At 60.3% G+C, this 55301-nt stretch carries 63 protein-coding genes and 1 tRNA gene (1 of these 64 running past the window's edge); 7 read left to right on the top strand and 57 right to left on the bottom strand.

What is annotated here, in order from left to right; genetic code table 11:
- The 3 genes in view from IGW04_RS13740 to IGW04_RS13730 are tightly spaced (at most 15 nt apart) and all read right to left on the bottom strand, a layout consistent with a single transcriptional unit that may run on beyond the window.
- A protein-coding gene (locus IGW04_RS13740) for a type IV pilus inner membrane component PilO (RefSeq protein WP_194713649.1) crosses the window boundary here: on the bottom strand, positions 1–163 show its beginning. It extends 494 nt beyond the left edge of the window; only the first 163 of its 657 coding nucleotides appear in the window; the start codon lies at positions 161–163; the stop codon falls past the left edge of the window.
- 15 nt (positions 164–178) lie between these two features.
- On the bottom strand, positions 179–793 hold the full coding sequence (locus IGW04_RS13735; protein WP_194713648.1) for a PilN domain-containing protein: 615 nt from the start codon (positions 791–793) through the stop codon (positions 179–181).
- Positions 793–1866, bottom strand: a complete 1074-nt coding sequence (locus IGW04_RS13730; protein WP_194713696.1) for a pilus assembly protein PilM — start codon at positions 1864–1866, stop codon at positions 793–795. Before IGW04_RS13730 ends, IGW04_RS13735 begins: the two co-directional genes overlap by 1 nt.
- 335 nt (positions 1867–2201) lie before the next feature.
- On the opposite strand from IGW04_RS13730, the gene IGW04_RS13725 reads away from it, so the two are divergent.
- A complete protein-coding gene (locus IGW04_RS13725) occupies positions 2202–4565 on the top strand; it encodes a penicillin-binding protein 1A (RefSeq protein WP_194713647.1) in 2364 nt (787 codons plus the stop codon).
- Positions 4566–4571: 6 nt separating this feature from the next.
- Here IGW04_RS13725 and cyaY read toward each other — a convergent pair whose 3' ends face one another.
- Entirely contained in the window at positions 4572–4910 is a 339-nt protein-coding gene (cyaY, locus tag IGW04_RS13720; RefSeq protein ID WP_194713646.1) for an iron donor protein CyaY, read from the bottom strand.
- A 39-nt stretch (positions 4911–4949) separates the two neighbouring features.
- Between cyaY and lptM the strand changes: the two genes are divergently transcribed.
- Complete coding sequence (gene lptM, locus IGW04_RS13715; protein ID WP_323744856.1) at positions 4950–5132, top strand: LPS translocon maturation chaperone LptM; 183 nt, start codon at positions 4950–4952, stop codon at positions 5130–5132.
- Between the two features lie 12 nt (positions 5133–5144).
- Entirely contained in the window at positions 5145–6428 is a 1284-nt protein-coding gene (gene lysA, locus IGW04_RS13710) for a diaminopimelate decarboxylase (RefSeq protein ID WP_194713645.1), read from the top strand.
- 63 nt (positions 6429–6491) lie between these two features.
- On the opposite strand, the gene IGW04_RS13705 is transcribed toward lysA, so the two are convergent.
- The 5 genes from IGW04_RS13705 to IGW04_RS13685 all read right to left on the bottom strand — a co-directional run bounded on the left by IGW04_RS13705 (position 6492) and on the right by IGW04_RS13685 (position 12315).
- Positions 6492–7136, bottom strand: coding sequence for a protein-methionine-sulfoxide reductase heme-binding subunit MsrQ (locus tag IGW04_RS13705; RefSeq protein WP_194713644.1), 645 nt, complete (start codon positions 7134–7136; stop codon positions 6492–6494).
- Entirely contained in the window at positions 7136–8110 is a 975-nt protein-coding gene (msrP, locus tag IGW04_RS13700) for a protein-methionine-sulfoxide reductase catalytic subunit MsrP (protein ID WP_194713643.1), read from the bottom strand. The genes IGW04_RS13705 and msrP overlap by 1 nt, the downstream gene beginning before the upstream one ends.
- An 88-nt stretch (positions 8111–8198) precedes the next feature.
- Complete coding sequence (gene ccsB / locus IGW04_RS13695; RefSeq protein WP_194713642.1) at positions 8199–9365, bottom strand: c-type cytochrome biogenesis protein CcsB; 1167 nt, start codon at positions 9363–9365, stop codon at positions 8199–8201.
- Positions 9366–9451: 86 nt separating this feature from the next.
- Positions 9452–11554: a cytochrome c biogenesis protein ResB gene (locus IGW04_RS13690; protein ID WP_194713641.1), complete on the bottom strand. Its 2103-nt coding sequence runs from the start codon at positions 11552–11554 to the stop codon at positions 9452–9454.
- Between the two features lie 101 nt (positions 11555–11655).
- Positions 11656–12315, bottom strand: coding sequence for a c-type cytochrome (locus tag IGW04_RS13685; RefSeq protein WP_194713640.1), 660 nt, complete (start codon positions 12313–12315; stop codon positions 11656–11658).
- A gap of 150 nt (positions 12316–12465) precedes the next feature.
- Here IGW04_RS13685 and yihA point away from each other — a divergent pair, with 150 nt between their 5' ends.
- The 3 genes from yihA (at position 12466) to IGW04_RS13670 (ending at position 15518) form a co-directional block, all read left to right on the top strand.
- A complete protein-coding gene (yihA, locus tag IGW04_RS13680; protein WP_194713639.1) occupies positions 12466–13191 on the top strand; it encodes a ribosome biogenesis GTP-binding protein YihA/YsxC in 726 nt (241 codons plus the stop codon).
- Positions 13192–13370: 179 nt separating this feature from the next.
- Positions 13371–14387, top strand: a complete 1017-nt coding sequence (hemB, locus tag IGW04_RS13675; RefSeq protein ID WP_194713638.1) for a porphobilinogen synthase — start codon at positions 13371–13373, stop codon at positions 14385–14387.
- A 24-nt stretch (positions 14388–14411) separates the two neighbouring features.
- Complete coding sequence (locus IGW04_RS13670) at positions 14412–15518, top strand: magnesium transporter CorA family protein (RefSeq protein ID WP_194713637.1); 1107 nt, start codon at positions 14412–14414, stop codon at positions 15516–15518.
- 38 nt (positions 15519–15556) lie between these two features.
- Here IGW04_RS13670 and IGW04_RS13665 read toward each other — a convergent pair whose 3' ends face one another.
- The 38 genes from IGW04_RS13665 to rpsL all read right to left on the bottom strand — a co-directional run bounded on the left by IGW04_RS13665 (position 15557) and on the right by rpsL (position 39490).
- Positions 15557–16195, bottom strand: coding sequence for a peroxiredoxin (locus tag IGW04_RS13665; RefSeq protein WP_194713636.1), 639 nt, complete (start codon positions 16193–16195; stop codon positions 15557–15559).
- Positions 16196–16294: 99 nt separating this feature from the next.
- The gene (dsbD, locus tag IGW04_RS13660; protein WP_194713635.1) at positions 16295–18085 is read right to left on the bottom strand and encodes a protein-disulfide reductase DsbD; all 1791 of its coding nucleotides are present in this window, start codon (positions 18083–18085) and stop codon (positions 16295–16297) included.
- On the bottom strand, positions 18078–18398 hold the full coding sequence (gene cutA, locus IGW04_RS13655; protein WP_228527085.1) for a divalent-cation tolerance protein CutA: 321 nt from the start codon (positions 18396–18398) through the stop codon (positions 18078–18080). The genes dsbD and cutA overlap by 8 nt, the downstream gene beginning before the upstream one ends.
- A 40-nt stretch (positions 18399–18438) precedes the next feature.
- Positions 18439–19227, bottom strand: coding sequence for an ABC transporter permease (locus IGW04_RS13650; RefSeq protein WP_194713633.1), 789 nt, complete (start codon positions 19225–19227; stop codon positions 18439–18441).
- A 1-nt stretch (position 19228) separates the two neighbouring features.
- Positions 19229–20161 (bottom strand): ATP-binding cassette domain-containing protein, encoded by a 933-nt coding sequence (locus tag IGW04_RS13645; RefSeq protein ID WP_194713632.1) that lies wholly within the window; start codon positions 20159–20161, stop codon positions 19229–19231.
- A gap of 147 nt (positions 20162–20308) precedes the next feature.
- Positions 20309–20704, bottom strand: coding sequence for a 50S ribosomal protein L17 (rplQ, locus tag IGW04_RS13640; RefSeq protein ID WP_194713631.1), 396 nt, complete (start codon positions 20702–20704; stop codon positions 20309–20311).
- 146 nt (positions 20705–20850) lie between these two features.
- On the bottom strand, positions 20851–21828 hold the full coding sequence (locus tag IGW04_RS13635) for a DNA-directed RNA polymerase subunit alpha (RefSeq protein ID WP_194713630.1): 978 nt from the start codon (positions 21826–21828) through the stop codon (positions 20851–20853).
- Positions 21829–21947: 119 nt separating this feature from the next.
- Positions 21948–22571 carry a 30S ribosomal protein S4 gene (rpsD, locus tag IGW04_RS13630; RefSeq protein ID WP_194713629.1) on the bottom strand — a complete coding sequence of 208 codons (624 nt, stop codon included), beginning with the start codon at positions 22569–22571 and terminating at the stop codon, positions 21948–21950.
- Between the two features lie 165 nt (positions 22572–22736).
- Positions 22737–23141 carry a 30S ribosomal protein S11 gene (gene rpsK / locus IGW04_RS13625; RefSeq protein ID WP_194713628.1) on the bottom strand — a complete coding sequence of 135 codons (405 nt, stop codon included), beginning with the start codon at positions 23139–23141 and terminating at the stop codon, positions 22737–22739.
- A gap of 33 nt (positions 23142–23174) precedes the next feature.
- The gene (rpsM, locus tag IGW04_RS13620) at positions 23175–23540 is read right to left on the bottom strand and encodes a 30S ribosomal protein S13 (protein ID WP_194713627.1); all 366 of its coding nucleotides are present in this window, start codon (positions 23538–23540) and stop codon (positions 23175–23177) included.
- 27 nt (positions 23541–23567) lie between these two features.
- Complete coding sequence (rpmJ, locus tag IGW04_RS13615) at positions 23568–23681, bottom strand: 50S ribosomal protein L36 (RefSeq protein ID WP_012081231.1); 114 nt, start codon at positions 23679–23681, stop codon at positions 23568–23570.
- 38 nt (positions 23682–23719) lie between these two features.
- Positions 23720–23938 carry a translation initiation factor IF-1 gene (gene infA, locus IGW04_RS13610; protein ID WP_005663428.1) on the bottom strand — a complete coding sequence of 73 codons (219 nt, stop codon included), beginning with the start codon at positions 23936–23938 and terminating at the stop codon, positions 23720–23722.
- Positions 23939–23964: 26 nt separating this feature from the next.
- Positions 23965–25296 carry a preprotein translocase subunit SecY gene (gene secY / locus IGW04_RS13605; RefSeq protein ID WP_194713626.1) on the bottom strand — a complete coding sequence of 444 codons (1332 nt, stop codon included), beginning with the start codon at positions 25294–25296 and terminating at the stop codon, positions 23965–23967.
- 25 nt (positions 25297–25321) lie between these two features.
- Entirely contained in the window at positions 25322–25753 is a 432-nt protein-coding gene (rplO, locus tag IGW04_RS13600) for a 50S ribosomal protein L15 (protein WP_194713625.1), read from the bottom strand.
- Positions 25754–25781: 28 nt separating this feature from the next.
- Positions 25782–25961 (bottom strand): 50S ribosomal protein L30, encoded by a 180-nt coding sequence (gene rpmD, locus IGW04_RS13595; protein ID WP_217346529.1) that lies wholly within the window; start codon positions 25959–25961, stop codon positions 25782–25784.
- Positions 25962–25971: 10 nt separating this feature from the next.
- On the bottom strand, positions 25972–26490 hold the full coding sequence (gene rpsE, locus IGW04_RS13590) for a 30S ribosomal protein S5 (RefSeq protein WP_194713623.1): 519 nt from the start codon (positions 26488–26490) through the stop codon (positions 25972–25974).
- Positions 26491–26502: 12 nt separating this feature from the next.
- Complete coding sequence (gene rplR, locus IGW04_RS13585; RefSeq protein WP_194713622.1) at positions 26503–26865, bottom strand: 50S ribosomal protein L18; 363 nt, start codon at positions 26863–26865, stop codon at positions 26503–26505.
- Between the two features lie 12 nt (positions 26866–26877).
- Positions 26878–27414 carry a 50S ribosomal protein L6 gene (gene rplF, locus IGW04_RS13580; protein ID WP_194713621.1) on the bottom strand — a complete coding sequence of 179 codons (537 nt, stop codon included), beginning with the start codon at positions 27412–27414 and terminating at the stop codon, positions 26878–26880.
- Between the two features lie 11 nt (positions 27415–27425).
- Positions 27426–27821 (bottom strand): 30S ribosomal protein S8, encoded by a 396-nt coding sequence (rpsH, locus tag IGW04_RS13575; protein ID WP_194713620.1) that lies wholly within the window; start codon positions 27819–27821, stop codon positions 27426–27428.
- A gap of 14 nt (positions 27822–27835) precedes the next feature.
- On the bottom strand, positions 27836–28141 hold the full coding sequence (gene rpsN, locus IGW04_RS13570) for a 30S ribosomal protein S14 (RefSeq protein WP_194713619.1): 306 nt from the start codon (positions 28139–28141) through the stop codon (positions 27836–27838).
- Positions 28142–28148: 7 nt separating this feature from the next.
- Positions 28149–28688, bottom strand: a complete 540-nt coding sequence (gene rplE / locus IGW04_RS13565; protein WP_194713618.1) for a 50S ribosomal protein L5 — start codon at positions 28686–28688, stop codon at positions 28149–28151.
- A gap of 5 nt (positions 28689–28693) precedes the next feature.
- Positions 28694–29008: a 50S ribosomal protein L24 gene (gene rplX / locus IGW04_RS13560; protein WP_194713617.1), complete on the bottom strand. Its 315-nt coding sequence runs from the start codon at positions 29006–29008 to the stop codon at positions 28694–28696.
- Between the two features lie 9 nt (positions 29009–29017).
- Positions 29018–29386, bottom strand: a complete 369-nt coding sequence (rplN, locus tag IGW04_RS13555; RefSeq protein ID WP_194713616.1) for a 50S ribosomal protein L14 — start codon at positions 29384–29386, stop codon at positions 29018–29020.
- A gap of 227 nt (positions 29387–29613) precedes the next feature.
- Positions 29614–29886 carry a 30S ribosomal protein S17 gene (gene rpsQ / locus IGW04_RS13550; protein WP_194713615.1) on the bottom strand — a complete coding sequence of 91 codons (273 nt, stop codon included), beginning with the start codon at positions 29884–29886 and terminating at the stop codon, positions 29614–29616.
- Positions 29883–30080, bottom strand: a complete 198-nt coding sequence (gene rpmC, locus IGW04_RS13545; protein ID WP_194713614.1) for a 50S ribosomal protein L29 — start codon at positions 30078–30080, stop codon at positions 29883–29885. Before rpmC ends, rpsQ begins: the two co-directional genes overlap by 4 nt.
- A gap of 12 nt (positions 30081–30092) precedes the next feature.
- A complete protein-coding gene (gene rplP, locus IGW04_RS13540; protein ID WP_194713613.1) occupies positions 30093–30512 on the bottom strand; it encodes a 50S ribosomal protein L16 in 420 nt (139 codons plus the stop codon).
- A 2-nt stretch (positions 30513–30514) separates the two neighbouring features.
- The gene (gene rpsC, locus IGW04_RS13535) at positions 30515–31339 is read right to left on the bottom strand and encodes a 30S ribosomal protein S3 (RefSeq protein WP_194713612.1); all 825 of its coding nucleotides are present in this window, start codon (positions 31337–31339) and stop codon (positions 30515–30517) included.
- Positions 31340–31348: 9 nt separating this feature from the next.
- The gene (gene rplV, locus IGW04_RS13530; protein WP_194713611.1) at positions 31349–31678 is read right to left on the bottom strand and encodes a 50S ribosomal protein L22; all 330 of its coding nucleotides are present in this window, start codon (positions 31676–31678) and stop codon (positions 31349–31351) included.
- Between the two features lie 7 nt (positions 31679–31685).
- Positions 31686–31961 carry a 30S ribosomal protein S19 gene (rpsS, locus tag IGW04_RS13525; protein WP_050461705.1) on the bottom strand — a complete coding sequence of 92 codons (276 nt, stop codon included), beginning with the start codon at positions 31959–31961 and terminating at the stop codon, positions 31686–31688.
- Positions 31962–31970: 9 nt separating this feature from the next.
- Positions 31971–32798, bottom strand: a complete 828-nt coding sequence (gene rplB / locus IGW04_RS13520; RefSeq protein WP_194713610.1) for a 50S ribosomal protein L2 — start codon at positions 32796–32798, stop codon at positions 31971–31973.
- Positions 32798–33112 carry a 50S ribosomal protein L23 gene (gene rplW, locus IGW04_RS13515; protein WP_194713609.1) on the bottom strand — a complete coding sequence of 105 codons (315 nt, stop codon included), beginning with the start codon at positions 33110–33112 and terminating at the stop codon, positions 32798–32800. Before rplW ends, rplB begins: the two co-directional genes overlap by 1 nt.
- Positions 33109–33729, bottom strand: coding sequence for a 50S ribosomal protein L4 (gene rplD / locus IGW04_RS13510; protein WP_194713608.1), 621 nt, complete (start codon positions 33727–33729; stop codon positions 33109–33111). Before rplD ends, rplW begins: the two co-directional genes overlap by 4 nt.
- A 3-nt stretch (positions 33730–33732) precedes the next feature.
- Positions 33733–34401, bottom strand: coding sequence for a 50S ribosomal protein L3 (gene rplC, locus IGW04_RS13505; protein ID WP_194713607.1), 669 nt, complete (start codon positions 34399–34401; stop codon positions 33733–33735).
- Positions 34402–34573: 172 nt separating this feature from the next.
- Complete coding sequence (rpsJ, locus tag IGW04_RS13500) at positions 34574–34903, bottom strand: 30S ribosomal protein S10 (RefSeq protein WP_194713606.1); 330 nt, start codon at positions 34901–34903, stop codon at positions 34574–34576.
- 82 nt (positions 34904–34985) lie between these two features.
- Entirely contained in the window at positions 34986–36176 is a 1191-nt protein-coding gene (tuf, locus tag IGW04_RS13495; RefSeq protein ID WP_194713605.1) for an elongation factor Tu, read from the bottom strand.
- Positions 36177–36254: 78 nt separating this feature from the next.
- On the bottom strand, positions 36255–38360 hold the full coding sequence (gene fusA / locus IGW04_RS13490) for an elongation factor G (protein ID WP_194713604.1): 2106 nt from the start codon (positions 38358–38360) through the stop codon (positions 36255–36257).
- Positions 38361–38500: 140 nt separating this feature from the next.
- Positions 38501–38971: a 30S ribosomal protein S7 gene (gene rpsG, locus IGW04_RS13485; RefSeq protein ID WP_194713603.1), complete on the bottom strand. Its 471-nt coding sequence runs from the start codon at positions 38969–38971 to the stop codon at positions 38501–38503.
- Between the two features lie 135 nt (positions 38972–39106).
- Entirely contained in the window at positions 39107–39490 is a 384-nt protein-coding gene (gene rpsL / locus IGW04_RS13480) for a 30S ribosomal protein S12 (RefSeq protein WP_194713602.1), read from the bottom strand.
- Between the two features lie 333 nt (positions 39491–39823).
- Here rpsL and IGW04_RS13475 point away from each other — a divergent pair, with 333 nt between their 5' ends.
- The gene (locus IGW04_RS13475) at positions 39824–41590 is read left to right on the top strand and encodes a phosphoethanolamine transferase (RefSeq protein ID WP_194713601.1); all 1767 of its coding nucleotides are present in this window, start codon (positions 39824–39826) and stop codon (positions 41588–41590) included.
- Positions 41591–41678: 88 nt separating this feature from the next.
- Here the strand turns inward: IGW04_RS13475 and rpoC are convergent, their stop codons facing one another.
- The 10 genes from rpoC to tuf (IGW04_RS13425) all read right to left on the bottom strand — a co-directional run.
- Positions 41679–45923, bottom strand: a complete 4245-nt coding sequence (gene rpoC, locus IGW04_RS13470) for a DNA-directed RNA polymerase subunit beta' (protein WP_194713600.1) — start codon at positions 45921–45923, stop codon at positions 41679–41681.
- Between the two features lie 109 nt (positions 45924–46032).
- On the bottom strand, positions 46033–50139 hold the full coding sequence (gene rpoB, locus IGW04_RS13465) for a DNA-directed RNA polymerase subunit beta (RefSeq protein WP_194713599.1): 4107 nt from the start codon (positions 50137–50139) through the stop codon (positions 46033–46035).
- 273 nt (positions 50140–50412) lie between these two features.
- Positions 50413–50793, bottom strand: a complete 381-nt coding sequence (gene rplL, locus IGW04_RS13460; protein ID WP_194713598.1) for a 50S ribosomal protein L7/L12 — start codon at positions 50791–50793, stop codon at positions 50413–50415.
- Between the two features lie 66 nt (positions 50794–50859).
- Positions 50860–51450: a 50S ribosomal protein L10 gene (gene rplJ, locus IGW04_RS13455; RefSeq protein WP_194713694.1), complete on the bottom strand. Its 591-nt coding sequence runs from the start codon at positions 51448–51450 to the stop codon at positions 50860–50862.
- Between the two features lie 263 nt (positions 51451–51713).
- A complete protein-coding gene (gene rplA / locus IGW04_RS13450; protein ID WP_194713597.1) occupies positions 51714–52409 on the bottom strand; it encodes a 50S ribosomal protein L1 in 696 nt (231 codons plus the stop codon).
- Positions 52409–52840, bottom strand: coding sequence for a 50S ribosomal protein L11 (rplK, locus tag IGW04_RS13445; protein WP_194713596.1), 432 nt, complete (start codon positions 52838–52840; stop codon positions 52409–52411). Before rplK ends, rplA begins: the two co-directional genes overlap by 1 nt.
- Before the next feature lie 131 nt (positions 52841–52971).
- Positions 52972–53562 carry a transcription termination/antitermination protein NusG gene (gene nusG / locus IGW04_RS13440; protein ID WP_194713595.1) on the bottom strand — a complete coding sequence of 197 codons (591 nt, stop codon included), beginning with the start codon at positions 53560–53562 and terminating at the stop codon, positions 52972–52974.
- Positions 53562–53945, bottom strand: coding sequence for a preprotein translocase subunit SecE (gene secE, locus IGW04_RS13435; protein ID WP_194713594.1), 384 nt, complete (start codon positions 53943–53945; stop codon positions 53562–53564). The genes nusG and secE overlap by 1 nt, the downstream gene beginning before the upstream one ends.
- A 35-nt stretch (positions 53946–53980) precedes the next feature.
- Positions 53981–54056 (bottom strand) — tRNA-Trp (locus IGW04_RS13430).
- Between the two features lie 72 nt (positions 54057–54128).
- A partial coding sequence (gene tuf, locus IGW04_RS13425; protein ID WP_228527084.1) for an elongation factor Tu occupies positions 54129–55301 on the bottom strand: 1173 nt, incomplete at its 5' end.

Below are 55301 nucleotides of genomic sequence, written 5' to 3'. Positions count from 1 at the left end.
CTTCAAGTTGCGCATCCCAGTAAAAGAACCAGCCCAGCGCCAGCACCGCCGTCAGCACGCCCACGCCACACAGTGCGCGCGGCAGCAGGGGCCATTGTCCAGGGTGGCGCCCGTTCAGGTTCTGGAACTGGGCGGCGATGTCGAAGCGTTTCATGGTTGCCATCTGATGTCCCTGGCTTTACGGGCGATTGGAAGCAACGGATACCGGCACAATCGCTGGCGTAGCTTCGGTCTTGGGCGAGCGCTTGATCGCCACGTTCACGGTAAATTCAAATACCCGGCGCAGATCCTTGCCCTGTCCCGTCGTCGCGGCACGAATCTCCACCAGTTCGGGCTGCTCCAGCCAGGGCGACACATTGCCCAGATTGCGCAACAGCGTGGAAACATGCTCGTTCGACTGCGCATGGCCGTTGAGCGTGACTTTTTGACCGGCCTGCTTGAATGCGCGCAGGTAGATACCATCCGGCACCTGCTTGACCAGTTCGTCCATCAGATACACGGGCTGGTTGCGGTCGCTCTGCAAGTCTTCCACCGCCTGCTGACGCGCCTTCAGGGCTGCGATTTCCTGCTTCAGGGTGGCGATTTCCCTGATCTGCACATCAAGCTTGGTGTTTTCCGCCTGGATGAATTCATTGCGCTCGTTCTGGACGGCGATGCGCGAGGAGATTACGCCGCCAACGACGATCACCAGCAGGCCGCCGGCAAACATCGCCGCGACCAGCATGGCGACGAAGGCAGTCTTGCGCTCCTTGCGCCGGGCTTCCCTGTGGGGAAGCAGGTTGATTTTGACCATCAGTCAAACCTCCGCATGGCCAGTCCGCAGGCAACGAGATATGCCGGCGCTTCGGCGCGCAATTGTTTTTCACGAATCGAGGTGCCCAGCTGCATGCCCTGGAAGGGGCTGACGACAGCCGTGGACACCTTGGTGCGGCTGGCGACGATGTCGACCAGCCCGGGAATGCTGGCACAGCCGCCGGCCAGGTAGATCTGGTCGACACGGGTATAGGGGGTGGAGGTATAGAAGAACTGGATGGCCCGGGTAACCTCGACCGCGGCGCTTTCCAGAAAGGGCTCCAGCAGTTCGCGCTCGTAGCCTTCCGGCAGTTCGCCGGAACGCTTGCTGCTCTCCGCCTGCTCCGGGGTCATTCCGTAAGCGCGCGCGATTTCCTGTGTCAGTTGATTGCCACCGAACGGTTGCTCGCGTTCATACAGCGGCTGGCCGTCTAGCAAAACCGAAATATGGGTTACCTGCGCGCCGATCTGAAACAGCGCAACAATCTGCCCCTGCCCGCCTTGAGGCAGCTGGCGCATGACGCGTTCCAGTGCCGCTCGTGCTGCATAAGACTCGATGTCCATGATCCTGGGCTTGAGGCCAGCAGCCTCGGCGACCGCCACCCTGTCCTCCACCTTTTCCTTGCGGGACGCGGCCAGCAGCACTTCGACATCTTCCAGGGAATTGGGCAGCGGGCCGATCACATCGAAATCGAGACTGACCTCCTCGAGCGCAAACGGAATGTACTGGCTGGCTTCGTTTTCCACCTGAAGCTCGAGTTCGTCTTCCGACAGGCCGCCCGGCAGCACGATTTTCTTGGTAATGACGGCTGCAGGCGGCATGCCCAGCACGGCAAGCTTGGCGCGCGTGCCGCTTTTTGCCCAAACCTGCCTGACGGCTTCCGATACTTGCTCGATGTTGTCGATATTGCCGTCAACGACCGCACCGCGCGGCAACGGCTCGCTGGCGTAACGCTCCAGCCGCAACACCCCTTTTCCGGCATCCGACAACTCCACCAGCTTGATACTGGACGAACTGATGTCCAGTCCGATCAGGGGAGCGTTTTTCTTTTGCAATAAGGAGGTAAAGTCCATGGCCAAGAGCGTTTCTTTCCGAAAATTTTCCTGGGCGAACGCGAAATCTGTGCGCCTGCCTAACATTTGTTACACTAGCGGACATGTCAAAAAATCCTTTAAATACCAGTATTTAGCGCATTTAAAGGGTGTCGGCAGATCGTAGCAACAAGAATCTCTGGATGTAAAGCAATTTCCGTAGGGTAACACTGTTTGTCGTTGCCAAAACCCCACGCAAGGCTTGGGTATTGCCCGGATGGCGATTTGCCGGCCTCGGTAGCTCCTGGAACCAGGCTGCCGTTATAATGGGCACTTGCTTTTTCTCTCCGCCCCCTTCTTTTCTTCCCTCCCCCCGCATGAACCATCCCAACACATCCGGCTCCCCTTCCCGCAAGGCCCCGCCGCCCAAGCCACGCATGAATCTGTTTGCGCGCCTTGCCTTGGGCACCATGGGGTTGATCGCAGGCCTTGCTGTTATCGGCGTTTTATTGCTGGGCTTTATGCTCGCGATGGCATATCCGAATCTGCCTGAACTTAATACGCTCACTGATTACCGTCCCAAGATCCCGCTGCGCATCTTCACCGCCGATAACGTGATGATTGGCGAATTCGGTGAAGAAAGGCGCAATGTCGTTCGTTTCAAGGAAATCCCGGATGTGATGAAGCAGGCGGTGCTGGCGATCGAGGACGACCGTTTCTATGAGCACGGCGGCGTTGATTACGTGGGTATCCTGCGCGCGGCAATACACAACTTGTCCGGCGGTGCGCGGCAGGGCGCGTCCACCATTACACAGCAGGTGGCGCGCAACTTCTTCCTGTCGAGCGAGCAAACCCTCAAGCGCAAGCTGTATGAAGTCCTGCTGGCATGGAAGATCGAGCAGAACCTCAGCAAGGACCAGATCCTAGAGGTCTACATGAACCAGATCTATCTGGGGCAGCGCGCTTACGGCTTCGCTTCCGCAGCGCAGGTCTACTTCGGCAAGAAACTGTCGGACATCACCCTGGCCGAGGCGGCCATGCTGGCAGGCCTGCCCAAGGCGCCGTCGGCCAACAACCCGGTCGTCAATCCGAAGCGGGCCAAGGCGCGTCAGCAATACATCCTGCAGCGCATGCATGACCTGGGTTATATCAGCGACGAAGCCTATGCAGCGGCGAAATCGGAAGAGCTGCGGATCAAGTCGGAAACGACCGAATTCGGCATTCATGCCGAGTACGTCGCAGAAATGACGCGACAGATGGTCTATGAACAGTTTCGCGATGAAACCTATACCCGCGGCCTGAATGTATTCACCACCATCACCAAGGCCGACCAGGATGCCGCCTACATTGCTCTGCGGCGCGGCGTGATGGATTACGAGAAGCGCCACGGCTATCGCGGCCCGGAAGGTTACATGGAGATCCCCGCGGCGCGCGAGGAAGCCGAAGACGCGATCGAGACCGAGCTGGCGGATCACCCGGACAGCGACGACCTGATCGCGGCAGTCGTGCTGGACGCCAATCCCAAGACCCTGCGCGCGGTGCTGGCCAATGGCGAGGAGATCACCATCACCGGGCCCGGCCTGGCGTTCGCCAGCAATCTGCTGAGCGACAAGGCGCCGCCCAACCGGCGCGTCAAGCGCGGCGCGATCATCCGCGTGATCCAGGAAGGCAAGGCCTGGAGCATCACCCAGATGCCCGAGGTGGAATCGGCTTTCGTATCGGCCAGCACGGAAGATGGCGCGATCCGCGCCCTGATCGGGGGCTTCGATTTCAGCCGCAACAAGTTCAATCATGTGACCCAGGCGTGGCGCCAGCCCGGCTCGTCGTTCAAGCCCTTCATCTATTCGGCTTCACTGGAAAAGGGCCTGTCGCCGGCCACCATCATCAACGACTCGCCGCTCACCTTCGATGCCGGCCAGACCGGCGGCCAGGCATGGGAGCCGAAGAACTATGACGGCAAGTATGAAGGTCCGATGACCATGCGCAAGGGCCTGACCAAGTCCAAGAACATGATCTCGATCCGCATCCTCAACCGCATCGGCGCCAAGTACGGGCAGGAGTACGCGACCCGCTTCGGCTTTGACGCCGAAAAGAACCCGGCCTACCTGACGCTGGCACTGGGCGCAGGCGCCGTCACGCCCTTGCAGATGGCTGGCGCCTATGCGGTCTTCGCCAATGGCGGCTACAAGGTCAATCCCTACCTGATTTCCCGCATCACCGACGCCTCCGGCAAGGTGCTGTCGGAAGTGCAGCCGGACCGCGCCGGCGTCGAAGCGAATCGGGTGATCGATGCGCGCAATGCCTATGTCATGGACAGTATGCTGAAAGACGTCGTGAAGCACGGTACCGCCACCAAGGCGCTGGTGCTGAAGCGGCCCGACATCGCGGGCAAGACCGGCACCACCAACGATTCCATCGACGCCTGGTTCGCAGGCTATCAGTCCAAGCTGGTGGGCATTGCATGGATGGGCTTCGACCAGCCGCGCAACCTGGGCAACAAGGAAACCGGCGGCGGCCTGGCCTTGCCGATCTGGATCAGCTATATGCAGAAGGCGCTCAAGAGCGTTCCGGTGGATGAGCGGACCATGCCGGATGGCCTGATCACCGCAGGCGGCGATTACTACTATGCTGAATACCCGCCCGGGACCGGCGTAGGCGCACTGGGCGTGGCCGGACCAGGCGCTGGCGCCGGCACCGAGCCTGAGAAGACCCGGGACGAGGTCAAGAACGAGCTTTTCTGAGCCGGCTCAGCCGGCATCCTTCAGCGTTACCGGGATGCCGGCCTGCTCGCTGGCCATGCGCGACAGCGCTTCATAGAATTCGGAGCCATCGCGGGTATTGATCCAGCGGTCGTCGACGCGCCGGTAATGAAAGCCGCCGGAACGCGCCGCGATCCACATTTCCTTCATCGGCGCCTGGCTGTTGACGATGATCTTGGAGCCATTGTCGGCAAACTCGATCTGCAGCACATTGCCGCTGCGGCTGCATTCGATATCGACGTCGGTATCTTCAGCGACTTGCTCGAATGCGCCTTCGATGTTGTCCAGCGTGGCCTCGGCCAGCGCCAGGAATTCTGAATCCGTCATGCTACACTCCGCTAAGTTTATTCACCCGTGATTCTAATCGTGAACTTCCCGTTTCACTTGCCTGGTTCCTGTGCGATTGCGCTGGCCGTCATGCTGGCTGGCTGCGGCCAGACCGGACCGCTGTACATGCCGGTCAAGCCAGCGCCGCGGCAGACCGGTCCGGCCAACACGGCGCCGGCCCTGCCCGACACCGCAACACCGCCCCAGCCCGTTACCCCCTGACTCCTGTTCACCATGCCGCATTTTTCCTATCGCGACGGCGAGTTCTGCGCCGAAGCCGTATCACTGAAAACCATCGCCCAGCGTTTTGGCACGCCGGCCTATGTCTATTCCAAGGCCGCACTGATCGACAACTTTTCCGCCTATGCGCAGGCGTGCCGCCAGCATGCGCGCGGCGCCGACGCCGCTTTGGTCTGCTATTCGGTGAAGTCCAATTCCAATCTTGCGGTGCTCAGCCTGCTGGCATCGCAGGGCTCGGGTTTCGATATCGTGTCGGGCGGCGAACTGCTGCGGGTCATTGCCGCCGGCGGCGATCCGCGCAAGGTGATTTTTTCCGGGGTCGGCAAGTCGCGCGAGGAAATGCGCCTGGCGCTGGAGCATGACATCCTGTGCTTCAACGTCGAATCCATTCCCGAACTGCACCGCCTGAACGAAGTTGCGGCCGAGGTGGGCAAGAAAGCGCCGGTATCGCTGCGCGTCAATCCCAACGTCGATGCGAAGACCCATCCCTACATCTCGACCGGGTTGAAAGAGAACAAGTTTGGCGTGGCGTACGAGGATACGCTGTCGACCTACCAGGTCGCGGCAAGCCTGGAGAATCTGCACGTGGTCGGCATCGACTGCCATATCGGCTCGCAGCTGCTGGACGATGCGCCGCTGCTGGAGGCGCTGGACAAGGTGATCGAACTGGTCGACCAGCTCGAAGCGCTGGGCATACCGCTGCATCACCTGGACATCGGCGGCGGCCTGGGCATTACCTATGACGAAGAGCAGCCGGTTGCGGTTGGCGATTATCTGGGCCGGCTATTCGCGCGCATCAATGCCTGGCGCGACGCGAAGCATCAGGGCAAGCCCATCAAGGTGCTGTTCGAGCCGGGCCGCTCCATCGTTGGCAATGCTGGCGTGCTGGTGACCGAAGTCCAGTATCTCAAACATGGCGCAAGCAAGAACTTCGCGATCGTCGATGCGGCAATGAACGACCTGATGCGTCCCGCGATGTATGAAGCCTGGCATGGCGTCAAGCAGGTGACGCAGCGTGCTGAGGAAGCCAGGATCTATGACGTGGTGGGCCCGGTCTGCGAATCAGGCGACTGGCTGGCCCGTTCGCGCTCGCTGGCCATCGAAAGCGGTGACCTGTTGGCCATCATGTCGGCCGGCGCTTATGGCATGACGATGGCATCGAACTACAATACCCGCGGACGCGCTGCCGAAGTCATGGTGGACGGCGACCAGGTGCATCTGGTGCGCAAGCGCGAGAATCCGGCCGATCTGTTCGCGCTGGAGTCCATGCTGCCCTGAGCCTGCCATGCCCGTTGCGGTGCGCGGCTTGCGATGCCGGTTGCGCGCCGGGATGGCGCAGCGTTAGCCAGCGGCTCGGGCGCGCACGCCCTGCCCTTGCATGAATCGCCAATACAGGCGCAGCAGCAGCAGAGCCGCCACGATCAGCCCGAACAGGATGGGCTGCGAAAAATCATTCTTGCCCGCCTTCATCCACCAGTAATGCAGTATGCCCAGCGGCGCGATCAGATAGATCAGCCGGTGCAGCAACTGCCAGCGCTTGCCGCCAAGGCGCTTGATCATCGCATTGGTGCTGGTTGCCGCCAGCGGGATCAGCAGCAGGAAAGCGCCGAAGCCCACCGTGATGAAGGGCCGTTTGACCACATCCTTCAGCATTTCCGCGACATCGAAGAAATGATCGAACCAGAGGAAGGTCAGGAAGTGCAGCGATACATAAAAGAAGGCGAACAGGCCCAGCATGCGGCGCAGGCGCACCAGCCAGTTCCAGCCGGTGAAACGCCGCAAGGGGGTGACAGCCAGCGTGATGCAGAGGAAATACAGCGTCCAGTCGCCGGTGTTTCGGGTGATGAACTCGACCGGATTGGCACCCAGTTGGTCGGTGAAGGTGAAGATCACCAGACGCAGGAAAGGCATACAGGCGGCAATGAACAGCACGCCTTTCAGCAGCTTCAGCTGCCTGGCATCCAGGCTGGCAAGCGCGGTAGCCATCAGAACTGCTTCTTCAGGTCCATGCCGGTGTACAGGCTGGCCACCTCGCTATAGCCATTGAACATCAGCGTCTTGCGCTTCTTGGCGAACAGGCCGTCTTCCCCGATGCGCCGCTCGCTGGCCTGCGACCAGCGCGGATGGTCCACATCCGGATTGACGTTGGAGTAAAAGCCGTACTCCGAAGGCGCCGATACATTCCATGCCGTTTTCGGCTGGCTGCTGGTGAAGCGGATCTTGACGATGGACTTGGCGGACTTGAAGCCATACTTCCACGGCACCACGATGCGCACCGGCGCGCCGTTCTGGTTCGGCAGCACTTCGCCATACATGCCCACTGTCAGCAGCGTCAGCGGATGATTGGCTTCGTCCATGCGCAGGCCTTCCACATAAGGCCATTTCAGCACGGGGCTCGAGAGGCCGGGCATCTGTGCCTTGTCTGCCAGGGTGACGAATTCGACGAACTTCGCGTTGCCGGTCGGCTCGACCTTTTTGATCAGCTCCGACAGGGAAAAGCCGACCCACGGCACGACCATGGACCAGCCTTCCACGCAGCGCAGCCGGTAGATGCGCTCTTCGAGAGGGGCCAGCTTCATCAGGCTGTCGATGTCGAGCGTCATCGGCTTGTTGACCTCGCCTTCGATGGCGATGGTCCATGGCCGCGGCTTGAGCGATCCGGCATAGCGGGCCGGGTCGCTCTTGTCGGTGCCGAATTCATAGAAGTTGTTGTAGGTGGTGGCGTCCTTGTAGCTGGTGGGCTTGTCCATCACGACGAAAGCGGGATTGGGCTTGGCCGCAAGCTTCTGGGCGCCTTGCGCGAAGGCTTCGCGGGTCGCCATTTCCAGCAGGGCGCCGCCGGCAATGGTGCCGAGCGCAAGTTGCTGGACAAACCGGCGCCGGGATTCGAAGACATGACGGGGTGTGATTTCGGATGCGTACGGCAGGTCGATGCCGTTGGGGCCGCGTTTGATCAGCATGGTGTTGCTCCAGAGTGCATGAATTGACTGGAGAACAGTACACCAAAACCGGCGCACGCGTTGTACGCCGGTTGGCCTCAGTCAGGGGTTACAACTGGCCGTAGGAATGCAGGCCCGACAGGAACATGTTCACACCCAGGAAAGCAAAGGTGGTGACCAGCAAGCCGACCAATGCCCACCAGGCGGCAATTTGTCCGCGCAGGCCCTTCATCAAACGCATGTGCAGCCAGGCGGCGTAATTGAGCCAGACGATCAGGGCCCAGGTTTCCTTCGGGTCCCAGGACCAGTAGCCGCCCCAGGCCTCCGCGGCCCACAGGCCGCCCAGTATGGTGGCAATGGTGAAGAAGGCAAAACCGACCGCGATTGCCTTGTACATCACGTCGTCCAGCAGTTCCAGCGCCGGCAGACGGTCGGCCAGGATGCCGTGCGACTTGCACAGATAGGCCGTGCCAACCATGGCGGCCAGCGCGAAGGTGCCGTAGCCGATGAAGTTGGCCGGCACATGGATCTTCATCCACCAGCTCTGCAGTGCCGGCACCAGCGGCTGGATCTCGGCTGCGTCGCGGCTCACGGTGTACCACAGCAGGAAGCCGACCGCGGCGGAGATGACCAGCAGCACGAAGGCACCCAGTTGCCGCGTCGCATAGCGCTGTTCGTAATAGAGATAGAACAGCGCGGTGATCATGCAGAACAGGATGAAGACTTCGTACAGGTTGGAAACCGGGATGTGGCCGACGTCGGCGCCGACCAGGTAGGACTCGTACCAGCGCACCAGCATGCCGGTAAAGCCCAGCACCACTGCCGCCCAGCACAGCTTGCTGCCGATGGCGCTGCCAAAGTCGGAGCGGGTGAGCAGGCCGCCCCAGTAGAACAGCGTGGACAGGAAAAACAGGGTGCTCATCCAGAGGATGGCGGACTGGCTGGACAACATGTATTTCAGGAAAAACCGCGTATTAGCCATCTCCAGCGAGCCGGCATACATCCATATTGCGGAGAGCGACAATACGGCCAGCAGGGCCATCAGCCAGCGCACCGGCTTCCATTGCCATCCCAGCCAGGTAAAGGTAGGTGCCGACAGGATCAGGATGCCCTTTTCGTAAATGTCCATGTAGGCGCCATACCGGTTCAGCGCGAACAGTGCGCCGGCCACCAGCGCCAATGCATACAACCAGTCAATGGCGCCAAGGCGCCGGAACAGGCCAGGTGGCTGGGTATAGGCGACGCCTTGCGCGGTGCGTTGCTGCGTGAGTTCCATCTCTCTTCTCCAGTTGCGCCGGCCTGCGGCGCCACATTGATACGTTATTCCCTACAGGCTGCCAGTATAGTGGATCGCTGACCGGATTAAGCGGCCTGCCCATGCAGCAGGGCTGCCTTCAGCTTGTCGTATTCCCTGTCGAAATCCAGCGTGCGGCGCTGGGTGCTCATCGCCATCAGCGCATGGGCATGGCCATTGCCTTCGGGTTTGATCCATACCCAGACCCGGCGTTCCCGGATGTACAGCATTGCAAAGACGCCCAGCACCAGGAACAGGCAACCCAAATAGACCACATTCTTGCCCGGCGACCGGGTGACCTGCAGCACCGATGCCTTGACCTCATCGAACGAGGTCAGGTTGAGGTAAACCGGCGAGCCATAGAAAAAGGCATCGGCGTAGGCATTGGTCGCCAGCTGCAGGAAGCGGGCATGCTTGTCGTCCGCCTCTACCGGCTTCAGGCCGTCCCTTTCACGCGCGACCTGCCACAGGTCCCACAGGCTGCCGTTGAGTATCTTCATGAAGATGTCGGCAGCCTTTTCCTGGTCTGCCTGCGGAATGCGCTCCAGGAAACGCGCAACGGCGACGTAGCCGGCTTCCTTGTCGTTGCCGGCAAAGATATCCATGCCCTTCTGGGAGGACTCGACCAGTTGCCGGCGCACCGCATCGCTGCCGCCCGGCAAGGCCCGTTGCGCATAGCGTTCGGCCGCCTGCAGGCGCATGGCCGGACTCTGCAGGGCCGCCCGCAAGCGCATCCATTCATCGACCGAATCATTGTCGTCGGCCGGAATACGCAGATAGCGGAACTGTTCGTTCGGCGTATCGCGCACGCCGGTCAGGAACACATAGCTGCCGTCCACCAGGACGGGCTGCATGTAGTTGTGGAATTCACGGGCCTGGCCGGTCTTGTCGCGCAGCTTGTACTGCAGGCTGGGGCCGACGTTCTTCAGGTCCTTGGTATTGGCGCCCTTGCCGGCCGAACCGAGTTGCTGCTGCAGTTCATCGGCCAGGCTTTTGCCCTTGGCAACGGCGCGCAGGTCCTGGCCGTTCTGCGCCATGTTCTCCACGTTGAAGGGCCGGAAGCCCGACCATTCGATCGTGTATTCGGCATTGCCGTCCTGGCCGCGGTTGGCCAGCGGCGTCGTGCCGCTGACTTCGCCGTTGAGAACGAAACTGTCCTTGCCCGCGCCCTTCATCGGATAGCCAGTGACTTTCAGCTTGCTGCCGCCGTCCTCGAAGCTGGACTGATAGACCGCCAAGCCCTTGTAGATCAGCGGCTGGTTGACCTTGATGGTCGCAGGGAAGCTCTTGCCGGTTTCATGGTCGGTGACATGGACCTCGCTGGCAAACAGCTTGGGCATGCCGGTGGAATAGAAGTCGATGATGAAGCGGTCCAGCTTGATGGTGAATGGCAGGTCCTGCAGCAACACGCCGTTCTGGCGCGGGATGATGGCCGTGCTGCTGCTGCTGCCTTCCGGAATCAGGGTATTGCCGCGGAAAGTGGGGTTGGCCAGTCCCAGCCGGTGCTGCGCCGGGATCTCGGAAATCACGCCATTGCCCATGAAGGGCGTCTTGCCATACATCCATTCCTGAAAACGGATCGGCAGATCGGAGTCGAGCAGGCCACCCACGCAGATGATCACGATGGCGCTATGCGCAAAGATATAACCCCACTTGTTGGCGGCGCCCTGCTTGGCGGTGATCAGCGTGGCCTGGTCCTTCTGCACGATTTTCACCTTGTAGCCATGCGCCGCAATGCGCTCGGCGCTCTGCTGCACCAGCTGCGCCTCGCCCTGTTCGCCGCGCCATTCCGCCTTGTGGTGGAAGTTGCGCAGCGACTGCTCGCGCACGTTCTCGCGCCAGCTGCGCATGTCGGCCAGCATGCGCGGCGCATTGCGGATGATGCACAGCGAAGTGGAAATGACCAGGAAGGCCAGGATCAGCAGGAACCACCAGGCGGAATAGACGCTGTACAGGCCGAGCTTGCCGAACACGTCGAACCAGAACGGGCCGAACTGATTGACGTAGTTGGTCATCGGCTCGTTCTGCTTCATCACCGTGCCGATCACGGAAGCAATCGCCAGCACCGACAACAGGCTGATGGCGAAACGCATGGATGACAACAGTTCGACTACGCCAGCCAACTTCTGGCGCTCGGTTTTCAACTGTATGCCTGCGGTGCTGGTGCTCATGTTTCCATCTCTGTGCGTTGCTGTTTCTGCAAGACTGCATTAACGAAAAAAAAGGGGCAGCCACGGCCGCCCCTTCATTCGGTCTTGTTGTTCTTGTTTTGTTATTTGAGGCCGGCAATGTAATCCGAGACTGCTGCTATTTCCGCGTCGGACAGGCGGCTGGCGATCATGGTCATCTGCTGGCTGTTGTTGCGGGCACCGCCACGGAAGGCGGTCAGTTGCGCGGCCGTGTATTCCTGATGCTGGCCAGCCAGCCTTGCGTAGGGCGCCGGGATGCCAGCGCCGTTGGCGCCATGGCAGCTTGCGCAGGCCGGCACGTTTTTCTCGGCAATGCCGCCGCGGTAAATCTTCTTTCCCAGGTCGATCGAGGCCTTGTTCTTGGCCGCGCCCGGCTTGCTTTCCTGCTTGTCGAGCCAGGCTGCGACATTGTGCATGTCTTCTTCCGTCATGGCCTTGGCGATCGGCGTCATGATGGGATTGTTGCGCTCAGGCGTGCGGAAATTGCTCAGCTGCTTATAGATATAAGACTCGTGCTGGGCAGCCAGCTTCGGGTTCTGGACGATGGTGGAGTTGCCGGCAGCGCCATGGCATGCAACGCATGCCGGAATATTGCGGGAGGCATCGCCATTGGTGTAAATGGTTTCGCCCTTGGCAGGATCCGCTTTCACGGCTTTGGCGCCTTCGGCAGCACCGGCCAGGGAGGATACTGCCAGCATTGCGATAAACAAGGATTTTGCAACTGGTAGAAACGCACGATTCATTCAGACACCCTGAGGCTTGATTTTAGATTCTTAACCGCCGTCCATTCTGCCCTGCGCTGAATCTCATTGACTGGCACGACAGCATTTAACCGCCTATTGTACAATAGCTTTCCGGCTTTCGCCTTCCCAGCAGTATATTCTGTACACACCATGTCCCAACTCTGGCAGGCACGCTTCTTTACCACCGTTAACCATCTGCGCGACCTTCCCGGCACGCGGGTGCCCGAAATTGCCTTTGCCGGCCGCTCCAATGCCGGCAAATCCACCGCGATCAACGTGCTGTGCAACCAGAAAAAGCTGGCGTTCGCTTCGAAGACGCCCGGCCGCACGCAGCATATCAACTACTTTTCGATCGGCGGCGCCCATGTGGGCCAGCACCGCAAGGATGAAACCCGGGTCGACGAGATCCGCGGCCTGCTGGTGGACCTGCCGGGTTACGGCTACGCCGAAGTCTCGGGCGATGCCAAGCTGCACTGGCAGCGGCTGCTGGGCGACTATGTGCAGCGGCGCGAGCAGCTGGCTGCGCTGGTGCTGATCGTCGATTCACGCCGTCCCTTCACCGATCTCGACATCCAGATGCTGGAATGGTTTGCGCCAACCGGCAAGCCCATCCATTGCATACTCAGCAAGGCCGACAAGCTCAACCGTAATGACGCTGCCAACGCACTGCGCCAGGCGCGCACCCTGCTGGGCAGCTATGTTCAGGAAGACGGCAGCCCATGCCCGTTTACTGCCCAGTTGTTTTCGGCATTGAAGCGTACTGGCCTGGAAGAGGCGACCGAGCGCATCGAAACTCTGCTCGGACTGAATCTGCCATCGCAAGCCGGGCAGGCGCCGGAAGCCGAGGACGCACAGCAGGATGACGAACAGGGATAAAAAAACCCTGGAGAAAGGGGAGTATCTCCAGGGTAGTAACGCCTATCGTCAAGAACGAAAGGCCCCGCTCAGGGAGGAGAAGCGGGAGGTACTTGACGCACCTGTCGGTATGAGATGCATATTCCTGAAAAGTTTCAAATTTTTTTCCGCCCCTGATTTCCTTTCCTGAGAGAACAGCCATGGCCCAATTCCCTGCTCCGCCCCAATTCCCTGCCATCCGCATGCGCCGCATGCGCAAGGATGCCTTCTCGCGCGCGATGATGCGCGAGAACGTAATTACGGCCGCCGACCTGATCTATCCCGTTTTCCTGCTGGACGGCAAGAACCAGTGCGAGAAGATTGCATCGATGCCAGGCGTGGAGCGCATGTCCATCGATCATCTGCTGGGCGTGGCGGAAGAATGCGTGGCGCTGGGCATACCGGTAATGGCGCTGTTCCCTGTCATCAACCCTTCGCTGAAGACGCCGGACGGCATCGAGGCGACCAATCCAAAGGGTCTGGTGCCGCGCGCGGTGCGCGAGCTGAAGCAACGCTTTCCCGAACTGGGCCTGTTGACCGACGTTGCGCTCGATCCCTACACCAGCCATGGCCAGGATGGCGTGCTCAATGCCGACGGCTATGTGCAGAACGATGAAACCACTGCCATCCTGGTGCGCCAGGCGCTGACCCAGGCCGAGGCCGGCGTCGATATCGTGGCGCCGTCCGACATGATGGATGGCCGCATCGGCGCCATCCGCAATGCGCTCGAATCGCATCACTACATCCATACCCGCATCATGGCCTACTCGGCCAAGTATGCATCGGCCTTCTATGGCCCGTTCCGGGACGCGGTTGGCTCCTCGGCCACGCTGGGCAAGGCCAACAAGTCAACCTACCAGATGGATCCGGCCAACAGCAACGAGGCGCTGCGCGAGGTGGCGCTGGACCTGGCCGAAGGCGCCGACATGGTGATGGTCAAGCCCGGCATGCCTTATCTGGATATCGTGCGCCGGGTGAAGGACGAGTTCCGGGTGCCGACTTTTGCTTACCAGGTCAGCGGCGAATACGCGATGATCAAGGCGGCTGCGCAGAACGGCTGGCTGGACCACGACAAGACCATGATGGAATCCATCATGGCATTCAAGCGCGCCGGCGCGGATGGCGTGCTGACCTACTTCGCGCTCGATGTCGCGCGCCGCCTCAAGCACAATCCCTGATCGCGCCCGGAGCAGTCTGCCTGCATGAATCTCTTTCTGGTTACCCACGCGCAGGTAAGCCGTCTGGACGCATTGCCATCCATCCTTCCGCCGCAGGGCTTTCTCTGGCTGGATGCCAGCCATGAAGAAGTGGCGGCGGCGCCCGAGGAATGGCGGTCGGCGGTGGAGCGGGCAACCGGCGTCTCCGTCTACGACCCGCATCTGACCGATGCCGTCAACCTGCGGCATCCTTCCTATTTCGATGCCACCCAGGATTACGAAATGGTGGTGTTCCGCAAGCTGGCGCTCAATGGCGAGGCAGGCGGCACCGAGGTTGCAAAAACGCCGGGCGGCAACACCAGGATCGTCACCCGTCCAGTCACCTTCCTGGTGATGGACAATGCGCTGGTAACGGTGCGGGCGGCACACAGTCGCACTATCGAAACTGCCCGGGCACGTCTGCTGGAGTACCGGCCCAAGGCCAACGGCAGCAGCCACAGCGGCCGCCCGCCTTCCTCGCCGCGCGAACTGATGCTGCGGCTGCTCAATGCGATGGTGGACCAGTACCTGGACCTGCGCGCACCGCTGTCGCAGCAGATCGATCGCTGGCAGCGGGCGCTGCTCAACACCCAGCGCCCGTTCAATGACTGGATGGCGCTGCTGGATGCGCGCATCGAGCTCAGGAAGCTCGATCATCTCTGTGAAGAGCAGCACGACGCTCTGCAGGAATTGCGCGACCATTTCGTCGACACCTTTCATAGCCAGGACGACAGCCGCGCCAACGACCTGCTGCTGGTGCGCATCAACGATGTGATGGAGCACATCACCCGCGTGCTCAACCATGCCCGCCGGCTTGAATCGTCGATCGAGTCGGCGGTGCAGATCCACTTCGCGGCCATGGCCCATCGCACCAGCGAGATCATGCGCACGCTCACCGTGATCACCGCGCTATTCATGCCGCTGACGCTGATCACCGGCATCTTCGGCATGAATTTCGAAGTCATGCCGCTGCTGAAGAACCGGGAAGGTTTCTGGATCACCATGGGCGCCATGGTGGTGATGGTGGCGGTGCTGCTGTTCTTCTTCCGCCGCAAGCGCTATATCGAGGAACGGGTGCGCGACTTCGTCAAGACGGACGTCCGCCCCAAGTGAAAAGCGCCTCCGGCTGGAGGCGCTTGAACAATGACCGCTTACTTGTTGGGCTGCGGCGTCAAACGCAGATAGGGCTTGGGCGCGGTATAGCCCTTCGGATATTTTTGCTTGATGACCGCTTCATCCTGAATGCTGAGCGGAATGATGACGTCGTCGCCATCGCGCCAGTTACCGGGCGTAGCCACCGTGTACTTGTCCGTGAGCTGCAGCGCATCGATGACGCGCAGCACTTCATCGAAGTTGCGGCCGGTGCTCATCGGGTAGGTGATGATCAGGCGCACTTTCTTTTTCGGGTCGATCACGAACAGCGAGCGCACCGTCATGGTTTCCGACTGTTCCGGATGGATCATGTCGTACAGCGTCGCCACGGTCTTGTCGGCGTCGGCGATGATGGGAAAGCCCACCACGGTTTTCTGGGTTTCCTCGATGTCCTTGATCCAGTCCACATGCTTCTCGGCCGGGTCGACCGACAGCGCAATCGCCTTCACATTGCGCTTGTCGAATTCCGACTTCAACTTGGCGGTCAGGCCCAGTTCGGTGGTGCAGACCGGCGTGAAGTCAGCGGGGTGGGAGAACAGCACGACCCATGAATCGCCAGCCCACTCGTGGAAGCGGATGCGGCCTATCGAGGAATCCTGCTCGAAGTCCGGTGCGGTATCGCCTAAACGTAAGCTCATCTTGCTCTCCTTGCCTTGTTATAGAAATGAAAACTATAGCGCCTGTGTGAGCGCGGCTCCAACGATTTTTACCGATTATGCAAATTACCTGTCCACAGGTCAGCGGCTGACCAGGGCAAGCGAACGCAGGAAGCGGTCGGCGTCCTGATACCCTATCACACGGCCTTGCGTGGCTTCCACGCCATCCTTGCCAAAAAGGATGATGCCTGGCGGGCCGAACAGCCGGAACCGCTTCAGCAGCGCACGGTCGTCGGCATTGTTGGCGGTCACGTCGGCTTGCAGCAGCACCATGCCTTCGAACTGCTGCCGGACCCGGTTATCGGTGAAGGTCAGCTTTTCCATTTCCTTGCACGACACGCACCAGTCCGCATAGAAGTCCAGCATCGCTGGCTTGCCCTGCGCTTTCGCCCGCGCCAGTGCAGCGTCGAGCTCGGCAGTCGACCGGACCCGCTCGAAGCGGGTGACATGATGGTCGCCGCCCAGATGCGCCAATGGCGCCAGCGGATCGCGCCCGCCGCTTGCCAGCCCGGCCAGTTCCACCGCGCCCAGCAGCAGGAACAGCATGCCGGCAAGCTTGCTGCGCCAGCCGGCGCCACGAGGAATGATCAGCCAGGCGCCATAGCCAATACCGAGCGCGGCCCAGCCAGCCATCTGCAGCCAGGCCGGCAGCACCGGCGCCACCATCCAGAGCGCCACTGCCAGCATCAGAACGCCGAAGAAGCGTTTCACCGCCTCCATCCAGGCGCCGGCGCGCGGCAGCAAGGCGCCCGCCGAGAGGCCAATGGCCAGCAGCGGAATGCTCATGCCGACCGCCATCGCAAACAGGGCGCTGCCGCCAACCACCACGTCGCGGGTCTGGCTGATGTAGAGCAAGGCGCCGGCCAGCGGCGCTGCAACGCAGGGCCCGACGATCAGCGCCGACAGCGCGCCCATCATGAACACGCCGGCCAGCTTGCCAGCGGTCTGCTTCTCGGAAAGCTGGGTCAGCCGCGTCTGCACCATGGCCGGCATCTGCAGTTGATAGACCCCGAACATGGACAGCGACAGCATTGCCATCAGCAGCGCGAAGGCGGACAGCACCCAGGGATTCTGCAGCGCCGCGGACAGCCCCTCGCCCAGCAGGCCGGCCGATACGCCCAGCAGGGTATAGACGATCGCCATGCCCAGGCTGTAGGTGGCCGACAGCAGGAAGCCGCGCAGGCGGGTCGCCTTTGCGCCCTCGCCGACGATGATGAAGGACAGAATGGGCACCATGGGCAGCACGCAGGGCGTGAACGACAGCCCAAGCCCCAGCAGCAGGAACAGCGGCATGATTGCCAGCAGGCGGCCGCTGCGCAGCGAGGATTCGATGCGCCCCATCTCGGAATCGGCGACCGGCGATGCTGTGGCAGTGGAAGCGCTGACACCCTGCGCATCCAGCCCGCGCGCCGCGGCCAGCAGGCCGCTGCCTCCGGTGGGCGACAGCCGGGCCTGGGAGTCCATCGGCGTATAGCACAGTCCCTTGTCGGCACAGCCCTGGCTGGTGGCAACCAGCAGGAACGGCCCCGCCGCCTGCACCGGGATCGTGATGACCACCGTTTTCCTGTAAGTCTCGACATCCTTCTGGAACGTCTCGTCGAACTTGACCTTGCCCGGCGGGATCACGGGCTCGCCCAGGGTGGCGCCCTCGGCACGGAAAGCGAAGCGCTCGCGATACATGTAATAGCCGTCGGCAATCTGATAAGTGACTTCGATCGTTCCTGGGTCCAGCATCCGGCTGGCGAAGCGGAATGCCGCTTCCGGCTCCAGGTAATCTTCAGCAGCCCCCGCGGCGGGCGCAAACAGGCTCAGCAGCATGGCAAGCAGCCCGAGCCACACCGGCAGGCGGTGGCGTAATACCTTGTCAAGCATTGATGTCTTTCCTGGTTTCCTGCGTGATCCAATTCAGGTAAGGCTGCAAGCCGGCCTGCACCGGCACGGCAATCACTTCCGGCAGCGCATAGGGATGCAGTTGCCTGATTGCCTGTTCCAGCTCATCGTACCGGTCGATGCTGGTCTTGATCAGCAGGGTCACTTCCTCGGCTTCCTCGACCGCGCCTTGCCAGCGGTACACCGACTGCACGCCCGGCAACAGGTTGACGCAGGCTGCAAGCCGGCGCTCCACCAGCGCCCGGGCGAGACTGCGAGCGCTCGCGGCATCGGCCATATTGGTCAGAACGAGCATTGCCTGTTCCATATCCGTGCTCCTTTTACTCAGCCCTCGCCTACTTCAGCAGGCGCTTGCGGGTCAGCATGGTCGCCAGATAGAACCCGCCTACGCAATAGACCAGCAGGATGGCCAGGTCCGCCAGCGGCGTTGCCGGCCATGCGCCCAGAATCAGCGGCCGTACCAGGTTCACCGCCGCGCCCAGCGGCAGGAATTGCGACACCAGTTGCAGCCAGCCTGGCAACTGCGCCACCGGATAGTACACACCCGACAGAAAGATCATCGGTGTCAGCACCAGCGTGAAATAGTAGGTAAAGAAATCATAGCCCTGCGCAATGGCATTGAATACCAGCCCCAGGGAGGCGAAGGTCATGCCGATCAGGAACAGCAGCGGCAAGGTCAGCAGCGTATACGGATGCAGGCCTATGCCCAGCAGGAACATCACGCACAGGATGGCAATGCCCGAGAACAGCGACTTGGTGGCTGCCCACAGCATCTCGGCCAGCACCACGTCGTCCAGCGCGATCGGCGCATTGAGCAGCGCTTCCCAGGTCTTCTGCACGTGCATGCGCGAGAAAGCCGAATAGAGCGACTCGAACGAAGATGCCATCATCACCGACATGCAGATCGAGCCCGACGCCAGGAAATGGATATAGGGAATGCCGTTGATGGTCTGCAGCAGGCTGCCCAGCCCGTAGCCGAAGGCGATCAATGTAATCAGCGGGTCGGCGATATTGCCCAGCACGCTGGCCACTGCCAGCTTTTTCCAGACCAGAAAGTTGCGCCGCCAGATCGGCAGGAAGCGCAGCGAGAATGCCGGCAGCGCATACAGTGCGGTGGTGCTCATCTCAGTCCCTCATTTCGCGGCCGGTCAGCTTCAGGAACAGGTCTTCCAGGTTGGCCGGACGGTGGATGTAGCGCACGCCGCTGACAGTGGCCAGGCTGTCGAGCAGCGGCTGCGCATTGTTGGTGTAGCAGAAAACGGTTTCTCCACTGATTTCGAAGCGTTCCGACAGCCTGCGGCCGTGCGCCTCGCCCCACGCGAGCGCATTCTCGCCATAGGCTTCGATCACCTGGGCCTCGATGTGCGCCGCAATTAGCTCGCGCGGGCCGCCTTCGGCAATCATCCGGCCATGGTCGATCACGGCCAGGCGGTCGCACAGGCGCTCGGCTTCATCCATGAAGTGGGTGGTCAGCAGGATGGTCTTGCCGTCGGCCAGCAGCGCCTTCAGCCGCTCCCAGATCATGTGCCTGGCCTGCGGATCGAGGCCGGTGGTGGGCTCGTCCATGAAGATCAGATCGGGATCGTTCACCAGCGCGCGCGCCAGCGTGAGCCGGCGCCGCATGCCGCCTGACAGCTCGCTGATGCGGGCATCCTTCTTTGACGTGAGGTTGGAAAACTCCAGCAGGCGCGGGATGCGCTCCTTGATGACCGCATCGGCGATGCCGAAATACCGGCCGAACACGAGCAGGTTTTCCGCCACGGTGAAGTCGGGGTCGAGGTTGTCGCCCTGCGGCACCACGCCGACCCGCAGGCGCGCCGCGCGGGCGTCGTCGGGCACGGGCCGGCCCACCAGGGTCACATAGCCGCTGTCGGGCTCGGTCAGGCCCAGGCATAGGCGCAGGGTCGTGGTCTTGCCGGCGCCGTTCGGGCCGAGCAGGCCATAGCACTCGCCCCGACGCAGCGAGAAGGACAGGCCATCGATGATGGTGTGGCGGGATGCTCCACTGCCATAGGACTTGTGAAGATCTTCAACGGAAAGAATGGCGGATGCGCGCATGCAGATCAGATTTCCTTGATGCGGCAGGAATGCCGCTGATGATGTCGTTCCCATGAACGCTCTGCCAGTTCAGTAACGACAAAAGCCAGGCAAGTGCCTGGCTTTCGATTGTACAACGGCTACGAGAAACGCCTTGCGGCGCAGTTCTTATTCGGCGCTGGTGTCTTCCACTGCTTCGGTGGTTTCCGGACGGTCCACCAGTTCGATGAAGGCCATCGGCGCATTGTCGCCAACGCGGAAGCCCATCTTCAGGATGCGCAGGTAGCCGCCATTGCGGTTTGCATAGCGCGGGCCCAGTTCAGCGAACAGCTTGACGACCATCTCGCGATCGCGCAGGCGGGAGAATGCCAGGCGCTTGTTGGCCAGCGAGTCGGTCTTGCCCAGGGTCAGGATGGGCTCGACGACGCGACGCAATTCCTTGGCTTTCGGCAGCGTGGTCTTGATGGCTTCATGACGCAGCAGAGAAACAGTCATGTTGCGCAGCATGGCCAGACGGTGGGAAGAGGTACGGTTCAGCTTGCGAAGGCCGTGACGATGACGCATGGTGATTCCTTTCGGTTTTGAGTTTGATTCCAGTTCTTCTATCGGCGCCATCAGGCGTCGCGGACCGGTAAGCAGGGTTTAAAAATTCAAGAGTGCAGCATGATAGCCGAAGGCACGCCGTGCCTCCAGCTATTTCAGTCTGCGAATTACTTCTCCAGGCCGGCAGGCGGCCAGTTCTCCAGCTTCATGCCCAGGGTCAGGCCGCGCGAAGCAAGGACTTCCTTGATTTCGTTGAGCGACTTGCGGCCCAGGTTAGGCGTTTTCAGCAGTTCGTTCTCGCTGCGCTGGATCAGATCGCCGATGTAGTAAATGTTTTCGGCTTTCAGGCAGTTGGCGGAACGGACCGTCAGCTCCAGGTCGTCAACCGGACGCAGCAGGATAGGATCGACCGACGGTGCGCGGGAAGGCGCTTCAGCGGCGGCCTCGGTGCCTTCCAGAGCGGCGAACACATTGAGTTGATCAACCAGAACGCGGGCCGACTGGCGGATCGCTTCTTCCGGCGAGATCACGCCGTTGGTTTCGATGTTGATGACCAGCTTGTCCAGGTCGGTGCGCTGCTCCACGCGGGCGGACTCGACTGCATACGACACGCGGCGCACCGGCGAGAAGGATGCATCCAGAATGATGCGGCCGATGGTCTTGTTGGTGTCTTCCGCCAGACGGCGCACATTGCCCGGCACATAGCCGCGACCCTTTTCGACCTTGATCTGCATGTCCAGCTTGCCGCCAGCGGTCAGGTGCGCAATCACGTGATCCGGGTTGACCAGCTCGACGTCATGCGGCAGGTCGATGTCGGAAGCCAGCACGGCGCCTTCGCCATCCTTTTTCAGGGTCAGGGTCACGTCATCGCGGTTATGCAGCTTGAAGACGACGCCCTTCAGGTTCAGCAGCATGTCGACCACGTCTTCCTGCACGCCGTCCAGCGACGAATACTCGTGCACGACACCGGCGATGGTGACTTCGGTCGGCGCATAACCGATCATCGAAGACAGCAGCACGCGGCGAAGCGCATTGCCGAGCGTGTGGCCATAGCCGCGCTCGAACGGTTCCATGACGACTTTTGCATGGCCGGCGCCAAGTGCTTCGACTTCGATGATACGGGGTTTCAACAGGCTGTTTTGCATGGAATGTCCTTTTCAATACCCTCGGCTCATTACACCGATAAGGCTGATGGCATTACGAGAAAGCCCGCCACGAGTGTGGCGGGCGGGAGGCTACTACAATGACTGCGATACTGCGCGGATTAACGGCTGTACAGTTCGACGATCAGCGATTCGTTGACGTCGCCAGCGATGTCGCTACGCTCCGGCAGCGACTTGAACGTGCCTTCCATCTTCTTGCTGTCGACCGCAACCCACGACGGCATGCCGATCTGCTCGGCCAGCGACAGGGCTTCGACGATACGGGTCTGCTTCTTGGCCTTCTCGCGGACAGCGACGACGTCGCCCGGCTTGACCTGGTAGGAAGCGATGTTGACCACGATACCGTTCACGGTGAACGCCTTGTGCGATACCAGCTGACGCGCCTCTGCGCGGGTCGAGCCGAAGCCCATGCGGTAGACGACGTTGTCCAGGCGTGCTTCCAGCAGCTTCAGCAGGGTCTCACCGGTGTTGCCCTTGCGACGGTCAGCTTCGGCAAAGTAGCGTCGGAATTGACGCTCGAGGATGCCGTACATGCGCTTGACCTTCTGCTTTTCACGCAGCTGGTTGCCGTAGTCGGAGGTGCGGACACCCGAAGTCCGGCCATGCTGGCCAGGCTTGGAATCCATCTTGCCCTTGGAGTCTGCCGAGCGGCGTGCGCTCTTCAGGAACAGGTCGGTGCCTTCACGGCGGGACAGCTTTACTTTTGGTCCGATATAACGTGCCACGAGAATTTCCTTAGGTTTGACGCCCCGGGCTCATGGTTCAGTCCATGCGCCAGGCGCTAGTCCGGTCATGCCGCAACCGAACGGTGGTCTTAAGAAGAAAGCCCGCCTCGAATTTCTGGCGGGCAAACATAGTACTACGAATTGCCTGCTGCTGCGAGAAGCGACTTAGATACGACGACGCTTCGGCGGACGGCAGCCATTGTGCGGAACCGGGGTCACGTCCTGGATCTGGGTGATCTTGATACCCAGGTTGTTCAGAGCGCGCACGGCGGATTCGCGGCCAGGACCCGGGCCCTTGATGCGGACTTCCAGGTTCTTCACACCAAACTCCACTGCCACCTTGCCGGCTGCTTCCGCTGCGACCTGCGCTGCGAACGGGGTCGATTTACGCGAGCCCTTGAAGCCTGCGCCGCCCGAGGTTGCCCACGACAATGCATTGCCCTGACGATCAGTGATCGTGATGATGGTGTTGTTGAAGGATGCGTGGATGTGCGCAATGCCTTCGGCAACGTTCTTTTTGACTTTCTTGCGCACGCGTGAAGCGGCGGCGTTGTTTGGTGCTTTTGCCATAATGATTTCCTTGAATCCCGATGCTGCTGTGGATTATTTCTTCAGCGATTGTGCTGCCTTGCGCGGACCTTTGCGGGTACGTGCATTGGTACGGGTACGCTGACCACGAACCGGCAAGCCCTTGCGATGACGCAGACCGCGATAGCAGCCCAGGTCCATCAGACGCTTGATGCTCATCGAGACTTCACGGCGCAGATCGCCTTCGACAACAAACTTGCCGATTTCGTCACGCAGCTTTTCCAGCTCGTTGTCGTCCAGGTCCTTGACCTTCTTGTTGGTCGCCACGCCGGTTTTTTCGCAGATTTCTTCTGCACGGGGACGGCCGATGCCATAAATCGCAGTCAAGCCGATCACGGTGTGCTGATGGTTGGGGATATTAACCCCTGCAATACGTGCCATTCGTTATTCCTCGATCAATAACGTTAATTAACCTTGGCGCTGCTTGTGACGCGGTTCGATGCAGATAACACGAACAACGCCTTTGCGCTTGATGATCTTACAGTTGCGGCAGATCCGCTTGACTGATGCGAGCACTTTCATTTTTGCCCTCTCTCTTCCAGTTTCTTGGTTCGTTTGAATTACTTGGTACGGAACACGATACGTGCACGACTCAAATCATAAGGCGTCAATTCCACTGTCACCTTGTCACCCGGGAGGATGCGTATATAGTTCATCCGCATCTTTCCGGAAATATGTCCCAACACCACATGCCCGTTTTCCAACTTCACTCTAAACGTGGCATTCGGCAGATTCTCCAGAATCTCGCCCTGCATCTGAATAACGTCGTCTTTTGCCATGCGATCTGTTGTCAGCCCTGGGCGCTTCAGCGCGTCGGGATGCCGCCCTTGAAATTAGCCTTGCGAAGCAACGAATCATACTGCTGCGACATGACGTAGTTCTGTACCTGCGCCATGAAGTCCATCGTCACCACCACGATAATCAGCAGCGACGTTCCACCGAAGTAGAACGGCACCTTCCAGCGCGCCACCAGGAATTCAGGCAACAGGCACACCAGGGTGATGTACACGGCGCCAGCCAGGGTCAAACGCATCAGGATGCGATCGATGTAACGCGCAGTCTGCTCACCTGGACGAATGCCCGGCACGAAGGCGCCGCTCTTCTTCAGGTTGTCCGCGGTCTCCTTGCTGTTGAATACCAGAGCGGTATAGAAGAAGCAGAAGAACACGATCGCAGTTGCATACAGCAGCGCATGAATCGGCTCGCCCGGCGCCAGCGAGGCAGACAGGTCCTTCAGGAAGCGCACGAACGGGTTCGTGGTCTCGCCTGTGGTGAACCAGCTGGTCAACGTTGCCGGAAACAGGATGATCGACGATGCAAAGATCGGCGGAATCACGCCAGCCATATTCAGTTTCAGCGGCAGATGGCTGCTCTGGCCGCCGTAAATCTTGTTGCCGACCTGGCGCTTGGCGTAGTTCACCAGGATCTTGCGCTGACCGCGTTCAATGAACACGACCAGGAAGGTCACTGCAGCGACGATGATGCAGATCAGGATTGCAGAGATTGCACTCATCGAACCGGTGCGAACCAGCTCAAACAAACCACCCAGCGCGCTCGGCAGACCTGCTGCGATGCCCGCGAAGATGATGATCGAAATACCGTTACCAAGGCCGCGCTCCGTGATCTGCTCGCCAAGCCACATCAGGAACATGGTGCCTGTGATCAGCGTGACAACCGTCGTGAAGCGGAATGCATAGCCGGGATCGATGACCAGACCCGCTTGCCCTTCCAACGCAACCGCAATGCCCAGCGCCTGGAAGGTGCCCAGCACCAAGGTGCCGTAACGGGTGTATTGCGTGATCTTGCGCCGTCCGGACTCGCCTTCCTTCTTGATGGCTTCCAGCTGCGGAGACACCACGGTGAGCAACTGCATGATGATGGACGCCGAGATGTACGGCATGATTCCGAGCGCAAAGATCGTAAAGCGCGACAGCGCTCCGCCCGAGAACATGTTGAACATCCCCAGAATACCGCCCTGGTTCTGCTTGAACAGCTGCGCCAACTGGGTCGGGTCAATGCCCGGCACCGGAATGTGCGCGCCAATGCGGTATACCACCAGGGCCGCAAGCAGGAACCACAAACGATTCCACGGAAACCCGCTTGCTGCACCCTTGGCTAGTTGAGGAGTAGTCGCCAATTGGTACTCCGATCAGGATGCCGATTTAAGCAACCGAGCCGCCAGCGGCTTCGATTGCGGCTTTGGCGCCCTTGGTTGCAATCAGACCCTTCAGGCTGACTTTCTTGGTCAGTTCGCCGGAAGCGATCACGCGAACCACGCGCGCCATTTCGGAAACCACACCAGCTTGCTTGAGTGCCAGCAGATCGACTTCACCGACCGGCAGCTTTTCCAGATCGGAAAGGCGCACTTCGGCTTTGTACGGGGTTGCCAGCGACTTGAAGCCACGCTTCGGCAGACGACGCTGCAGAGGCATCTGACCGCCTTCGAAGCCGACCTTGTGGAAGCCGCCCGAACGGGACTTCTGACCCTTGTGACCGCGACCTGCGGTCTTGCCCAGACCCGAGCCGATGCCGCGGCCGACACGACGCTTTGCGTGCTTGGCGCCATCTGCCGGTTGAATGTTGTTCAGTTCCATGCTTTGCTCCGTGCGCAAGCCCGAGGGCTTACGACACCACTTTCACGAGATACGAAACCTTGTTGATCATGCCGCGCACTGCCGGCGTGTCTTCAAGTTCACGAACGGAATTAATACCGCGCAGGCCCAGGCCGCGAACGGTGGCGCGATGCGACTCACGCGTGCCGATCAGGCCCTTGACCAGTTGCACTTTGATAGTGTTTGCCATGTCGTTCACCTTAGCCCAGGATTTCTTCGACGGACTTGCCGCGCTTGGCAGCGATTTCCGACGGGGTATTCATCTTCGACAGACCGTTCAGCGTGGCGCGAACCATGTTGTAGGGGTTGGTCGAACCGTTGGACTTGGCCACCACGTTCGTTACGCCCATCACTTCAAAGATTGCGCGCATCGGGCCGCCGGCGATCACGCCGGTACCGTCTTTCGCCGGCGACATCAGAACCGAGGAAGCGCCATGCTTGCCGGTCACGGTGTGCTGCAGCGTGCCGTTCTTCAAGGTGACCTTGATCATCTTGCGACGGGCTTCTTCCATCGCCTTCTGCACAGCCACTGGCACTTCCTTCGACTTGCCCTTGCCCATGCCGATACGGCCATCGCCGTCGCCTACCACTGCCAGCGCTGCGAAACCCATGATACGGCCGCCCTTGACCACTTTGGTCACACGGTTGACCGCGATCATTTTCTCGCGCATGCCGTCATCCGGCTTGTCGCTTTGCATCTTCGATTGCATCTTTGCCATATCGATTCTTCCTTAGAACTTCAGACCGGCTTCGCGAGCGGCTTCTGCCACTGCCTTGACACGGCCGTGATAACGGAAACCGGAGCGGTCGAATGCAACTTCGGCGATACCGGCTTGCAGGGCCTTCTCGGCCACGCGCTTGCCTACCAGAGCCGCAGCAGCGGTGTTGCCGCCCTTGCCCGACTCGCCAGCCAGCTGCTGGCGCACTTCGGCTTCCAGCGTGGAAGCCGATGCCAGGATTTTGGCGTCCGGACCAATGACCTGCGCATAGATATGCGAGTTGGTACGGTGCACTGCCAGGCGATTTACTTTCAGCTCGGCGATTTTCGCGCGAGTCTGACGTCCGCGACGCAGACGTGATTGTTTCTTGTCCATCGTCAGCCCCTGTTACTTCTTCTTGGTTTCTTTAATCACTACGCGCTCATCTGCGTAGCGAACGCCCTTGCCTTTGTAAGGCTCGGGAGGACGGTATGCGCGCACTTCGGCAGCGACCTGACCAACGCGCTGCTTGTCAGCGCCCTTGATCACGATTTCGGTCGGTGTCGCAGCGGTTGCAGTCACGCCTTCCGGCATCTGGTGCACGACCGGATGCGAGAAACCCAGCGACAGGTTCAGGCTGTTGCCCTGAACTTGGGCACGGTAGCCCACGCCAACCAGGTTCAGCTTGCGCTCGAAACCCTTGGTGACGCCAACAACCATGTTGTTGACCAGCGCGCGCAGCGTGCCGGACATCGCGTTGGCTTCGCGGCTTTCGTTGGCTGCTTCGAAATTCAGCGTGCCATTGTCGTTGGTGATGCGAACCAGGTTGCCCTTGAGCTCCTGGGTCAGCGTGCCCAGCGGGCCCTTGACGGTGATCTGATCTGCGGCGATGGTCGCTTCCGCGCCCTGCGGCAGTGCTATCGGCATTTTACCTACACGAGACATGTTTCTTCTCCTTAGGCCACGTAGCAAATGATTTCGCCACCGACACCGGTTGCGCGCGCTTTGCGGTCCGTCATGACGCCCTTGGGGGTCGACACGATGGCAACACCGAGGCCGTTCATGACGCTAGGGATATCATCCTTGCCCTTGTAGATACGCAGGCCAGGGCGGGATACCCGCTGCAGGCGCTCGATAACCGGGGCGCCGGCGTAATATTTCAAACCGATTTTCAGTTCTGCTTTGCCGTCTGCTTCTGCGACAGCAAAATCCTCAATGTAACCCTCGTCCTTCAGGACGTTGGCAATAGCAACCTTGACTTTGGACGACGGCATTACGACCGTGGTCTTCTTCACGCCTTGCGCATTGCGAATACGGGTCAGCATATCGGCGATAGGATCGCTCATACTCATTGCTTGTTCTCCTATTACCAGCTGGCTTTGGTCATGCCCGGGATTTCGCCACGCATGGCGATTTCGCGGAGCTTCGTGCGGGCGAGCCCGAACTTACGGAAGGTGCCACGTGGACGACCGGTGAGTGCGCAACGATTACGTTGGCGGGTCGGAGCCGAGTTACGTGGCAGCGCCTGCAATTTCAGGCGCGCTTCGTAGCGCTCTTCTTCCGACTTCGATTGGTCGTCAATGATTGCCTTCAGTTCAGCGCGCTTGCCGGCATATTTCGCCACCAGGTCGGCACGCTTCTTTTCACGGTTAATCAGTGAGAGTTTTGCCATGGCAACCTCAGTTTCTGAACGGGAATTTAAATGCGGCGAGAAGCGCTTTTGCTTCGTCGTCGGTCTTCGCAGTCGTGGTGATGCTGATGTTCATGCCACGCAGTGCGTCAATCTTGTCGTACTCGATCTCGGGGAAGATGATCTGCTCTTTCACACCGATGTTGTAGTTGCCACGACCGTCGAATGCACGACCGGACACGCCACGGAAGTCACGCACGCGCGGCAGCGCGACGGTGATGAAGCGGTCCAGGAATTCATACATGCGGGCGCCGCGCAGGGTCACCATGCAACCGATCGGGTAGCCTTCGCGGATCTTGAAACCTGCGATTGCCTTGCGAGCCTTGGTTACCACTGGCTTCTGACCAGCGATCTTGGTCAGGTCGCCGACGGCGTGCTCGATGATCTTCTTGTCAGCCACGGCTTCGGACAGACCCATGTTCAGGGTGATCTTCAGCAAACGCGGCACTTCCATCGGCGACTTGTAACCGAACTTCTCGGTCAGCTCGCCAACGACTCTTTCTTTATACTGCTGCTGGAAACGTGCCATGATCTTTATGCCTTAACGACTTCGCCATTGGACTTGAAGGTGCGGACTTTCTTGCCATCCACAACCTTGGAGCCCGCGCGATCTGCCTTGCCCGACGCTGCGTTGAACAACGCGACGTTGGACACGTGAATTGGCATCAGCTTGTCGACGATGCCGCCAGTGGTACCCGCCATCGGGTTCGGCTTGGTCGCCTTCTTGGCAACGTTTACGCCTTCCACAATAACGTAATCTGCGCTGACGCGCTGCGCGACGGTGCCGCGCTTGCCTTTGTCTTTACCGGTCAGGACGATGACTTCGTCGCCTTTTCGAATGTTGCTCATGTCGACTCCTTACAGAACTTCTGGTGCGAGGGAGACGATTTTCATGAAGCGCTCAGTGCGCAGCTCACGTGTAACCGGTCCAAAAATACGCGTACCAATCGGCTCCAGCTTTGCATTCAGCAACACCGCGGCGTTGCCATCGAACTTCACCAACGAGCCGTCCTGACGACGCACGCCTTTGGCGGTACGAACGACGACTGCGTTGTAGATCTCACCCTTTTTGACGCGACCACGGGGCGTGGCTTCCTTGACGGTGACCTTGATGATGTCGCCGATGCTTGCATAGCGGCGCTTGGAACCACCCAGGACCTTGATGCACAAAACTTCGCGCGCGCCGGTATTGTCGGCTACTTCGAGCCGGCTTTCAGTTTGAATCATGATATTTTCTTTCCCAACTTTACCCGTTCATCCGCACAATGCGAACTTCACGGTCAGTCTTGGTCCCGTCAGCACTCTTTAAGCAAAAGGGCGCCGATTAGGTGGACGATTTCCAAAACTACTTGCTGTTCAATGCTACTGCAGAAAAGCGATTTCCCCGGGTAGAAAATCATTACCCGGGGAAGCCAAGCATTATGTCAGCTTGTCGCTGAATCTGCAATACCCAATTACACGATTTGTGCTGCTTGTACCACGCGGGTGACAGTCCAGGACTTGGTCTTGGAAATCGGACGACCTTCCTGGATTTCAACGACATCACCTGCCTTGACCTGGTTCGATTCGTCGTGCGCGTGATATTTCTTCGAACGCTCGATGATCTTGCCGTACAGCGGGTGCTTCATTTGGCGCTTGATCAGCACCGTGACGCTTTTGTCCATCTTGTCAGAGACGACTTCGCCGATCAGCGTCCGCTTGGGAGTTTGTTTAACTTGGTCGTTCATTTGGTGGCGCCTTTCTGCTGGTTCAGTACCGTCTTGACACGTGCAATGTCGCGACGCACTTTCTTCAGCTGCGAAGTATTGTTCAGCTGCTGCGTTGCGATCTGCATGCGCAGGCTGAACTGTGCCTTCAGCAGGTCGGTCAGTTCCTTGTTCAGGGCTGCCGTGTCTTTTCCGAGGAGTTCAGATGCTTTCATATGTCACTCCGATTATTGGCCAACCTGGCGGACAACGAAAGTCGTCATCAGCGGCAGTTTGGCTGCGGCCAGGCGGAATGCCTCGCGCGCCAGGGATTCATCCACACCGTCCATCTCATACAGGACTTTGCCCGGCTGGATTTCGGCGACGTAGTATTCCGGGTTACCTTTACCGTTACCCATACGAACTTCAGCCGGCTTGTTGGAAATCGGCTTGTCTGGGAAAACACGGATCCAGATCCGGCCGCCACGCTTGATGTGACGGGTCATGGCACGACGCGCTGCTTCGATCTGGCGTGCGGTGATGCGGCCGCGACCGACGGCCTTCAGGCCGAATTCACCGAACGACACGGCGGTGCCGCGCTCGTGAGAAATGCCCTTGTTGCGGCCTTTCTGCTCTTTACGATATTTTCTGCGTGCTGGTTGCAGCATGTTTATTCTCCTGCCTTGGTAGCGCGTACACGCTTGGCTGCGCCCGGAGCGCCAGGAGCAGCAGGCGCTGCTGCCTGACCTTCAGGACGGCGGCCGCGTGCCGGAGGACGTCCGGAGCCTGGCTTGCCATCATCGCGACGCGGACCGCGGCGCTTCTTGTCTTCATCGGCCGGCGTCTCGATGGTCGGAGCTTCGCCGCTTGCCAGGCGATCGCCCTTGTAGACCCACACCTTGATACCGATGATGCCGTAGGTGGTTTCCGCTTCGCCGAAGCCGTAGTCGATGTCAGCGCGCAGGGTGTGCAGGGGCACACGACCTTCGCGATACCACTCGGTACGGGCGATCTCGATGCCGTTCAGACGACCGGACGACATGATCTTGATGCCCTGGGCGCCCAGACGCATTGCGTTCTGCATCGCGCGCTTCATTGCGCGGCGGAACATGATGCGCTTCTCGAGCTGCTGGGCGATCGAATCGGCGATCAGCTGCGCGTCGGTTTCCGGCTTGCGGATTTCCTCGATGTTGACGTGCACGGGCACGCCCATCATCTTGGTCAGCGCCGACTTCAGCACTTCGATGTCTTCACCCTTCTTGCCGATGACAACGCCAGGACGCGAGCTGAAAATCGTGATGCGGGCGTTCTTGGCAGGACGCTCGATGACGATGCGGCCGACGGATGCGTTCTTCAGCTTCTTCTTCAGGTAAGCGCGCACTTTCAGGTCTTCGCCGAGCATGCTGGCGAAGTTGCTGTTGCCGGCGTACCAGCGCGAGCCCCAGTTGCGGCTCACTGCAAGACGGAAACCGGTTGGATGTATCTTCTGTCCCATCGCGACTCCTTAGTTACCGACAGTCACGAAAATGTGACAGGATTGTTTAGAGATACGATCGCCACGGCCTTTTGCACGTGCGGTGAAGCGCTTCAGTACAGACGCTTTCTCGACGTAGATGGTCGTAACTTTCAGCTCGTCGATATCCGCGCCATCATTGTGCTCGGCGTTCGCAATGGCGGACTCCAGAACCTTCTTGATGATCACAGCGCCCTTCTTTGGGCTGAACTGCAGGATATTGAGAGCCTGATCAACTTTTTTGCCGCGGATCAGATCGGCGACGAGGCGGCCTTTTTGGGCCGACAGGCGCACGCCACGGAGGATAGCTTTAGTTTCCATATCGGACCTATTTCTTAGCCTTCTTGTCAGCCGCATGGCCCTTGAACGTACGGGTCAGTGCGAATTCGCCGAGCTTGTGACCGACCATGTTCTCGGAAACGTACACCGGCACGTGCTGCTTGCCGTTGTGAACCGCAATGGTCAGACCGATGAAGTCCGGCATGATGGTCGAACGACGGGACCAGGTCTTGATGGGCTTCTTGTCCTTGGTCGCCTGGGCAGTCTCGACTTTTTTCACCAGGTGGGCGTCGCAAAACGGCCCTTTTTTCAATGAACGTGTCATGGTTTATCCTTATTTCTTGCCGCGGCGAGAGACGATCATCGAAGTCGTGCGCTTGTTGCGACGCGTCTTCTTGCCCTTGGTCTGTTGACCCCATGGCGATACCGGATGACGACCAGCTGCAGTACGGCCTTCACCACCACCGTGCGGGTGATCGATCGGGTTCATGACCACGCCACGAACCGTCGGGCGGACACCGCGCCAGCGCATTGCACCCGCCTTACCGATCTTGCGCAGGTTGTGCTCGCCGTTGCCGACTTCGCCAACCGTTGCGCGGCACTCGATGTGCACGCGGCGCACTTCACCGGAACGCAGGCGAACCTGAGCGTAGGTGCCTTCGCGCGCCATCAGCACGACGCCGGCGCCGGCGGTACGCGCCATCTGCGCACCCTTGCCTGGCAGCATTTCGACGCAATGCATCGTGGTGCCGACCGGGATGTTACGCAGCGGCAGGCAGTTGCCCGACTTGATCGGCGCCTCGGAACCGTTCATCACGGTGTCGCCAACGGACATGCCCTTGGTAGCGATGATGTACTTGCGCTCGCCGTCGGCGTAGCACAACAGTGCGATATGCGCACTGCGGTTCGGATCGTATTCAATACGCTCGACCTTCGCCGGGATGCCGTCCTTGTTGCGACGGAAATCAACCACGCGATAGTGCTGCTTGTGACCACCACCGATATGACGGGTGGTGATGTGACCGTTGTTGTTGCGACCAGCGGTCTTGGACTTCTTTTCGACCAAGGCGGCAAACGGACGACCCTTGTACAGGTCGGGCGTTACCACCTTGACCATACCGCGCCGTGCCGGCGAGGTTGGTTTCATTTTAACGAGAGCCATTATTTAGCCTCCTCGGTGAAATTGATTTCCTGACCGGGCTTGAGGCTGACGAAGGCGCGGCGGGTATGGTTGCGGCGGCCCATGAAACGGCCTGCGCGCTTTTGCTTGCCTGCGCGGTTTGCAACCTGAACCGATTCCACTTCGACCTTGAACAGCATCTCGACGGCGGCTTTGATCTCGAGCTTGTTGGCGTCAGGCGTGACCAGAAAAACGACTTGCTCGTTCTTCTCGGCGACGAAGGTGGCCTTCTCGGAAATAACCGGGGCCAGCAGTACCTTCAGCAGGCGCTCTTCGCTGTGTTTAACGTTGTTCATGCCAGCATCTCCTCAATCTTGGCCAGTGCGGCCTTGGTGATCAGGATCTTCTTGTAATGAACCAGCGACACCGGATCGGCGTGGCGCGGCTCGCAAACCAGCACATGCGGCAGGTTGCGCGATGCCAGCAGCAGGTTTTCATCAAGGTTGTCAGTGATCACCAGCACGGAGTCCAGCCCCATGCCCTTCAGCTTCTGCGCCAGCAGCTTGGTCTTGGGCGCATCGACCGACAGGTCTTCAATAATGGACAAACGGTCTTCACGGGCCAGCTGGGACAGGATCGAGCAGATACCTGCGCGATACATCTTCTTGTTGACCTTGTGGGTGAAGTTTTCTTCCGGCGAATTCGGGAAAATCCGGCCGCCTCCGCGCCACAGCGGCGAGGACGACATACCGGCACGGGCGCGGCCCGTACCCTTTTGACGCCACGGCTTCTTGGTGGTGTGCTTGACTTCTTCGCGATCCTTCTGCTTGCGGTTGCCGCTGCGGGCGTTGGCTTGATAAGCCACCACGATCTGATGAATCAGCGCTTCGTTGTAGTCGCGACCGAAAATGGTGTCCGGCGCAGCAACGTTCGATGCAGCCTGACCCTGGTCGTTCAGGAGCTTGAGTTCCATCGTTTATGCTCCCTTCTTAGCTTTGACTTTGACAGCCGGGAAAACCACGACCTGGCCGTTCTTGGCGCCAGGAACGGCACCCTTGACCAGCAACAGCTGGCGCTCGGCGTCGATACGTGCGATTTCGAGGTTCTGGGTCGTCACGGTGACGTCACCCATGTGACCGGTCATGCGCTTACCCGGGAAAACACGACCCGGATCCTGCGCCATACCGATCGAACCCGGCACATTGTGCGAACGGGAGTTACCGTGGGTTGCACGGCCCGACGAGAAGTTGTAGCGCTTGATGGTACCGGCGTAGCCCTTACCGATGGAGGTGCCCTGCACGTCCACTTTCTGGCCCACTTCGAACAGGCTGACAGGAACGACGTCGCCAACCTTCAGTTCGGCGATACGTTCTGCGCTGACGCGGAATTCCTTCAGGATGGTGCCAGCTTCGACGCCTGCCTTTGCGTAGTGACCGGCTGCTGCCTTGTTCACACGCGAAGCGCGACGCTGACCGAATGCGACCTGAACAGCGGTATAGCCGTCTGTTTCAGGCGTTTTGATTTGAGTCACACGGTTGTTGGACACGTCCAGCACGGTAACGGGAATGGTATCCCCGTCATCCGTGAAGATGCGCATCATGCCAACCTTGCGACCAACCAGGCCTTGGCCTTGATCTTGGTTCATTTTTTCTCCATTCCCACCTGCGATTGGGTGGGGCTGATGTTTGTACTACTTGGCTACCGACGCCGCAAAAAACGACGCCGGCCTTAAACTAAGCCGGCAATTATAGCGCGGGACTTTGCTCCATACAACAGAAAGTTGATGAAGTCAAAGCCCCGCGAGACAAAAAAACGACTTATTGCAGCTTGATTTCGACGTCGACGCCAGCCGGCAGGTCGAGTTTCATCAGAGCGTCAACGGTTTTGTCGGTCGGATCGACGATGTCCATCAGACGAACGTGGGTACGGATCTCGAACTGGTCGCGCGAGGTCTTGTTGACGTGCGGGGAACGCAGCACGTCGTAGCGCTGGATGCGGGTCGGCAGGGGAACCGGGCCCTTGACGACGGCGCCGGTACGCTTGGCGGTGTCAACGATTTCCAGTGCGGACTGGTCGATCAGGCGATAGTCGAATGCCTTCAGGCGGATGCGGATTTTCTGGTTCAGCTTGGTAACTGGGGTCGACATGGGAATTATCCTTAAAAGAGCGAGCCGCGGACGGCTCGGCGTCCGCGGTGATGTTTAGTCAAATGACTTTTATGTACTGCAATTAGTCCATGATTTTTGCAACGACGCCGGCGCCGACGGTACGGCCACCTTCGCGGATTGCAAAACGCAGACCTTCTTCCATTGCGATCGGGTTGATCAGCATCACGGTGATCGACACGTTGTCGCCAGGCATGACCATTTCCTTGTCCTTCGGCAGCTCGATCGAACCGGTCACGTCCGTGGTACGGAAGTAGAACTGCGGACGGTAGTTGTTGAAGAACGGGGTGTGACGGCCGCCCTCGTCTTTCGACAGAACGTAGATCTCGCCGGTGAAGTGCTTGTGCGGCTTGATCGAACCCGGCTTGGCCAACACCTGGCCACGCTCGACGTCTTCACGCTTGGTGCCGCGCAGCAGCACGCCAACGTTGTCGCCGGCCTGACCCTGATCCAGCAGCTTGCGGAACATTTCCACGCCCGTGCAGGTGGTCTTCTGGGTGTCGCGAATGCCAACGATTTCGATCTCTTCGCCAACCTTGACGATGCCGCGCTCGACGCGACCGGTCACCACCGTGCCGCGACCCGAGATCGAGAACACGTCTTCCACCGGCAGCAGGAACGCGCCGTCAACGGCACGGTCCGGCGTCGGGATGTAGCTGTCCAGCGCATCGGCCAGCGCCATGATCGACTGCTCGCCCAGCGGACCCTTGTCGCCTTCCAGCGCCAGCTTGGCCGAACCCTTGATGATGGGCAGGTCGTCGCCAGGGAACTCGTACTTCGACAGCAGCTCGCGCACTTCCATTTCCACCAGTTCCAGCAGCTCTTCGTCGTCGACCATGTCGCACTTGTTCAGGTAGACGATGATGTACGGAACGCCAACCTGACGCGCCAGCAGGATGTGCTCGCGGGTCTGCGGCATCGGGCCGTCGGCGGCGGAGCACACCAGGATCGCGCCGTCCATCTGGGCGGCGCCGGTGATCATGTTCTTCACATAGTCGGCGTGGCCCGGGCAGTCAACGTGCGCGTAGTGGCGGTTCTGGGTTTCGTATTCGACGTGAGCGGTGTTGATGGTGATGCCGCGTGCCTTCTCTTCCGGCGCTGCGTCGATCTCGTCGTATTTCTTTGCTTCGCCGCCGAACTTGGCCGACAGAACCGTTGCGATTGCCGCGGTCAGCGTGGTCTTGCCATGGTCGACGTGGCCGATGGTGCCCACATTCACGTGCGGTTTGGTCCGCTCGAATTTACTCTTTGCCATTTGATTCTTCCTTCAAAAAGAACGATGTCTGTGACTGCAAAATTCCGGCCCCGTTCTATCGGGGCCGGAAAGCGGGTATTACTTGCTCTTGGCGCTGATGATTGCCTCGGTGACATTCTTCGGCGCTTCGGCGTAGTGCTTGAATTCCATCGTGTAGGTTGCACGACCCTGGGTTGCCGAACGCAGCGTGGTCGAGTAGCCAAACATTTCCGACAGAGGCACTTCAGCCTTGATGATCTTGCCGCCACCGCCGGCGATTTCATCCATGCCCTGCACCATGCCGCGGCGGGACGACAGGTCGCCCATCACGGTACCGGCGTAGTCTTCCGGCGTTTCCACTTCCACGGCCATCATCGGCTCGAGGATGACCGGGCTGGCCTTGCGGCAAGCTTCCTTGAATGCCATCGAACCGGCCATGCGGAATGCATTTTCGTTCGAGTCAACGTCATGGTAGGAACCGAAGGTCAGCGTGACTTTCACGTCAACCACCGGGTAGCCGGCCATCACGCCGTTGTTCAGCGATTCGCGGACACCCTTTTCAACTGCGGGGATGAATTCACGGGGAATCACGCCGCCCTTGATGGCGTCGATGAATTCGAAGCCCTTGCCCTGCTCCTGCGGCTCGACCGTCACGACCGCGTGGCCATACTGGCCGCGACCACCGGACTGCTTGACGAACTTGCCTTCCACGTCGGAAACCGACTTGCGGATGGTTTCGCGGTAGGCAACCTGCGGCTTGCCGACGGTCGCTTCGACGTTGAACTCACGACGCATACGGTCGACGATGATCTCCAGGTGCAGCTCGCCCATACCACCGATGATGGTCTGGCCCGACTCTTCGTCGGTGCGCACGCGGAACGACGGATCTTCCTGTGCCAGGCGGTTCAGCGCCAGGCCCATTTTTTCCTGGTCGGCCTTGGTCTTCGGCTCGACAGCCTGAGAAATCACCGGCTCCGGGAACACCATGCGCTCCAGGGTAATCACGGATGCCGGATCGCACAGGGTTTCGCCGGTGGTTGCATCCTTCAGGCCGACTGCGGCGGCGATGTCGCCGGCGCGGACTTCCTTGATCTCTTCACGCTGGTTGGCGTGCATCTGCAGAATACGACCCAGGCGCTCCTTCTTGTTCTTCACCGGGTTGAATACGGTGTCGCCCGACTTGATGGTGCCCGAGTAGACGCGGAAGAAGATCAGCTGGCCGACGAACGGGTCGGTCATGATCTTGAATGCCAGCGCCGAGAACTTCTCGTCGTCTTCCGCCTTGCGGGTGACCGGCTCGTCGTTTTCGTCCAGGCCGGAAACCGGCGGGATGTCCACTGGCGACGGCAGGTATTCGATCACGCCGTCGAGCATGGCCTGCACGCCCTTGTTCTTGAACGCGGTGCCGCACATCATCGGCACGATTTCGCCGGCGATGGTGCGCTGGCGCAGCGCGCTCTTGATCTCGGCTTCGGTCAGTTCGCCTTCCTCGAGATACTTGTTCATCAACTCTTCGGTCGCTTCGGCAGCGGCTTCGACCATCTTTTCGCGCCACTCGTTGGCCTGGTCAACCAGGTCGGTCGGGATGTCGCGGTATTCGAACTTCATGCCCTGCGAAGCGTCGTCCCAGTAGATGGCCTTCATCTTGACGAGGTCGACCACGCCCTGGAAGTTCTCTTCCGCGCCGATGGGGATCTGCAGCGGGATCGGGTTTGCCTTCAGGCGAGCGCGCATCTGGTCGTAGACCTTGAAGAAGTTCGCGCCGGTACGGTCCATCTTGTTGACGAATGCCAGGCGGGGCACCTTGTACTTGTTGGCCTGGCGCCATACGGTTTCCGACTGCGGCTGCACACCGCCGACTGCGCAATAAACCATGCAGGCGCCGTCGAGCACGCGCATCGAGCGCTCGACTTCGATGGTGAAGTCAACGTGGCCCGGGGTGTCGATGATGTTGATGTGGTGCTCTGGGAAGTTGTTGCCCATGCCCTTCCAGAAGCAGGTGGTTGCTGCGGAAGTAATGGTGATGCCGCGTTCCTGCTCCTGCTCCATCCAGTCCATGGTCGCTGCGCCGTCATGCACTTCGCCAATCTTGTGATTGACGCCGGTGTAGTACAGCACGCGTTCGGTGGTGGTCGTCTTGCCTGCGTCGATGTGAGCGGAAATGCCGATGTTGCGGTAACGCTCAATGGGGGTCTTGCGAGCCATGATTGATCCTAAATCGTTTAATGAACAAAACCGGGCGCCATTAATTCAGTGAAAACTCATTGAAAAATGTGCCCGGCCTCGTACAGATTGCAGAGATGGAAACCCGCTGCGCGCAGCGCGGCTGCGGGCTCTCCCTATTCTTAGAAGCGGAAGTGCGAGAACGCCTTGTTCGCTTCAGCCATGCGATGGACTTCATCGCGCTTCTTCATCGCGCCGCCACGGCCTTCGGCGGCTTCCATCAGTTCGCCACCCAGACGCTGCGGCATCGATTTTTCGCTGCGCTTCTTGGCAGCTTCGCGCAGCCAGCGCATGGACAGCGCGGCGCGACGGACCGGACGCACTTCAACCGGCACCTGATAGTTGGCACCGCCAACGCGACGGGACTTGACTTCGACCATCGGCTTGCAGTTGGACAGAGCGGCGGAGAACACTTCCAGCGGGTCCTTGCCCGACTTGCTCTGGATGTATTCGAAAGCGCCGTAGATGATGTTTTCGGCAACCGACTTCTTGCCCGACAGCATCAGGGTGTTGACGAACTTGGCGACATCAACATTGCCGAATTTCGGATCCGGCAGGATTTCCCGTTTGGGTACTTCACGACGACGTGGCATTTCAATTCCTTTCGATCTTCAGTTGAGCTGCAGCGCGATCTTTGCTGCCCGCCCGCGGCCAGCCATGCAGACTGACCACTTACTCGACCCATTGGGGGCCGATACCTGTTCCACCGGCTCGCGGCGGAAATTCGATTACTTCTTGCCAGCCTTGGCGCGCTTGGCGCCGTACTTCGAGCGGGCCTGCTTACGGTCCTTGACGCCCTGGGTATCCAGTGCACCGCGCACCATGTGGTAACGCACACCCGGCAAGTCCTTCACACGGCCGCCGCGCAGCAGCACGACGCTGTGTTCCTGCAGGTTGTGGCCTTCACCGCCGATGTACGAAATGACTTCGAAACCGTTGGTCAGACGCACCTTGGCGACCTTACGCAGCGCCGAGTTCGGCTTCTTCGGGGTCGTGGTGTACACGCGGGTGCAGACGCCGCGCTTTTGCGGGCTGTTTTCCAGCGCCGGCGATTTGCTCTTCACCGCGGCGGAAACGCGCGGGTGGCGAATCAGTTGATTGATGGTTGGCATCGTTTCAAATCCAACAAAATTACTGCATTAAAGACACAAACCCGAATACCTGACGGGTTCGGGGACGAAAACTTGGGAAACTTGCGCATGGACAGGACGTTCATGACGCTTTCGATTCAGCTGCAGGGCATAAAGCGTGCCGTGGGCGGGATGTTGCGGACCAAAGAGCGCTTAAGCCGGGAAAGCTTAAATTCGAGAACTCGCGAGTATATGCTTGTCAAGAGCATGGGTCAACTGTTCTTTGAACGGCCTTGTGCGTGAATCCCACGGCAGTGCGGAAGAAAACGAAGTTGCTTTACGGGATAATGGCGGACCTTTCTTTTGCTTCGCGCCATGCGCATTCCATTAAGCCCTTCCTCGCGTCTCATTCTGGCCAGCTACCTGTTGCTGTCGGCATTGCCATTGCTGCCGGCGCTGCTCGGCCGGCCACCGGCAGCGCCCGCGCCGGTGCTGGGAGGAACATTGCTGGGCTGGCTGGCGGTCTGGGCCCTGTTCGGCCGCCCTGTGTTTTTTCATCTGCTGCTGCTTCCCGCGTTTCTCGCGCTGCCGGTGGAAGTCTATCTGCAGCTGTATTTTGGGCAGGGCATCTCGAGTCACCACCTTGGCGTGATCGCGGAAACGGGGCCGATGGAGGCGCTGGAATTCGTCGGTAGTGGCCTGTGGCTGCTGGTTGCGCTGCTGTTGCTGGTGTGCGGCTGGTTCATGCTGGTCTGGCGTGCAACACTGCGTAACCATGAACTGGACTGGCGCGGCACCTCGCGGCTGATCGTGCTGGGGGCATTCTGCGTGGGCGCGGCCGTCTGGGTTTACGGCGGGGCGGCAGTCTCAGGCTCCAGCCCGGCGCTGCGTCAGGCATCGGCGCCGGAACACGAAAAATTGCCCGCATGGGCGCGGATATCGGTGAACGTTCCCCTACTGGCGAGCAGTTGGCCCTACGGGCTGGGTTTTCAGGCCTATGCATTCTGGCGGGAGCGGCGTTACCTGAATCAGCTGGCCGTGCGCAGCAATGCATTCCGGTTTCATGCCCGTCAGGACACCGAGGGCAAGTCGCCGCAGGTGGTGGTCATGGTGCTGGGAGAGTCGTCCCGCGCGGATCGCTGGAGCCTGAACGGCTATGCCCGCCGCACCAATCCCCTGCTTGAACTCGAAGGCAATCTGGTGAGCTTCAGCGACCTGATCACCCCAGTATCGGCGACACGTTTGTCGGTGCCGGTCATCCTGTCGCGCAAGCCGGCGATGCAGAGCCTGCGCGCCGGGTTTTCCGAAAAATCCTTTCTTTCGGCTTACAAGGAGACGGGCTACAAGACATTCTGGCTTTCCAACCAGATGTCGTTCGGGGAATTCGATACGCCGGTATCGGTATTTGCCAAGGAGGCGGACGTCACCCGCTTTTTCAACCTGGGCGGATTCAGGAACGACTCCAGCCACGACGAGGTGCTGCTTGCGCCGCTGGCGCAGGCCATGCGCGATCCTGCCGAAAAGAAGCTGATCGTATTGCATACGCTGGGCAGCCACTGGAATTACAGCCAGCGCTATCCGCGCCAGTTCGATCGCTTCCGGCCTTCGCTGTTCGGCGTGGACAAGCCGGCCTACACCGATCTGAAACTAAAGGCTGAAATCAACAACAGCTATGACAATGCGATCCTCTATACCGACTGGCTGCTTGCGCAGGTCATCGCGCAATTGAAGGCAGCGCCAGTCATGACGGCGATGATGTATGTCGCCGACCACGGACAAACCCTATATGACGGCAGCTGCAAGCTGGCTTTCCATGGCCACAACACCCAGTTCGAGTTTCATGTGCCGGGGCTGGCATGGTATTCGGACTCGTATGGCGCGGCCTATCCGGACAAGGTGGCGCAGTTGCGTCGGCACAGGGGCACGCCGCTGTCGACCGAGAACGTGTTCCATTCGCTGCTGGACATGGCCGGCATACACTATCCGGATGAAAAACCGGGCATGAGCGTTTTCAGCAGGCGACTGGAAAGTCATGTTCGCTACGTTGACAGTTATGGCTGGACCAATTACGACGACGCCGATTTCAAGGGCGACTGCAGGGAAGTCATCGGTCGGAAGACGCCGTTACCACGGGATCGTTAGGCCATTGCGCCGCTGAAATCGGCGAACCCCGACCGGCATAAAAAAACCCCGCATTGCTGCGGGGTTTTGTTTTGAGCGAAAAGCCTGATCAGCCCTGCTCGTCCGTGTTGCCGATGTTGTTGCCGGCAGCCGCCATTTCGGCTTCCGCCTCGGCGATGCGGGCCGCCTTCTCGGATTGCAGCAGCGCGGTGCGCTCTTCCGCCTCCCACGATTCCTTCTCCTTGCGGGCACGGTGGAACGCCAGACCCGTACCAGCCGGGATCAGACGGCCGACGATCACGTTTTCCTTCAGGCCGCGCAGACCGTCGCGCTTGCCCATGATCGCCGCTTCGGTCAGCACGCGGGTGGTTTCCTGGAACGATGCGGCCGAGATGAAGGAGTCGGTCGACAGCGATGCCTTGGTAATACCCAGCAGCACGTTCTCGTAGGTCGCAGGGATCTTGTTCTCCGAGATCACGCGGTCGTTCTCGTCCAGCAGCTCGGAGCGCTCGACCTGCTCGCCCGTGATGTAGCTGGTGTCGCCTGCATCCATCACCTGCACGCGGCGCAGCATCTGGCGAACAATGACTTCGATGTGCTTGTCATTGATCTTCACACCCTGCAGACGGTACACGTCCTGCACTTCGTCGACGATGTAGCGGGCCAGCGCTTCGATACCCAGGAGGCGCAGGATGTCCTGCGGATCGGCCGGACCGTCAACGATCATCTCGCCCTTGTTCACCACCTGGCCGTCATGCACCAGCACCTGCTTGTCCTTGGTGATCAGGAACTCATGCTTGTTGCCGTCCATGTCGGTGATCTCGAGACGCTGCTTGCCCTTGGTCTCCTTGCCGAATGCCACGGTACCGGTGACTTCCGCCAGCATGCCCGCGTCTTTCGGCGAACGCGCTTCGAACAGCTCGGCAACACGCGGCAGACCGCCGGTGATGTCACGGGTCTTCTGCGACTCGGTCGGGATACGGGCCAGCACTTCACCCACCGACACCTGCTGACCGTCCTTCACGGTGATCAGCGCGCCAACCTGGAAGCCGATCGTCACGGCGTGTTCGGTGCCGGCGATCTTCACTTCCTGGCCCTGTTCGTTCAACAGCTTGACCTGCGGACGCAGCGACTTGGTCGCCGAACCGCGACGCTTCGCATCGATGACCACCAGGGTCGAGAGGCCGGTGACCTCGTCGATCTGGCGGGCCACCGTCACGCCCTCTTCCACATTCTCGAACTTCACCGTGCCGGTGTATTCGGTAATGATCGGGCGGGTCAGCGGATCCCAGTTTGCCAGCGCGGTACCGGCCTTGATCGTCATGCCATCCTTGACGATCAGGGTGGCGCCGTACGGCACCTTGTGACGCTCACGCTCGCGGCCGATGTCGTCGGTGATCAGCACTTCGCCGGAACGGGAAATGACGATCTGCTCGCCCTTGCCGTTGGTGACGTAGCGCATGGTCGCCGTGAAGCGCACCGTGCCGTTGGACTTGGCTTCCACCGAGGACGCCACCGCCGCACGCGACGCCGCGCCACCGATGTGGAAGGTACGCATGGTCAGCTGGGTGCCCGGCTCGCCGATCGACTGCGCAGCCACCACACCGACGGCTTCGCCGGAATTGACCAGCACGCCACGGCCCAGATCGCGGCCATAGCAATTCGCGCACAGGCCGTAACGGGTGTCGCAGGTCAGCGGCGTGCGGACCTTGACTTCGTCGATGCCCAGACGCTCGATCTCTTCGACCATGTCTTCGTCCAGCAGGGTGCCGGCGTGGTACAGCGTGGCCTGGCTTTCCGGATTGACGACGTCGGTCGCGGCAACGCGGCCCAGGATACGGTCGCGCAGCGCTTCGATCACTTCACCGCCTTCGACCAGCGCCTTCATCGACGCGCCGTTGGAGGTGCCGCAATCGTCCTCGATCACCACCAGGTCCTGGGTCACGTCGACCAGACGACGGGTCAGGTAACCGGAGTTCGCGGTCTTCAGCGCGGTATCGGCCAGACCCTTACGGGCGCCGTGGGTCGAGATGAAGTACTGCAGAACGTTCAGGCCTTCGCGGAAGTTCGCGGTAATCGGCGTCTCGATGATCGAGCCGTCAGGTTTGGCCATCAGGCCGCGCATGCCGGCCAGCTGGCGGATCTGGGCGGCGGAACCACGGGCGCCGGAGTCGGCCATCATGTAGATCGCGTTGAACGATTCCTGGACGCCCTTGGTGCCGTCGCGCTTGACGACGTCTTCCACCTTCAGCTGTTCCATCATGGCCTTGCCGACTTCGTCGCCGGCCTTGCCCCAGATGTCCACCACCTTGTTGTAACGCTCGCCGGCCGTCACCAGACCGGAAGCATACTGCTGCTCGATCTGCTTGACTTCCTGCTCGGCGGTCGCGATCAGGGTGACCTTCTGCGGCGGCACCAGCATGTCGTCGACGCAGATCGAGATGCCGGCGCGGGTCGCGAGGCGGAAGCCCGACTGCATCAGCTGGTCGGCGAACACCACGGTGGCGCGCAGGCCGCACTTGCGGAACGAGATGTTGATCAGGCGCGAGATTTCCTTCTTCTTCAGCGCGCGGTTCAGCACCGAGAACGGCAGGCCCTTCGGCAGGATCTCGGACAGGATGGCGCGGCCGACCGTGGTCTCGTAGCGAGTCACGGTGCGGTCGAAGCCGGTGCCCTCGGCATTGCGCGGATACTCGACGATACGCACAGTGACGCGGGTGGTCAGCTCAACTTCCTTGTTGTCATAGGCGCGGATCACTTCGGACACGTCCTGGAACAGCATGCCTTCGTTCTTGCCGTTGATCTTTTCGCGGGTCGCGTAGTACAGGCCCAGCACGATATCCTGGGACGGCACGATCGACGGTTCGCCGTTGGACGGGAACAGGATGTTGTTCGATGCCAGCATCAGCGAACGGGCTTCCATCTGCGCCTCGATCGACAGCGGCACGTGCACAGCCATCTGGTCGCCGTCGAAGTCGGCGTTGAAGGCGGCGCAGACCAGCGGATGCAGCTGGATGGCCTTGCCTTCGATCAGCACCGGCTCGAATGCCTGGATGCCCAGGCGGTGCAGCGTCGGCGCACGGTTCAGCATCACCGGATGCTCGCGGATCACGTCTTCCAGGATGTCCCAGACCACCGGCTCCTGCACTTCCACCAGCTTCTTGGCGGCCTTGATCGTGGTCGCCAGGCCCATCAGTTCGAGCTTGTTGAAGATGAAGGGCTTGAACAGTTCCAGCGCCATCAGTTTCGGCAGGCCGCACTGGTGCAGCTTCAGCTGCGGACCAACCACGATCACGGAACGGCCGGAGTAGTCGACGCGCTTGCCCAGCAGGTTCTGACGGAAACGACCGCCCTTGCCCTTGATCATCTCGGCCAGCGACTTCAGCGGACGCTTGTTGGCGCCGGTCATGGCCTTGCCGCGGCGGCCGTTGTCGAGCAGCGAGTCGACGGCTTCCTGCAGCATCCGCTTCTCATTGCGGGTGATGATTTCCGGCGCGCGCAGTTCCATCAGCCGCTTCAGGCGGTTGTTACGGTTGATCACGCGGCGATACAGGTCGTTCAGGTCGGAGGTCGCGAAGCGGCCGCCGTCCAGCGGGACCAGCGGACGCAGTTCCGGCGGCAGCACCGGCAGCACTTCCATGATCATCCACTCGGGCTTGATGCCGGAACGCTGGAAGGCCTCCAGCACTTTCAGGCGCTTGGCGTACTTCTTGATCTTGGCTTCGGACTTGGAGTCCTTCAGTTCCTGGCGCAGCGTGTCGGCGTCGCGGTCGATGTCGATCGAACGCAGCAGCTCACGGATGCCCTCGGCGCCCATGAAGGCGGTGAAGTCGTCACCGTACTCTTCGTACTTGGCGGCATAGTCGTCTTCCGACATGATCTGGCACTTCTTCAGCGGGGTCATGCCAGGATCGGTCACGACATAGGCTTCGAAGTACAGCACGCGCTCGATGTCGCGCAGCGTCATGTCGAGCACCATGCCCAGACGCGACGGCAGCGACTTCAGGAACCAGATATGCGCGGTCGGCGAAGCCAGTTCGATATGGCCCATGCGCTCGCGGCGCACCTTGGCCAGCGTGACTTCCACGCCGCATTTCTCGCAGATGACGCCACGATGCTTCAGGCGCTTGTACTTGCCGCACAGGCACTCGTAGTCCTTGATCGGGCCAAAGATCTTGGCGCAGAACAGGCCGTCGCGCTCGGGCTTGAAGGTACGGTAGTTGATGGTTTCCGGCTTCTTGACTTCGCCGTAGGACCAGGAACGGATTTTGTCGGGCGACGCGAGACCAATCTTGATCGCGTCGAATTGTTCATTTTGCTGAACTTGCTTGAATAGATCGAGCAGTGCTTTCATCTATCACTCCAGGTAGGCGTGAAAAAACTTGTTTGTAAGACCGAGCGGCAACCGGCCATTATCCCCCGGAGTGGCATCCCTTGCAGGACGCCGCCCCGGGGCAGGCAGATCAGTCGCGCTCCAGGTCGATGTCGATACCCAGCGAGCGGATTTCCTTCACCAGCACGTTGAAGGATTCCGGCATGCCGGCATCGATCACGTGATCGCCCTTGACCAGGTTCTCGTACACCTTGGTCCGGCCGTTCACGTCGTCCGACTTCACCGTCAGCATTTCCTGCAGCACGTAGGACGCGCCGTAGGCTTCCAGTGCCCACACTTCCATCTCGCCGAAACGCTGGCCGCCGAACTGCGCCTTGCCGCCCAGCGGCTGCTGGGTCACCAGCGAGTACGGGCCGGTGGAACGGGCATGCATCTTGTCGTCCACCAGATGGTGCAGCTTGAGCATGTGCATGTAGCCGACCGTCACGGTGCGCTCGAAGGCTTCGCCGGTTCGGCCGTCGTACATCGTGACCTGGTTCTTCGACGGGGTCATGCCCAGCTTGGCGGCGATGTCGTCCGGATAGGCCAGATCCAGCATGCGGTGGATTTCCTTCTCGTGCGCGCCGTCGAACACCGGCGTGGCGAACGGAACGCCCTTCTTCAGGTTTTCCGCCAGCGTCAGGATCTCCACGTCGGTCATGCTTTCGATGTCTTCCGGCTTGCCCGATTCGTTGTAGATCGTGGTCAGGAAGGTGCGCAGCTCGGCTGCCTTGGCTTGCGCGGCCATCATTTCGCCGATGCGCAGGCCCAGGCCCTTGGCGGCCCAGCCCAGGTGGACTTCCAGCACCTGGCCGACGTTCATCCGCGACGGCACGCCCAGCGGGTTCAGCACGATGTCGGCCGGGGTACCGTCCGCCATGTAGGGCATGTCCTCGATCGGCACGATGCGGGAAACCACACCCTTGTTGCCGTGGCGGCCTGCCATCTTGTCGCCAGGCTGCAGGCGACGCTTCACTGCCAGGTAGACCTTGACCATCTTCTGCACGCCCGGCGGCAGTTCGTCGCCTTGGGTCAGCTTCTTGCGCTTCTCTTCAAACGCCAGGTCGAACTGGTGACGCTTCTCGGCGATGGATTCCTTGATGGCTTCCAGCGCTGCAGCGGCATCGTCGTCGGCCGGACGGATGTCGAACCAGTGGTACTTGTCCAGGTCGTCCAGGTAGGCCTTGTCGATCGCGGTGCCCTTGACGATCTTCTTCGGACCGCCGTTGACCACCTTGCCGATCAACATCTTTTCCAGACGCTGGAAGGCGTCGCCTTCCACGATGCGCAGCTGGTCGTTCAGGTCCAGGCGGTAGCGCTTCAGTTCGTCGTCGATGATCTGCTGGGCGCGCTTGTCGCGCTGGATGCCTTCGCGGGTAAAGACCTGCACGTCGATCACGGTACCGACCATGCCGGACGGAACGCGCAGCGAGGTGTCCTTCACGTCGGATGCCTTTTCGCCGAAGATCGCGCGCAGCAGCTTCTCTTCCGGCGTCAGCTGGGTCTCGCCCTTAGGGGTGACCTTGCCGACCAGGGTATCGCCCGCCTCGACTTCAGCGCCGATGTAGACAATGCCCGACTCGTCCAGACGCGCCAGCTGGTTTTCCGCCAGGTTGGAGATATCACGGGTGATTTCTTCCGCGCCCAGCTTGGTGTCGCGCGCCACCACAGACAGCTCCTCGATGTGGATCGAGGTATAGCGGTCGTCGGCAACGACTTTTTCGGAGATCAGGATCGAATCTTCGAAGTTGTAGCCGTTCCACGGCATGAAGGCCACCAGCATGTTCTGGCCCAGAGCCAGCTCGCCCAGGTCGGTCGATGCGCCGTCGGCGATCACGTCGTTGCGGGCAACCCGGTCGCCCACCTGCACGATCGGACGCTGGTTGATGTTGGTGTTCTGGTTGGAACGGGTGTACTTGATCAGGTTGTAAATGTCGACACCGACTTCGCCAGCCTGCGCTTCATCGTCATTCACGCGGATCACCACGCGGCCGGCGTCGATGTAGTCAACCACGCCGCCACGCAGTGCCTGCACCGTGGTGCCGGAGTCGACCGCCACCGTGCGCTCGATGCCGGTGCCGACCAGCGCCTTTTCCGGGCGCAGGCAGGGCACGGCCTGACGCTGCATGTTGGCGCCCATCAGCGCGCGGTTCGCGTCATCGTGCTCGAGGAACGGGATCAGCGATGCCGCGACCGAGACGATCTGGCCAGGCGCCACGTCCATGTACTGCACGCGCTCCGGCGACACCAGGATGGTTTCGCCGGCTTCACGGGCCGACACCAGCTCGTCCGACAGCGTGCCCTCTTCGTTGATGGTCGCATTCGCCTGGGCGATGATGTAGCGGCCTTCCTCGATCGCGGACAGGTAGTCGATCTGGCTGGTGATCTTGCTGCCTTCGACCTTGCGGTACGGGGTTTCCAGGAAGCCGTATTCGTTCAGGCGGGCATACAGCGCCAGCGAGTTGATCAGGCCGATGTTCGGGCCTTCAGGCGTTTCGATCGGGCAGACGCGGCCGTAGTGGGTCGGATGCACGTCGCGCACCTCGAAGCCGGCACGCTCGCGGGTCAGGCCGCCCGGTCCGAGTGCGGAAACGCGGCGCTTGTGCGTGATTTCCGACAGCGGGTTGGTCTGGTCCATGAACTGCGACAGCTGCGACGAACCGAAGAACTCGCGGATGGCTGCCGAGATCGGCTTGGAATTGATCAGGTCGTGCGGCATCAGGTTGTCCGCTTCGGCCTGGCCGAGGCGCTCCTTGACGGCGCGCTCGACGCGCACGAGGCCGGCGCGGAACTGGTTTTCCGCCAGTTCGCCGACGCAACGCACGCGACGGTTGCCCAGATGATCGATATCGTCGACTTCGCCGCGGCCATTGCGCAGTTCCACCAGGATCTTGATCACGGCCAGCACGTCTTCGTTCGACAGCGTCATGGCGCCGGTGAGTTCATCGCGGCCGATGCGGCGGTTGAACTTCATGCGGCCCACGGCCGACAGGTCGTAGCGGTCTTCGTTGTAGAACAGGCCGTTGAACAGCGCCTCGACCGAATCTTCGGTCGGCGGCTCGCCGGGGCGCATCATGCGGTAGATCGCGATGCGGGCGGCAGTCTGGTCGGCGGTGTCGTCGGTGCGCAGTGTCTGCGAGATGTAGGCGCCCTGGTCCAGGTCGTTGGTGTACAGCGTCTGGATGTTGGCAACGTTGGCATCGCGCAGGCGGCCCAGCAGCTCTTCGGTCAGCTCGTCATTGGCGTTGGCCACGACTTCGCCGGTGTCGGCGTCGACGATGTTGGTCGCCAGCACGCGGCCCAGCAGATAGTCTTCCGGCACTGAAATGTGCTTGATGCCCGACGATTCGATCTCGCGCACATGACGTGCGTTGATGCGCTTGTCCTTGGCGACGATGACCTTGCCTTCACGGTCGGTGATGTCGAAGCGCGCGACTTCACCGCGCAGCCGCTCGGACACGAACTCGAGTTCGGCGCCGTCGGAACGCAGGGTGAAGTTGTCGAAGACGAAGAAGTTGGCCAGGATCTGCTCGACCGTCATGCCGATGGCCTTCAGCAGGATCGTGACCGGCATCTTGCGGCGACGGTCGACGCGGAAGAACAGGATGTCCTTCGGATCGAATTCGAAGTCCAGCCATGAGCCGCGGTAGGGAATGATCCGTGCCGAGAACAGCAGCTTGCCCGAGGAATGGGTCTTGCCGCGGTCATGCTCGAAGAACACGCCCGGGGAACGGTGCAGCTGGGACACGATCACGCGCTCGGTGCCGTTGATCACGAAGGAACCGGTGGTGGTCATGAGCGGCAGTTCGCCCATGTAGACTTCCTGCTCCTTCATTTCCTTGACGACCGGCTTGGTCGGCGATTCCTTGTCCAGGATCACCAGGCGCACCTTGGCGCGCAGCGGCGAGGCGAAGGTCAGGCCGCGCTGCTGGCATTCCTTGACGTCAAACGGCGGATCGCCCAGCACATAGGAAAGAAATTCGAGACGCGCAAAGCCGTTGTGCGAAACGATGGGGAAAATCGAGGTGAAGGCAGACTGCAGGCCTTCGTTCTTGCGCAGCGACGGGGCCTTGTCCGCCTGCAGAAAGCCGGTATAGGATTCGAGCTGGGTTGCAAGCAGGAATGGTACGTGGTGAACGTTGGCGCGCTTCGCGAATGATTTGCGAATGCGTTTCTTCTCAGTAAATGAGTAGTGCATGAACACTCCGTGAGTGACAGGAAGGATAGAGAATTCAGGATTCGACACGGATGGCGCGATATGGCTGCGTTTTCCGGGATCTGCGAAACCTCAAGTCTCGGCCCTTCAAATCTGTGATTTAATAGACCGCCTTTGCGGGCGGGTGTTGCATGGTTCCGGTACGATCGTCTTCAAAGTCCGAAAACGACAAAGGAGCCAAAGCCGAGCCCTTCCTTTTTGGAAAGGGCTCTGCGCTTTGACTCATGCGCTGTATGTCGCGCTAGCAGGCCGCAATTACTTGATTTCTGCTTTTGCGCCAGCTTCTTCCAGCTTCTTCTTCGCTGCTTCAGCGTCAGCCTTCGATACACCTTCCTTCAGAGGCTTCGGTGCACCGTCAACCAGGTCCTTGGCTTCTTTCAGGCCCAGACCGGTGATTTCGCGGACTGCCTTAATGACGCCAACCTTGTTTGCGCCGAAGTCGGCCAGGATCACGGTGAACTCGGTCTGCTCTTCAGCAGCGGCTGCACCAGCGCCTGCGCCAGCTGCCGGGCCGGCGACGGCCATTGCTGCTGCGGAAACGCCAAACTTCTCTTCGAATGCCTTCACCAGGTCATTCAGGTCCATCACGGACATCTGACCTACGGCTTCGAGGATGTCTTCTTTGCTAATTGCCATTTGAAACTCCTAAATTGATTCGATAGTTACATCAAGTCGTCATTGACGCGAACGAAACAGGCCTGATCAGCCTGCTTCCGCCGGTGCTGCAGCCTCTTCGGCTGCGGCGCCGCCGCCGTTCTTTTCCGCCAGGGCGGCGAGTGCACGGGCAAATCCGGATACCGGCGCCTGCATGATGCCCATCAGCTGGGACAGCAGAACTTCACGGGTCGGGATGTTAGCCAGCGCTGCAACGCCTGCCTTGTCCAGCGGCTTGCCTGCGTAGTTACCACCACGGATGACCAGCTTGTCATTGCCCTTGGCAAAGTCCGACAGGACCTTGGCAGCGGCGACAGCATCGTCCGAGATCGCATAGATCAGCGGACCGGTCATGTCGTTGGCGAGTCCGGAGAACGCGGTACCTTCTACTGCACGGCGAGCCAGCGTGTTTTTCAACACACGCAGGTACACGCCCTGGTCACGCGCCTTGGAACGCAGTTGCGTCATTTGACCGACTTGGATGCCACGGTATTCAGCCAGGGCGATGGTCTGTGCCGATGCGATCTTGGCAGAGATTTCTTCGACTACGGCCTGTTTTTCATTCCGATTGAGACCCACGGTCAAGCTCCAAAAATGATGCTTGGCGCCTACACAGCCGGTTGGCTGCTTGCCTTGCATCGGTTCGAACACGGCGTCCGAAGTCAGGAGTTCACTGCTGTTGCGGTACTGCATGCACAGCGGGCAGACTACAAAACTTGTTCGGGCTCGCCATCTGCGTTGGGTGCTTCGGGATCGCTCCCTCGGCTATTAACATGGTGCACAAGCTGCATGCACTTCCGCCCAACGGTCTTTGATTGCCCGGGCCTTCATCCAACAGCGACTCCGGCCCGGCCCAAAGATGCGCCCCGCGCGGTGTTTCGCGCAGGGTCTTGATTCAGTACTTAAGCAGCCAGGGTGGTCTGGTCCACGCGTACGCCGGCGCCCATGGTGGACGACAGCGAAACCTTGCGCAGATAGATGCCCTTGCTGGTGGCCGGCTTGGCCTTGTTCAGTGCGTCGATCAGGGCAACCAGGTTGCTCTTCAGGTCGGCGTCAGCGAAATCCTTGCGGCCGATGGTCGCGTGGATGATGCCTGCCTTGTCGGTACGATATTGCACCTGACCTGCCTTGGCGTTCTTCACGGCGGTTGCGACGTCGGGGGTCACGGTGCCAACCTTGGGGTTAGGCATCAGGCCGCGCGGTCCCAGGATCTGGCCCAGGGTACCGACGATACGCATGGTGTCCGGCGAAGCGATCACGATGTCGAACGGCATGTCGCCGGCCTTGATGCGCTCTGCCAGGTCTTCCATGCCGACCACTTCGGCGCCGGCAGCCTTGGCTGCTTCAGCCTTGTCGCCGCTGGCGAACACGGCCACGCGCACGCTCTTGCCGGTGCCGGCAGGCAGTACGACGGAACCGCGGACAACCTGGTCCGATTTCTTTGCATCCACGCCCAGCTGAACCGAAACGTCGATCGATTCATTGAACTTGGCGGTGGCGCATTCCTTGATCAGCGCGATCGCGTTGTCGAAGGGATAAACCTTGGTGCGGTCAACTTTGGCCTTGATTGCCTTGGCGCGCTTGGACAGATTAGCCATTACAGACCCTCCACCGTGATGCCGATGGAACGTGCGGAGCCAGCGATCGTGCGCACGGCTGCATCCATGTCGGCAGCGGTCAGATCTGGCCGCTTGGTTGTTGCGATTTCTTCAGCTTGTGCGCGGGTGATGCTGCCGACTTTGTCGGTGTGCGGACGAGCGGAACCCTTGGTGATGCCGGCTGCCTTCTTGATCAGCACGGTTGCCGGCGGGGTCTTCATCACGAAGGTGAAGGACTTGTCGGCGAACGCGGTGATGACGACAGGAATGGGCAGACCAGGCTCGACACCCTGGGTCTGGGCGTTGAACGCCTTGCAGAATTCCATGATGTTCAGGCCGCGCTGACCCAGCGCCGGGCCGATCGGGGGAGACGGATTTGCTTTACCAGCTGGCACTTGCAGCTTGATATAGCCTATGATTTTCTTTGCCATGATGCTTCCAGTTTGAGTGAGTGTTAGCGCCGCTGCGAAGTACTAGCCCTCGCGGGGGCTCCTCGTTTGATGCATGCCGGTTTCGCAATGGATGCAGCGCCCGGCATGGGCGCTTTTGCTGCAGTTGCTGCTTAAACTTTTTCGACCTGGCCGAATTCGAGTTCGACCGGCGTTGCGCGCCCGAAGATCGTGACTGAAACGCGAACCTTGGATTTTTCGTAGTTGACTTCCTCGACGTTGCCGTTGAAGTCGGTGAACGGACCATCCTTGATGCGCACCAGTTCGCCCACTTCGTACAGCACCTTGGGACGCGGCTTCTCGATGCCTTCCTGCATCTGGTGCAGGATCTTGTCGACTTCGTGCGGCGGGATCGGCGTCGGCTTGTTGGACTTGCCGCCGATGAAGCCGGTCACCTTGCTGGTGTTCTTGACCAGGTGCCAGGTGTCGTCGGTCATTTCCATTTCGACCAGCACATAGCCAGGGAAGAAGCGGCGCTCGGTCACGGACTTGTGACCATTCTTGACTTCGATGACTTCCTCGGTCGGCACCAGGATTTGGCCGAACTTGTCTTCCATGCCGGCGCGCGCAATACGCTCGGTCAGTGCGCGCTGTACGCTCTTTTCCATTCCGGAATAAGCGTGCACCACGTACCAGCGCTTGTTGCCGGTCGGCGCGGTGACTGCGGCCTCGCTCGGCACGCCGTCTTGCAGATTGTCGCTCATTATCGTTTCCAGCCCAGGATCAAGTCGTACAACAGGAATTCCAGTATCTTGTCCGTGCCCCAGAGAAAGATTGCCATCATCAGCACGAAGCCGAAGACGACCGCAGTGATCTGCATGGCTTCCTTGCGGGTAGGCCAGACGACTTTCTTGGTTTCACGGACAGACTCTTTGGCGAATGCCAGAAAGCCTTGGCCGGACAGCGAAGTCCAGAGAAGGCCGATGGCAACCACGAGACCGGCAAGCAGTGCGCCGGTGCGCACCAGGGTGGACTGGCCTGCCAGCAGATAGAAACCCACTACACCGGCAATAGCAGCGCAAATAGCCAGGCCGACCTTCATCTTGTCGCCTGACGTATTGACGGTCTGCACGGGTTGATTAGCCATACAATTTTACTTTCGGTGCCCTGCACCTGAAACGGTGGCAGGGGCGGAGGGCCTCGAACCCCCGACCTTCGGTTTTGGAGACCGACGCTCTGCCAATTGAGCTACGCCCCTACGTTAAAACGGTAAAACCCGGAACCGTCGAGACTGCCGCGCCGGAGACCGGCGCCGGCAGCAGACTTTTCCTTAGTCCATGATTTTTGCAACGACGCCGGCGCCGACGGTACGGCCACCTTCGCGGATTGCAAAACGCAGACCTTCTTCCATTGCGATCGGGTTGATCAGCATCACGGTGATCGACACGTTGTCGCCAGGCATGACCATTTCCTTGTCCTTCGGCAGCTCGATCGAACCGGTCACGTCCGTGGTACGGAAGTAGAACTGCGGACGGTAGTTGTTGAAGAACGGGGTGTGACGGCCGCCCTCGTCTTTCGACAGAACGTAGATCTCGCCGGTGAAGTGCTTGTGCGGCTTGATCGAACCCGGCTTGGCCAACACCTGGCCACGCTCGACGTCTTCACGCTTGGTGCCGCGCAGCAGCACGCCAACGTTGTCGCCGGCCTGACCCTGATCCAGCAGCTTGCGGAACATTTCCACGCCCGTGCAGGTGGTCTTCTGGGTGTCGCGAATGCCAACGATTTCGATCTCTTCGCCAACCTTGACGATGCCGCGCTCGACGCGACCGGTCACCACCGTGCCGCGACCCGAGATCGAGAACACGTCTTCCACCGGCAGCAGGAACGCGCCGTCAACGGCACGGTCCGGCGTCGGGATGTAGCTGTCCAGCGCATCGGCCAGCGCCATGATCGACTGCTCGCCCAGCGGACCCTTGTCGCCTTCCAGCGCCAGCTTGGCCGAACCCTTGATGATGGGCAGGTCGTCGCCAGGGAACTCGTACTTCGACAGCAGCTCGCGCACTTCCATTTCCACCAGTTCCAGCAGCTCTTCGTCGTCGACCATGTCGCACTTGTTCAGGTAGACGATGATGTACGGAACGCCAACCTGACGCGCCAGCAGGATGTGCTCGCGGGTCTGCGGCATCGGGCCGTCGGCGGCGGAGCACACCAGGATCGCGCCGTCCATCTGGGCGGCGCCGGTGATCATGTTCTTCACATAGTCGGCGTGGCCCGGGCAGTCAACGTGCGCGTAGTGGCGGTTCTGGGTTTCGTATTCGACGTGAGCGGTGTTGATGGTGATGCCGCGTGCCTTCTCTTCCGGCGCTGCGTCGATCTCGTCGTATTTCTTTGCTTCGCCGCCGAACTTGGCCGACAGAACCGTTGCGATTGCCGCGGTCAGCGTGGTCTTGCCATGGTCGACGTGGCCGATGGTGCCCACATTCACGTGCGGTTTGGTCCGCTC

The sequence above is a fragment of the Noviherbaspirillum soli genome (genome assembly GCF_015352955.1).
Taxonomy (GTDB): Bacteria; Pseudomonadota; Gammaproteobacteria; order Burkholderiales; family Burkholderiaceae_D; genus Noviherbaspirillum_A; species Noviherbaspirillum_A soli.
This window is presented reverse-complemented; position numbering and strand designations above follow the sequence as displayed.

What these genes read in the sequence shown, in the direction of transcription:
- IGW04_RS13735 (WP_194713648.1), bottom strand. Translation starts at nt 793, where the DNA reads ATGGTCAAAATCAACCTGCTTCCCCACAGGGAAGCCCGGCGCAAGGAG.
- IGW04_RS13730 (WP_194713696.1), bottom strand. Translation starts at nt 1,866, where the DNA reads ATGGACTTTACCTCCTTATTGCAAAAGAAAAACGCTCCCCTGATCGGA.
- IGW04_RS13725 (WP_194713647.1), top strand. Translation starts at nt 2,202, where the DNA reads ATGAACCATCCCAACACATCCGGCTCCCCTTCCCGCAAGGCCCCGCCG.
- cyaY (WP_194713646.1), bottom strand. Translation starts at nt 4,910, where the DNA reads ATGACGGATTCAGAATTCCTGGCGCTGGCCGAGGCCACGCTGGACAAC.
- lysA (WP_194713645.1), top strand. Translation starts at nt 5,145, where the DNA reads ATGCCGCATTTTTCCTATCGCGACGGCGAGTTCTGCGCCGAAGCCGTA.
- IGW04_RS13705 (WP_194713644.1), bottom strand. Translation starts at nt 7,136, where the DNA reads ATGGCTACCGCGCTTGCCAGCCTGGATGCCAGGCAGCTGAAGCTGCTG.
- msrP (WP_194713643.1), bottom strand. Translation starts at nt 8,110, where the DNA reads ATGCTGATCAAACGCGGCCCCAACGGCATCGACCTGCCGTACGCATCC.
- ccsB (WP_194713642.1), bottom strand. Translation starts at nt 9,365, where the DNA reads ATGGAACTCACGCAGCAACGCACCGCGCAAGGCGTCGCCTATACCCAG.
- IGW04_RS13690 (WP_194713641.1), bottom strand. Translation starts at nt 11,554, where the DNA reads ATGAGCACCAGCACCGCAGGCATACAGTTGAAAACCGAGCGCCAGAAG.
- IGW04_RS13685 (WP_194713640.1), bottom strand. Translation starts at nt 12,315, where the DNA reads ATGAATCGTGCGTTTCTACCAGTTGCAAAATCCTTGTTTATCGCAATG.
- yihA (WP_194713639.1), top strand. Translation starts at nt 12,466, where the DNA reads ATGTCCCAACTCTGGCAGGCACGCTTCTTTACCACCGTTAACCATCTG.
- hemB (WP_194713638.1), top strand. Translation starts at nt 13,371, where the DNA reads ATGGCCCAATTCCCTGCTCCGCCCCAATTCCCTGCCATCCGCATGCGC.
- IGW04_RS13670 (WP_194713637.1), top strand. Translation starts at nt 14,412, where the DNA reads ATGAATCTCTTTCTGGTTACCCACGCGCAGGTAAGCCGTCTGGACGCA.
- IGW04_RS13665 (WP_194713636.1), bottom strand. Translation starts at nt 16,195, where the DNA reads ATGAGCTTACGTTTAGGCGATACCGCACCGGACTTCGAGCAGGATTCC.
- dsbD (WP_194713635.1), bottom strand. Translation starts at nt 18,085, where the DNA reads ATGCTTGACAAGGTATTACGCCACCGCCTGCCGGTGTGGCTCGGGCTG.
- cutA (WP_228527085.1), bottom strand. Translation starts at nt 18,398, where the DNA reads ATGCTCGTTCTGACCAATATGGCCGATGCCGCGAGCGCTCGCAGTCTC.
- IGW04_RS13650 (WP_194713633.1), bottom strand. Translation starts at nt 19,227, where the DNA reads ATGAGCACCACCGCACTGTATGCGCTGCCGGCATTCTCGCTGCGCTTC.
- IGW04_RS13645 (WP_194713632.1), bottom strand. Translation starts at nt 20,161, where the DNA reads ATGCGCGCATCCGCCATTCTTTCCGTTGAAGATCTTCACAAGTCCTAT.
- rplQ (WP_194713631.1), bottom strand. Translation starts at nt 20,704, where the DNA reads ATGCGTCATCGTCACGGCCTTCGCAAGCTGAACCGTACCTCTTCCCAC.
- IGW04_RS13635 (WP_194713630.1), bottom strand. Translation starts at nt 21,828, where the DNA reads ATGCAAAACAGCCTGTTGAAACCCCGTATCATCGAAGTCGAAGCACTT.
- rpsK (WP_194713628.1), bottom strand. Translation starts at nt 23,141, where the DNA reads ATGGCAAAAGCACCAAACAACGCCGCCGCTTCACGCGTGCGCAAGAAA.
- rpsM (WP_194713627.1), bottom strand. Translation starts at nt 23,540, where the DNA reads ATGGCACGTATTGCAGGGGTTAATATCCCCAACCATCAGCACACCGTG.
- rpmJ (WP_012081231.1), bottom strand. Translation starts at nt 23,681, where the DNA reads ATGAAAGTGCTCGCATCAGTCAAGCGGATCTGCCGCAACTGTAAGATC.
- infA (WP_005663428.1), bottom strand. Translation starts at nt 23,938, where the DNA reads ATGGCAAAAGACGACGTTATTCAGATGCAGGGCGAGATTCTGGAGAAT.
- rplO (WP_194713625.1), bottom strand. Translation starts at nt 25,753, where the DNA reads ATGGAACTGAACAACATTCAACCGGCAGATGGCGCCAAGCACGCAAAG.
- rpmD (WP_217346529.1), bottom strand. Translation starts at nt 25,961, where the DNA reads ATGGCAAACACTATCAAAGTGCAACTGGTCAAGGGCCTGATCGGCACG.
- rpsE (WP_194713623.1), bottom strand. Translation starts at nt 26,490, where the DNA reads ATGGCAAAGATGCAATCGAAGATGCAAAGCGACAAGCCGGATGACGGC.
- rplR (WP_194713622.1), bottom strand. Translation starts at nt 26,865, where the DNA reads ATGGACAAGAAACAATCACGTCTGCGTCGCGGACGTCAGACTCGCGCG.
- rplF (WP_194713621.1), bottom strand. Translation starts at nt 27,414, where the DNA reads ATGTCTCGTGTAGGTAAAATGCCGATAGCACTGCCGCAGGGCGCGGAA.
- rpsH (WP_194713620.1), bottom strand. Translation starts at nt 27,821, where the DNA reads ATGAGTATGAGCGATCCTATCGCCGATATGCTGACCCGTATTCGCAAT.
- rpsN (WP_194713619.1), bottom strand. Translation starts at nt 28,141, where the DNA reads ATGGCAAAACTCTCACTGATTAACCGTGAAAAGAAGCGTGCCGACCTG.
- rplE (WP_194713618.1), bottom strand. Translation starts at nt 28,688, where the DNA reads ATGGCACGTTTCCAGCAGCAGTATAAAGAAAGAGTCGTTGGCGAGCTG.
- rplX (WP_194713617.1), bottom strand. Translation starts at nt 29,008, where the DNA reads ATGAGCAACATTCGAAAAGGCGACGAAGTCATCGTCCTGACCGGTAAA.
- rplN (WP_194713616.1), bottom strand. Translation starts at nt 29,386, where the DNA reads ATGATTCAAACTGAAAGCCGGCTCGAAGTAGCCGACAATACCGGCGCG.
- rpsQ (WP_194713615.1), bottom strand. Translation starts at nt 29,886, where the DNA reads ATGAACGACCAAGTTAAACAAACTCCCAAGCGGACGCTGATCGGCGAA.
- rpmC (WP_194713614.1), bottom strand. Translation starts at nt 30,080, where the DNA reads ATGAAAGCATCTGAACTCCTCGGAAAAGACACGGCAGCCCTGAACAAG.
- rplP (WP_194713613.1), bottom strand. Translation starts at nt 30,512, where the DNA reads ATGCTGCAACCAGCACGCAGAAAATATCGTAAAGAGCAGAAAGGCCGC.
- rpsC (WP_194713612.1), bottom strand. Translation starts at nt 31,339, where the DNA reads ATGGGACAGAAGATACATCCAACCGGTTTCCGTCTTGCAGTGAGCCGC.
- rplV (WP_194713611.1), bottom strand. Translation starts at nt 31,678, where the DNA reads ATGGAAACTAAAGCTATCCTCCGTGGCGTGCGCCTGTCGGCCCAAAAA.
- rpsS (WP_050461705.1), bottom strand. Translation starts at nt 31,961, where the DNA reads ATGACACGTTCATTGAAAAAAGGGCCGTTTTGCGACGCCCACCTGGTG.
- rplB (WP_194713610.1), bottom strand. Translation starts at nt 32,798, where the DNA reads ATGGCTCTCGTTAAAATGAAACCAACCTCGCCGGCACGGCGCGGTATG.
- rplW (WP_194713609.1), bottom strand. Translation starts at nt 33,112, where the DNA reads ATGAACAACGTTAAACACAGCGAAGAGCGCCTGCTGAAGGTACTGCTG.
- rplD (WP_194713608.1), bottom strand. Translation starts at nt 33,729, where the DNA reads ATGGAACTCAAGCTCCTGAACGACCAGGGTCAGGCTGCATCGAACGTT.
- rplC (WP_194713607.1), bottom strand. Translation starts at nt 34,401, where the DNA reads ATGAACCAAGATCAAGGCCAAGGCCTGGTTGGTCGCAAGGTTGGCATG.
- rpsJ (WP_194713606.1), bottom strand. Translation starts at nt 34,903, where the DNA reads ATGTCGACCCCAGTTACCAAGCTGAACCAGAAAATCCGCATCCGCCTG.
- tuf (WP_194713605.1), bottom strand. Translation starts at nt 36,176, where the DNA reads ATGGCAAAGAGTAAATTCGAGCGGACCAAACCGCACGTGAATGTGGGC.
- fusA (WP_194713604.1), bottom strand. Translation starts at nt 38,360, where the DNA reads ATGGCTCGCAAGACCCCCATTGAGCGTTACCGCAACATCGGCATTTCC.
- rpsG (WP_194713603.1), bottom strand. Translation starts at nt 38,971, where the DNA reads ATGCCACGTCGTCGTGAAGTACCCAAACGGGAAATCCTGCCGGATCCG.
- rpsL (WP_194713602.1), bottom strand. Translation starts at nt 39,490, where the DNA reads ATGCCAACCATCAATCAACTGATTCGCCACCCGCGCGTTTCCGCCGCG.
- IGW04_RS13475 (WP_194713601.1), top strand. Translation starts at nt 39,824, where the DNA reads ATGCGCATTCCATTAAGCCCTTCCTCGCGTCTCATTCTGGCCAGCTAC.
- rpoC (WP_194713600.1), bottom strand. Translation starts at nt 45,923, where the DNA reads ATGAAAGCACTGCTCGATCTATTCAAGCAAGTTCAGCAAAATGAACAA.
- rpoB (WP_194713599.1), bottom strand. Translation starts at nt 50,139, where the DNA reads ATGCACTACTCATTTACTGAGAAGAAACGCATTCGCAAATCATTCGCG.
- rplL (WP_194713598.1), bottom strand. Translation starts at nt 50,793, where the DNA reads ATGGCAATTAGCAAAGAAGACATCCTCGAAGCCGTAGGTCAGATGTCC.
- rplJ (WP_194713694.1), bottom strand. Translation starts at nt 51,450, where the DNA reads ATGCAAGGCAAGCAGCCAACCGGCTGTGTAGGCGCCAAGCATCATTTT.
- rplA (WP_194713597.1), bottom strand. Translation starts at nt 52,409, where the DNA reads ATGGCTAATCTGTCCAAGCGCGCCAAGGCAATCAAGGCCAAAGTTGAC.
- rplK (WP_194713596.1), bottom strand. Translation starts at nt 52,840, where the DNA reads ATGGCAAAGAAAATCATAGGCTATATCAAGCTGCAAGTGCCAGCTGGT.
- nusG (WP_194713595.1), bottom strand. Translation starts at nt 53,562, where the DNA reads ATGAGCGACAATCTGCAAGACGGCGTGCCGAGCGAGGCCGCAGTCACC.
- secE (WP_194713594.1), bottom strand. Translation starts at nt 53,945, where the DNA reads ATGGCTAATCAACCCGTGCAGACCGTCAATACGTCAGGCGACAAGATG.